At 67.8% G+C, this 53,958-nt stretch carries 70 protein-coding genes and 1 pseudogene (1 of these 71 only partly in view); 52 read left to right on the forward strand and 19 right to left on the reverse strand.

Annotation, left to right across the window (positions count from 1 at the left end; all coding sequences use genetic code 11):
* Positions 1–65: 65 nt before the first annotated feature.
* The gene (locus EV647_RS29215; protein ID WP_134008534.1) at positions 66–1,091 is read right to left on the reverse strand and encodes a type IV toxin-antitoxin system AbiEi family antitoxin domain-containing protein; all 1,026 of its coding nucleotides are present in this window, start codon (positions 1,089–1,091) and stop codon (positions 66–68) included.
* A 459-nt stretch (positions 1,092–1,550) separates the two neighbouring features.
* Between EV647_RS29215 and EV647_RS29220 the strand changes: the two genes are divergently transcribed.
* From EV647_RS29220 to EV647_RS29375, 32 genes and pseudogenes are all read left to right on the forward strand, one after another.
* Positions 1,551–2,864, forward strand: coding sequence for a nuclear transport factor 2 family protein (locus EV647_RS29220; RefSeq protein ID WP_134008537.1), 1,314 nt, complete (start codon positions 1,551–1,553; stop codon positions 2,862–2,864).
* The gene (locus EV647_RS29225) at positions 2,857–3,615 is read left to right on the forward strand and encodes a maleylpyruvate isomerase N-terminal domain-containing protein (protein ID WP_134008540.1); all 759 of its coding nucleotides are present in this window, start codon (positions 2,857–2,859) and stop codon (positions 3,613–3,615) included. The genes EV647_RS29220 and EV647_RS29225 overlap by 8 nt, the downstream gene beginning before the upstream one ends.
* 278 nt (positions 3,616–3,893) lie before the next feature.
* Positions 3,894–4,268: a 30S ribosomal protein S12 gene (gene rpsL, locus EV647_RS29230; protein ID WP_130384649.1), complete on the forward strand. Its 375-nt coding sequence runs from the start codon at positions 3,894–3,896 to the stop codon at positions 4,266–4,268.
* A complete protein-coding gene (gene rpsG, locus EV647_RS29235) occupies positions 4,268–4,738 on the forward strand; it encodes a 30S ribosomal protein S7 (protein ID WP_134008543.1) in 471 nt (156 codons plus the stop codon). The genes rpsL and rpsG overlap by 1 nt, the downstream gene beginning before the upstream one ends.
* 122 nt (positions 4,739–4,860) lie before the next feature.
* A complete protein-coding gene (gene fusA / locus EV647_RS29240) occupies positions 4,861–6,921 on the forward strand; it encodes an elongation factor G (RefSeq protein ID WP_238175703.1) in 2,061 nt (686 codons plus the stop codon).
* Positions 6,922–6,995: 74 nt separating this feature from the next.
* Complete coding sequence (gene tuf, locus EV647_RS29245) at positions 6,996–8,189, forward strand: elongation factor Tu (RefSeq protein ID WP_131465688.1); 1,194 nt, start codon at positions 6,996–6,998, stop codon at positions 8,187–8,189.
* 361 nt (positions 8,190–8,550) lie between these two features.
* On the forward strand, positions 8,551–8,859 hold the full coding sequence (gene rpsJ / locus EV647_RS29250; RefSeq protein ID WP_012923688.1) for a 30S ribosomal protein S10: 309 nt from the start codon (positions 8,551–8,553) through the stop codon (positions 8,857–8,859).
* 16 nt (positions 8,860–8,875) lie between these two features.
* Positions 8,876–9,532: a 50S ribosomal protein L3 gene (gene rplC, locus EV647_RS29255; RefSeq protein WP_133789412.1), complete on the forward strand. Its 657-nt coding sequence runs from the start codon at positions 8,876–8,878 to the stop codon at positions 9,530–9,532.
* Entirely contained in the window at positions 9,529–10,221 is a 693-nt protein-coding gene (gene rplD, locus EV647_RS29260) for a 50S ribosomal protein L4 (protein WP_134008549.1), read from the forward strand. Before rplC ends, rplD begins: the two co-directional genes overlap by 4 nt.
* Entirely contained in the window at positions 10,218–10,523 is a 306-nt protein-coding gene (gene rplW, locus EV647_RS29265; protein WP_130384643.1) for a 50S ribosomal protein L23, read from the forward strand. Before rplD ends, rplW begins: the two co-directional genes overlap by 4 nt.
* Positions 10,523–11,356, forward strand: coding sequence for a 50S ribosomal protein L2 (rplB, locus tag EV647_RS29270; RefSeq protein ID WP_131286351.1), 834 nt, complete (start codon positions 10,523–10,525; stop codon positions 11,354–11,356). Before rplW ends, rplB begins: the two co-directional genes overlap by 1 nt.
* A gap of 15 nt (positions 11,357–11,371) precedes the next feature.
* Positions 11,372–11,653 (forward strand): 30S ribosomal protein S19, encoded by a 282-nt coding sequence (gene rpsS, locus EV647_RS29275; RefSeq protein ID WP_130384641.1) that lies wholly within the window; start codon positions 11,372–11,374, stop codon positions 11,651–11,653.
* A 52-nt stretch (positions 11,654–11,705) separates the two neighbouring features.
* A pseudogene (gene rplV / locus EV647_RS29280) lies at positions 11,706–12,149 on the forward strand (50S ribosomal protein L22); the annotation flags it as partial.
* A gap of 157 nt (positions 12,150–12,306) precedes the next feature.
* Positions 12,307–13,167: a 30S ribosomal protein S3 gene (gene rpsC, locus EV647_RS29285; RefSeq protein WP_134008555.1), complete on the forward strand. Its 861-nt coding sequence runs from the start codon at positions 12,307–12,309 to the stop codon at positions 13,165–13,167.
* 3 nt (positions 13,168–13,170) lie between these two features.
* Positions 13,171–13,590: a 50S ribosomal protein L16 gene (gene rplP / locus EV647_RS29290; RefSeq protein ID WP_134008558.1), complete on the forward strand. Its 420-nt coding sequence runs from the start codon at positions 13,171–13,173 to the stop codon at positions 13,588–13,590.
* Positions 13,590–13,868: a 50S ribosomal protein L29 gene (gene rpmC / locus EV647_RS29295; protein ID WP_134008561.1), complete on the forward strand. Its 279-nt coding sequence runs from the start codon at positions 13,590–13,592 to the stop codon at positions 13,866–13,868. Before rplP ends, rpmC begins: the two co-directional genes overlap by 1 nt.
* The gene (gene rpsQ / locus EV647_RS29300) at positions 13,865–14,161 is read left to right on the forward strand and encodes a 30S ribosomal protein S17 (RefSeq protein ID WP_133789407.1); all 297 of its coding nucleotides are present in this window, start codon (positions 13,865–13,867) and stop codon (positions 14,159–14,161) included. The genes rpmC and rpsQ overlap by 4 nt, the downstream gene beginning before the upstream one ends.
* A 95-nt stretch (positions 14,162–14,256) precedes the next feature.
* On the forward strand, positions 14,257–14,625 hold the full coding sequence (gene rplN / locus EV647_RS29305; protein ID WP_012923677.1) for a 50S ribosomal protein L14: 369 nt from the start codon (positions 14,257–14,259) through the stop codon (positions 14,623–14,625).
* Between the two features lies 1 nt (position 14,626).
* Entirely contained in the window at positions 14,627–15,016 is a 390-nt protein-coding gene (gene rplX / locus EV647_RS29310) for a 50S ribosomal protein L24 (RefSeq protein WP_131335175.1), read from the forward strand.
* On the forward strand, positions 15,016–15,588 hold the full coding sequence (gene rplE / locus EV647_RS29315) for a 50S ribosomal protein L5 (RefSeq protein WP_134008564.1): 573 nt from the start codon (positions 15,016–15,018) through the stop codon (positions 15,586–15,588). Before rplX ends, rplE begins: the two co-directional genes overlap by 1 nt.
* A gap of 1 nt (position 15,589) precedes the next feature.
* Positions 15,590–15,775: a type Z 30S ribosomal protein S14 gene (locus EV647_RS29320; RefSeq protein ID WP_012923674.1), complete on the forward strand. Its 186-nt coding sequence runs from the start codon at positions 15,590–15,592 to the stop codon at positions 15,773–15,775.
* Positions 15,776–15,869: 94 nt separating this feature from the next.
* On the forward strand, positions 15,870–16,277 hold the full coding sequence (gene rpsH, locus EV647_RS29325) for a 30S ribosomal protein S8 (RefSeq protein ID WP_131335173.1): 408 nt from the start codon (positions 15,870–15,872) through the stop codon (positions 16,275–16,277).
* A gap of 27 nt (positions 16,278–16,304) precedes the next feature.
* On the forward strand, positions 16,305–16,847 hold the full coding sequence (rplF, locus tag EV647_RS29330) for a 50S ribosomal protein L6 (protein WP_134008567.1): 543 nt from the start codon (positions 16,305–16,307) through the stop codon (positions 16,845–16,847).
* 2 nt (positions 16,848–16,849) lie between these two features.
* The gene (rplR, locus tag EV647_RS29335; RefSeq protein ID WP_133789404.1) at positions 16,850–17,233 is read left to right on the forward strand and encodes a 50S ribosomal protein L18; all 384 of its coding nucleotides are present in this window, start codon (positions 16,850–16,852) and stop codon (positions 17,231–17,233) included.
* 28 nt (positions 17,234–17,261) lie between these two features.
* On the forward strand, positions 17,262–17,861 hold the full coding sequence (gene rpsE / locus EV647_RS29340; RefSeq protein WP_130384630.1) for a 30S ribosomal protein S5: 600 nt from the start codon (positions 17,262–17,264) through the stop codon (positions 17,859–17,861).
* The gene (rpmD, locus tag EV647_RS29345) at positions 17,861–18,043 is read left to right on the forward strand and encodes a 50S ribosomal protein L30 (protein ID WP_131286341.1); all 183 of its coding nucleotides are present in this window, start codon (positions 17,861–17,863) and stop codon (positions 18,041–18,043) included. Before rpsE ends, rpmD begins: the two co-directional genes overlap by 1 nt.
* Position 18,044: 1 nt before the next feature.
* Positions 18,045–18,485, forward strand: a complete 441-nt coding sequence (rplO, locus tag EV647_RS29350) for a 50S ribosomal protein L15 (RefSeq protein ID WP_130384628.1) — start codon at positions 18,045–18,047, stop codon at positions 18,483–18,485.
* Between the two features lie 134 nt (positions 18,486–18,619).
* The gene (secY, locus tag EV647_RS29355; protein WP_134008569.1) at positions 18,620–19,921 is read left to right on the forward strand and encodes a preprotein translocase subunit SecY; all 1,302 of its coding nucleotides are present in this window, start codon (positions 18,620–18,622) and stop codon (positions 19,919–19,921) included.
* On the forward strand, positions 19,921–20,493 hold the full coding sequence (locus tag EV647_RS29360) for an adenylate kinase (RefSeq protein ID WP_202871193.1): 573 nt from the start codon (positions 19,921–19,923) through the stop codon (positions 20,491–20,493). The genes secY and EV647_RS29360 overlap by 1 nt, the downstream gene beginning before the upstream one ends.
* Positions 20,494–20,510: 17 nt before the next feature.
* Complete coding sequence (map, locus tag EV647_RS29365) at positions 20,511–21,332, forward strand: type I methionyl aminopeptidase (protein WP_370344186.1); 822 nt, start codon at positions 20,511–20,513, stop codon at positions 21,330–21,332.
* A gap of 64 nt (positions 21,333–21,396) precedes the next feature.
* Positions 21,397–21,843, forward strand: a complete 447-nt coding sequence (locus tag EV647_RS29370) for a DUF1707 domain-containing protein (RefSeq protein ID WP_134008575.1) — start codon at positions 21,397–21,399, stop codon at positions 21,841–21,843.
* The gene (locus EV647_RS29375) at positions 21,840–22,655 is read left to right on the forward strand and encodes a hypothetical protein (RefSeq protein WP_238177448.1); all 816 of its coding nucleotides are present in this window, start codon (positions 21,840–21,842) and stop codon (positions 22,653–22,655) included. Before EV647_RS29370 ends, EV647_RS29375 begins: the two co-directional genes overlap by 4 nt.
* On the opposite strand, the gene EV647_RS29380 is transcribed toward EV647_RS29375, so the two are convergent.
* Positions 22,636–23,493: an NAD(P)-dependent oxidoreductase gene (locus EV647_RS29380; RefSeq protein ID WP_134008578.1), complete on the reverse strand. Its 858-nt coding sequence runs from the start codon at positions 23,491–23,493 to the stop codon at positions 22,636–22,638. The genes EV647_RS29375 and EV647_RS29380 overlap by 20 nt on opposite strands.
* 76 nt (positions 23,494–23,569) lie before the next feature.
* On the opposite strand from EV647_RS29380, the gene EV647_RS29385 reads away from it, so the two are divergent.
* From EV647_RS29385 to EV647_RS29450, 14 genes are all read left to right on the forward strand, one after another.
* Positions 23,570–23,899: a helix-turn-helix domain-containing protein gene (locus EV647_RS29385; RefSeq protein WP_130384623.1), complete on the forward strand. Its 330-nt coding sequence runs from the start codon at positions 23,570–23,572 to the stop codon at positions 23,897–23,899.
* 97 nt (positions 23,900–23,996) lie between these two features.
* Positions 23,997–24,218: a translation initiation factor IF-1 gene (infA, locus tag EV647_RS29390; protein ID WP_012923661.1), complete on the forward strand. Its 222-nt coding sequence runs from the start codon at positions 23,997–23,999 to the stop codon at positions 24,216–24,218.
* Between the two features lie 33 nt (positions 24,219–24,251).
* On the forward strand, positions 24,252–24,365 hold the full coding sequence (rpmJ, locus tag EV647_RS29395; protein WP_008361054.1) for a 50S ribosomal protein L36: 114 nt from the start codon (positions 24,252–24,254) through the stop codon (positions 24,363–24,365).
* 183 nt (positions 24,366–24,548) lie between these two features.
* Complete coding sequence (gene rpsM / locus EV647_RS29400) at positions 24,549–24,920, forward strand: 30S ribosomal protein S13 (RefSeq protein ID WP_133789395.1); 372 nt, start codon at positions 24,549–24,551, stop codon at positions 24,918–24,920.
* 38 nt (positions 24,921–24,958) lie between these two features.
* On the forward strand, positions 24,959–25,366 hold the full coding sequence (gene rpsK / locus EV647_RS29405; RefSeq protein ID WP_130384622.1) for a 30S ribosomal protein S11: 408 nt from the start codon (positions 24,959–24,961) through the stop codon (positions 25,364–25,366).
* Between the two features lie 26 nt (positions 25,367–25,392).
* On the forward strand, positions 25,393–26,001 hold the full coding sequence (gene rpsD / locus EV647_RS29410) for a 30S ribosomal protein S4 (RefSeq protein WP_131335164.1): 609 nt from the start codon (positions 25,393–25,395) through the stop codon (positions 25,999–26,001).
* Between the two features lie 100 nt (positions 26,002–26,101).
* Positions 26,102–27,127: a DNA-directed RNA polymerase subunit alpha gene (locus EV647_RS29415; RefSeq protein WP_130384620.1), complete on the forward strand. Its 1,026-nt coding sequence runs from the start codon at positions 26,102–26,104 to the stop codon at positions 27,125–27,127.
* A gap of 68 nt (positions 27,128–27,195) precedes the next feature.
* A complete protein-coding gene (gene rplQ / locus EV647_RS29420) occupies positions 27,196–27,759 on the forward strand; it encodes a 50S ribosomal protein L17 (protein ID WP_134008581.1) in 564 nt (187 codons plus the stop codon).
* Positions 27,760–27,821: 62 nt separating this feature from the next.
* Positions 27,822–28,649 carry a tRNA pseudouridine(38-40) synthase TruA gene (gene truA, locus EV647_RS29425; protein ID WP_134008584.1) on the forward strand — a complete coding sequence of 276 codons (828 nt, stop codon included), beginning with the start codon at positions 27,822–27,824 and terminating at the stop codon, positions 28,647–28,649.
* Positions 28,642–29,241: a class I SAM-dependent methyltransferase gene (locus tag EV647_RS29430; protein ID WP_238177449.1), complete on the forward strand. Its 600-nt coding sequence runs from the start codon at positions 28,642–28,644 to the stop codon at positions 29,239–29,241. Before truA ends, EV647_RS29430 begins: the two co-directional genes overlap by 8 nt.
* 39 nt (positions 29,242–29,280) lie before the next feature.
* Positions 29,281–29,568: a hypothetical protein gene (locus EV647_RS29435; RefSeq protein WP_134008589.1), complete on the forward strand. Its 288-nt coding sequence runs from the start codon at positions 29,281–29,283 to the stop codon at positions 29,566–29,568.
* Positions 29,565–30,908, forward strand: coding sequence for a zeta toxin family protein (locus EV647_RS29440; RefSeq protein WP_134008592.1), 1,344 nt, complete (start codon positions 29,565–29,567; stop codon positions 30,906–30,908). Before EV647_RS29435 ends, EV647_RS29440 begins: the two co-directional genes overlap by 4 nt.
* A gap of 69 nt (positions 30,909–30,977) precedes the next feature.
* Positions 30,978–31,499, forward strand: a complete 522-nt coding sequence (locus tag EV647_RS29445) for a SigE family RNA polymerase sigma factor (RefSeq protein WP_238177450.1) — start codon at positions 30,978–30,980, stop codon at positions 31,497–31,499.
* Positions 31,492–32,259, forward strand: coding sequence for a hypothetical protein (locus EV647_RS29450; protein ID WP_134008598.1), 768 nt, complete (start codon positions 31,492–31,494; stop codon positions 32,257–32,259). Before EV647_RS29445 ends, EV647_RS29450 begins: the two co-directional genes overlap by 8 nt.
* A 1-nt stretch (position 32,260) precedes the next feature.
* Here EV647_RS29450 and EV647_RS29455 read toward each other — a convergent pair whose 3' ends face one another.
* Positions 32,261–33,421 carry a hypothetical protein gene (locus tag EV647_RS29455; protein ID WP_134008601.1) on the reverse strand — a complete coding sequence of 387 codons (1,161 nt, stop codon included), beginning with the start codon at positions 33,419–33,421 and terminating at the stop codon, positions 32,261–32,263.
* The gene (locus EV647_RS29460; protein WP_134008604.1) at positions 33,418–33,627 is read right to left on the reverse strand and encodes a hypothetical protein; all 210 of its coding nucleotides are present in this window, start codon (positions 33,625–33,627) and stop codon (positions 33,418–33,420) included. Before EV647_RS29460 ends, EV647_RS29455 begins: the two co-directional genes overlap by 4 nt.
* Positions 33,628–33,747: 120 nt before the next feature.
* Here EV647_RS29460 and EV647_RS29465 point away from each other — a divergent pair, with 120 nt between their 5' ends.
* Entirely contained in the window at positions 33,748–35,430 is a 1,683-nt protein-coding gene (locus tag EV647_RS29465) for an ABC-F family ATP-binding cassette domain-containing protein (RefSeq protein WP_134008607.1), read from the forward strand.
* 15 nt (positions 35,431–35,445) lie between these two features.
* Positions 35,446–37,206: a hypothetical protein gene (locus tag EV647_RS29470; protein ID WP_134008609.1), complete on the forward strand. Its 1,761-nt coding sequence runs from the start codon at positions 35,446–35,448 to the stop codon at positions 37,204–37,206.
* Here EV647_RS29470 and EV647_RS29475 read toward each other — a convergent pair.
* Both EV647_RS29475 and EV647_RS29480 read right to left on the reverse strand, forming a co-directional pair.
* Entirely contained in the window at positions 37,203–38,171 is a 969-nt protein-coding gene (locus EV647_RS29475; RefSeq protein ID WP_134008613.1) for a hypothetical protein, read from the reverse strand. The genes EV647_RS29470 and EV647_RS29475 overlap by 4 nt on opposite strands.
* Positions 38,168–38,716, reverse strand: coding sequence for a TetR/AcrR family transcriptional regulator (locus EV647_RS29480; RefSeq protein ID WP_238175624.1), 549 nt, complete (start codon positions 38,714–38,716; stop codon positions 38,168–38,170). The genes EV647_RS29475 and EV647_RS29480 overlap by 4 nt, the downstream gene beginning before the upstream one ends.
* Before the next feature lie 174 nt (positions 38,717–38,890).
* On the opposite strand from EV647_RS29480, the gene EV647_RS29485 reads away from it, so the two are divergent.
* A complete protein-coding gene (locus EV647_RS29485) occupies positions 38,891–39,346 on the forward strand; it encodes a nuclear transport factor 2 family protein (protein WP_134008616.1) in 456 nt (151 codons plus the stop codon).
* A gap of 35 nt (positions 39,347–39,381) precedes the next feature.
* Here EV647_RS29485 and EV647_RS29490 read toward each other — a convergent pair whose 3' ends face one another.
* The 9 genes from EV647_RS29490 to EV647_RS29530 form a co-directional block, all read right to left on the reverse strand.
* Complete coding sequence (locus EV647_RS29490) at positions 39,382–39,855, reverse strand: DoxX family protein (RefSeq protein ID WP_134008619.1); 474 nt, start codon at positions 39,853–39,855, stop codon at positions 39,382–39,384.
* A 141-nt stretch (positions 39,856–39,996) separates the two neighbouring features.
* Entirely contained in the window at positions 39,997–41,337 is a 1,341-nt protein-coding gene (locus EV647_RS29495; protein WP_134008621.1) for a sulfatase-like hydrolase/transferase, read from the reverse strand.
* Positions 41,338–41,346: 9 nt separating this feature from the next.
* The gene (locus EV647_RS29500; RefSeq protein WP_134008624.1) at positions 41,347–42,186 is read right to left on the reverse strand and encodes a carbohydrate ABC transporter permease; all 840 of its coding nucleotides are present in this window, start codon (positions 42,184–42,186) and stop codon (positions 41,347–41,349) included.
* Positions 42,179–43,030: a carbohydrate ABC transporter permease gene (locus EV647_RS29505; RefSeq protein ID WP_202871192.1), complete on the reverse strand. Its 852-nt coding sequence runs from the start codon at positions 43,028–43,030 to the stop codon at positions 42,179–42,181. The genes EV647_RS29500 and EV647_RS29505 overlap by 8 nt, the downstream gene beginning before the upstream one ends.
* Entirely contained in the window at positions 43,027–44,295 is a 1,269-nt protein-coding gene (locus tag EV647_RS29510) for an extracellular solute-binding protein (protein ID WP_166680459.1), read from the reverse strand. Before EV647_RS29510 ends, EV647_RS29505 begins: the two co-directional genes overlap by 4 nt.
* A gap of 81 nt (positions 44,296–44,376) precedes the next feature.
* Positions 44,377–45,378 carry a LacI family DNA-binding transcriptional regulator gene (locus EV647_RS29515; RefSeq protein ID WP_134008630.1) on the reverse strand — a complete coding sequence of 334 codons (1,002 nt, stop codon included), beginning with the start codon at positions 45,376–45,378 and terminating at the stop codon, positions 44,377–44,379.
* A 76-nt stretch (positions 45,379–45,454) separates the two neighbouring features.
* On the reverse strand, positions 45,455–46,288 hold the full coding sequence (locus tag EV647_RS29520) for a hypothetical protein (RefSeq protein ID WP_134008633.1): 834 nt from the start codon (positions 46,286–46,288) through the stop codon (positions 45,455–45,457).
* The gene (locus EV647_RS29525) at positions 46,285–46,863 is read right to left on the reverse strand and encodes an RNA polymerase sigma factor (RefSeq protein WP_238177451.1); all 579 of its coding nucleotides are present in this window, start codon (positions 46,861–46,863) and stop codon (positions 46,285–46,287) included. Before EV647_RS29525 ends, EV647_RS29520 begins: the two co-directional genes overlap by 4 nt.
* A gap of 152 nt (positions 46,864–47,015) precedes the next feature.
* On the reverse strand, positions 47,016–48,302 hold the full coding sequence (locus EV647_RS29530) for a citrate synthase (protein ID WP_238157372.1): 1,287 nt from the start codon (positions 48,300–48,302) through the stop codon (positions 47,016–47,018).
* Positions 48,303–48,587: 285 nt separating this feature from the next.
* Here EV647_RS29530 and rplM point away from each other — a divergent pair, with 285 nt between their 5' ends.
* Genes rplM through glmM form a run of 3 tightly spaced genes read left to right on the forward strand, consistent with a single transcriptional unit; the run spans position 48,588 to position 50,942 of the window.
* Positions 48,588–49,031 (forward strand): 50S ribosomal protein L13, encoded by a 444-nt coding sequence (gene rplM, locus EV647_RS29535; protein ID WP_131286311.1) that lies wholly within the window; start codon positions 48,588–48,590, stop codon positions 49,029–49,031.
* A gap of 35 nt (positions 49,032–49,066) precedes the next feature.
* The gene (rpsI, locus tag EV647_RS29540; RefSeq protein ID WP_131286310.1) at positions 49,067–49,588 is read left to right on the forward strand and encodes a 30S ribosomal protein S9; all 522 of its coding nucleotides are present in this window, start codon (positions 49,067–49,069) and stop codon (positions 49,586–49,588) included.
* A gap of 7 nt (positions 49,589–49,595) precedes the next feature.
* On the forward strand, positions 49,596–50,942 hold the full coding sequence (gene glmM / locus EV647_RS29545; protein WP_133789375.1) for a phosphoglucosamine mutase: 1,347 nt from the start codon (positions 49,596–49,598) through the stop codon (positions 50,940–50,942).
* 49 nt (positions 50,943–50,991) lie between these two features.
* Here glmM and EV647_RS29550 read toward each other — a convergent pair whose 3' ends face one another.
* The 4 genes in view from EV647_RS29550 to EV647_RS29565 are tightly spaced (at most 12 nt apart) and all read right to left on the reverse strand, a layout consistent with a single transcriptional unit that may run on beyond the window.
* Positions 50,992–51,792, reverse strand: coding sequence for an ABC transporter ATP-binding protein (locus EV647_RS29550; RefSeq protein WP_134008636.1), 801 nt, complete (start codon positions 51,790–51,792; stop codon positions 50,992–50,994).
* Positions 51,789–52,667 (reverse strand): ABC transporter ATP-binding protein, encoded by an 879-nt coding sequence (locus tag EV647_RS29555; RefSeq protein ID WP_134008639.1) that lies wholly within the window; start codon positions 52,665–52,667, stop codon positions 51,789–51,791. The genes EV647_RS29550 and EV647_RS29555 overlap by 4 nt, the downstream gene beginning before the upstream one ends.
* The gene (locus tag EV647_RS29560) at positions 52,664–53,575 is read right to left on the reverse strand and encodes an ABC transporter permease (protein ID WP_134008641.1); all 912 of its coding nucleotides are present in this window, start codon (positions 53,573–53,575) and stop codon (positions 52,664–52,666) included. The genes EV647_RS29555 and EV647_RS29560 overlap by 4 nt, the downstream gene beginning before the upstream one ends.
* A gap of 12 nt (positions 53,576–53,587) precedes the next feature.
* Positions 53,588–53,958: the 3' end of an ABC transporter permease gene (locus EV647_RS29565; protein WP_133789372.1), read on the reverse strand. 619 nt of this gene lie beyond the right edge of the window; only the last 371 of its 990 coding nucleotides appear in the window; its start codon lies beyond the right edge, outside the window — the gene reads right to left on this strand; its stop codon occupies positions 53,588–53,590.

Below are 53,958 nucleotides of genomic sequence, written 5' to 3' on the forward strand. Positions count from 1 at the left end.
GCCTCCCCAAACCGGTTTGGGGAGGCCAACCGCCCGTTTTGGGGAGAACAACCTCCCCAAACTGGCTAGGCGGCGTTGCGAGCGACGGAACAACTGGCCGAGCAGGCGCGCGCGGTGCCGGCCCAGCCTCGAAGGCGGAGGGCAGTAGCCACCTGTAAGGCTGCCAGGCACGGCTCGTCGACCAGTTGGTAGCCAAATCGCAGGGTCAGCTCGCCGCTCATCGCCGTGGAATTGTCCCGGTGCATGTCGCGCCACCGCGACTCGGAGTCCGAATGACCGGCGTGCCCGTCGAGCTCGATGACGAGTCCGTAGGGCGAGTACCGGACATCGCGATATCGGACCCTTCGGCCAGACCCGTCCGTCGACTCGACTCGGACCTGTCGCTCAGCGGTCGGCAGGGCATGCGCCCGCTCGACTCGGCGCAAGTAGACCTGCTCCAGGAACGACTGCACACCGTCCGCCGCGTCCAGTACGATCCGGCGGAGCACCTGGCGAGCGGGCAGTCTGGTGAGCGAGTCGAGTTCGGCGAGCAGACGCTGGGGAGTAGTGGCGCGCTGACGGCAGACATCGAGTAGCAGAGCGGCCTGCCGGGAAGCGTTCGGGTCGGCGCTCGCTCTCATCAGAGCCGCGACCTCGATCCGCACGATCGGGGGTGTCCGGGAACCGTGTAGTTGCGCTGCGAAACCGCGATGGCGGCTGACGAGAATCCCGGCCCGCTGGTCGACCCTGCGCGGATGCGGTACCGCGAGGTGAATGCGATCGTCTCCTCGAACTTCCTCGACGCCGTACCAGCGCAGCGCCGTTGCTCCGGTGAGGGCGGCATCCGGGGCGTAGGCGAGCCAAGCGGCCCAGACCCTGGTCTCCCACGGCAGCGGCCCGGTGAAGTCGACGTACACACCGCCGTGGACCCGCTGAATCTGCCGCGCACGGCACCGCCGCGAAAGGACCTTGTCCGTGATCCCGTGCGCGACCGCCTGCTGTCTGCTGAAGGCGCCCGACTGCCGCTGACGCAGCTCCCTGAACAATCGGGTCAGTCTCTCGGCCGTCTCGTCAGGTTGGTCGGCGTCGCGCACCGCTTCGACGTTTCGCATGGCGACTCCTCTCGACGGATCGCCCGCGGATCCGCTGCCAGAGAAGATGCACCGCCCGCCACCTGTCCCGCCCGACCATTCGCCTCCTGTGCACACCCGATGCGAGCCACCACCCCCTTCCGACGCCGAACTCTCGTGGCACCCTCCCTCGCCCAAACCGGTTCGGGGAGTCGAGCAGCTCGATCCGGGGGGATGATCCTCCCCGGTCTGGATGGGTCTCGTCCCCGAACCGGTTTGGGGAGTACTTCGTCCGGGGTGGGTGGTGATTCTTGTCGGGGCGACGGAGAGGGAGGGACGGGGTGATCGTGTGGCGCGTGAGGTTTGGGCGCGAGGGTGCGGTGCTTCTGAGTGTTTGGTGGTGGTGCGATTTCCTGGTCCTTGCGGACCTCGTGAGGCGGTTTGGAAAAGACACTCGGGGTGGCGGCTGTAAAGGTGCGCGGGATGCGCCAAGATTGGTGCATGACGGATCTGCCGGCCTACCTGCGGCCTTTCGTCTTGGGGGTTCTGGAAGGTTCTGACGTACGCGTCGATCGCCTGGGGGAGATCGACCTGTACCGTCCGCCCGGTACCGCCCGAGGCGGAGCAATTCTCTTTGTGCACGGGGGACCTGGGCCTGCCGGCCTCGAGGTGATGCCTCGGGACTGGCCGGTCTACAAGGGCTACGCGACGGCTGCCGCCAGGCGGGGCCTGGTGGCCGCGGTCGTCGACCACAGCCTGATCCACGGCCTCGACCGACTGGTCGCGGCCGCGGACGAGGTGGAGGCAGCGGTCGGCGTACTGCGTTCCGACCCGCGGGTCGACCCCGATCGGGTCGGTCTGTGGTTCTTCTCCGGCGCCGGCCTGCTGGCCGGGGACTGGCTGGACAGCCGCCCCGACTGGCTGCGCTTCGTCGCCCTGACCTACCCCCTGCTCGCCACCCCGCCCGGTGTCGACGATTTGGTAACCGCCGCCGAAGTGATCGGCAAACACAAGGACCTGCCGGTGCTGCTGACAAGAGCTGGACTCGAGCGTGAGGAGCTCGCCGGTCCGGTAGCGGAGTTCGTCTCCGCGGGCGGCGCCGCGCTGGACATCATCGACGTACCGAAAGGGCACCACGGGTTCGACATGCTCGACCACACCGAAGAATCACGCGCCGCCGTGACCAAGGCTCTCGACTGGGCGATCGCCCACCTCGGCGAAGAGCCTGGCGCGGACGGCAAGCTCCTCGTCCCACCACCTCCAGCCAAGAAGAAGACGACCTCGACCCGCCGTACGACGCCTGCCGCCAAAGCACCCGTCGCGGTGCAGCAAGCCCCAGCTCCGGCTGAACCCGCCACTCAGCCGGCCCCTGCTGCCCCTGCAGCCGTCCCCGCAGCGGTCCCGCCATCCGTCCCCGCACCGGTCGTCCCGGCCGCGGTCCAGCCCCCGCTGGCGGGCCTGGGAGCCGCGACGGTCGCGGCCGTCACCGCCGACACCCCGGCCGCGCGGGTGATCGGCCGTGAGCACGCGGCCTACGACGCTCACGACCTCGAGGCCTTCCTGGCCATGTACTCGCCGACCGCCCGGATCCGGCTCGCGGACGGCTCCGAACTGAAGGGCCGCCGGTTCCTGCGCGAGTTCTACCGCCCGCGCTTCGCCGCCGGCCGCTGCAAGACCGAGGTCGTCCAGCGGCTGATGCTGGGGGAGTGGGTGGTCGAGCACGTGATCAGCTACGACGACGGCGAATCCACCCCGCAACTGGCCCTCTACCGGGTCGCCGACGGCCTGATCACGGACGTCGAATTCCGTGCCTGACCCGATCGACCACCTGACCGAGTTCGAGCGCGCGGCCGACGATTTCGCGGCCGCCCTCGGACGGGTCGATCCCGGCGCGGCCGTGCCCGCCTGTCCCGGCTGGACCGTCGCCGACCTGGCCCTGCACCTGGGATCAGGTCAGCGCTGGGCCGCGGCGATCCTGCTCTCCGGCGCCGCCCAGAAGGTGCCGGAGGTGCTGCGGACGACGATCTCCTGGCCGGACTGGTACGCCGGTACGACCGCGGCGTTGCTGGCCGCGATCCGTGCGGTCGACCCGGACGAACCGTGCTGGAACTTCGCCCCGGTGGATCAGCGCGCCGGATTCTGGGCCCGACGGCGTCTGCATGAGACAGTCATCCACCTGGTGGACCTGATCCAGGCCGGGGTCGCGGCGGGCGAACAGGTCGACACTGGTCTGGCCGTCGTACCTGCGGCAGTCGCGGCCGACGGTGTGGACGAGGTGTTCGAGGTGTTCCTGCCCCGGCTGCTGGCCCGCGGGTTCGCGCCGGCGGTGACCCGGCAGATCGGCGTGCGGGCCACCGACACCGGGCACGAGTGGACGCTGACGCCTGTGTCACAAGGCGATCGGCCGCTCGTCGAGCGGGGCAAGGCGGCCGGTGAAGCGGTCCTGTCGGGCACTGCGTCCGACCTCGACCTGTGCCTGTGGAAGCGCTTGCCGGGAACGGTCCTGACGGTCGAGGGAGACGCCGCGGTCGCGGCCGACTTCCTGGCCGGAAGGGCCACGGCGTAGACCCTGTAGACTGAAAGCGCGGAAGCCTCTCTACCGCGGCCAGTTACTCATTTTGACCGTGCTTGAGGCACCCGCTAGTCTTAACGATCGTGCCCGGGGTCTTTCCTGGGCCGTCATGCGTGCCCCTCGTCCAACGGATCGGGCCGCGTGGCACGGGACTCCTGCCGACAGTCTGAAAGATTACGGCTTCGGTCTGCTCGTGCGCACGCGACACACCCGACCGCGGGGGTCAGGCAAAAGCTACAAACCCAGCCGGACGACAGAAAGAGACCCACGCGGTGCCCACCATTAACCAGCTGGTCCGCAAGGGCCGCCAGGACAAGGTGTCCAAGAACAAGACGCCCGCCCTGAAGGGTTCCCCTCAGCGTCGTGGTGTGTGCACGCGCGTCTACACGACCACGCCGAAGAAGCCGAACTCCGCGCTTCGCAAGGTTGCGCGTGTCCGCCTGACCAGCGGTATCGAGGTCACCGCCTACATTCCCGGCGTCGGCCACAACCTGCAGGAGCACTCGATCGTGCTCGTGCGTGGCGGTCGTGTGAAGGACCTCCCGGGTGTCCGGTACAAGATCATCCGCGGTTCGCTCGACACCCAGGGTGTGAAGAACCGGAAGCAGGCTCGCAGCCTCTACGGCGCGAAGAAGGAGAAGAGCTAATGCCGCGCAAGGGCCCCGCCCCGAAGCGCCCGGTCATCATCGACCCGGTCTACAGTTCGCCGCTCGTCACCCAGTTGATCTCCAAGATCCTGGTCGACGGCAAGAAGCAGATCGCGCAGAGCATCGTCTACAGCGCGCTCGAGGGCACTCGCACCAAGACCGGCACCGACCCGGTGATCACGCTGAAGCGTGCGCTGGACAACGTGAAGCCGAGCATCGAGGTCAAGAGCCGTCGAGTCGGTGGCGCCACCTACCAGGTGCCGATCGAGGTCAAGCCCGGCCGGTCCACCACGCTGGCGCTGCGCTGGCTGACGATGTACTCGCGGGCCCGTCGCGAGAAGACCATGTCCGAGCGGCTGATGAACGAGATCCTGGACGCGTCCAACGGTCTCGGTGCATCGGTGAAGCGCCGCGAGGACACGCACAAGATGGCCGAAGCCAACAAGGCTTTCGCCCACTACCGCTGGTGACCCGGAGTCCGATCCGGACTCCAGCCCTCACCCCTTTGACGCAGTACAGAATCGAGAGGTAGACCACCGAGGTGGCCGTACAAATCACCACCGACCTGGCCAAGGTCCGCAACATCGGGATCATGGCCCACATCGACGCCGGCAAGACGACGACGACCGAGCGGATCCTCTTCTACACCGGTATCACCTACAAGATCGGTGAGGTCCACGACGGCGCCGCCACGATGGACTGGATGGAGCAGGAGCAGGAGCGCGGCATCACGATCACGTCCGCCGCGACGACCTGCACCTGGAAAGACCACACCATCAACATCATCGACACCCCGGGCCACGTCGACTTCACCGTCGAGGTGGAGCGCTCGCTGCGCGTCCTCGACGGTGCCGTCGCTGTCTTCGACGGTGTCGCCGGCGTGGAGCCCCAGTCGGAGACGGTCTGGCGTCAGGCCGACCGGTACGGCGTACCCCGCATCTGCTTCGTGAACAAGCTGGACCGGACCGGCGCGGAGTTCATGCGCTGTGTCGACATGATCGTCGACCGGCTGGCCGCGGTGCCGCTGGTGCTGCAGCTGCCGATCGGGTCCGAGGCCGACTTCATCGGCGTCGTCGACCTGATCGGGATGCGCGCGCTGACCTGGCGCGGCGAGACCACGATGGGTGAGGACTACACCGTCGAGGAGATCCCGGCGACCCACACCGAGATCGCCGCCGAGTGGCGCGACAAGCTGATCGAGACGCTGGCCGAGGCCGACGACGAGATCATGGAGCAGTACCTCGAGGGCGACGAGCCCACCCAGGAGCAGATCGTCGCGGCCATCCGGCGGGCGACCATCGCCAGCAAGCTGACCCCGGTCCTGACCGGTACGGCGTTCAAGAACAAGGGCGTCCAGCCGCTGCTGGACGCGATCAACGCCTACCTGCCGAGCCCGATCGACGTCCCGGCCATCGAGGGCCACGACGTCAAGGACGCCGAGCAGGTCGTGCTGCGCAAGCCGGACGACAGCGAGCCGTTCTCGGCGCTGGCGTTCAAGATCGCGGCCGACCCGCACCTGGGCAAGCTGACCTTCATCCGGGTGTACTCGGGCAAGCTCGAGACCGGCACCCAGGTGCTGAACCCGACGAAGGGCCGCAAGGAGCGGATCGGCAAGATCTACCGGATGCACGCGAACAAGCGTGAGGAGATCGCGTCGATCGGCGCCGGCCACATCGTCGCCGTGATGGGCCTGAAGGACACCACCACCGGTGAGACCCTGTGCGACCCGGCGAAGCCGGTCGTGCTGGAGTCGATGCAGTTCCCGGCCCCGGTCATCTCGGTCGCCATCGAGCCCAAGTCGAAGGCCGACCAGGAGAAGCTGGGCGTCGCGATCCAGCGGCTCGCCGAGGAGGACCCGACCTTCCAGGTCCGGACCGACGAGGACACCGGCCAGACGATCATCGCCGGTATGGGCGAGCTGCACCTCGAGGTGCTGGTCGACCGGATGAAGCGCGAGTTCCGCGTCGAGGCCAACGTCGGCAAGCCGCAGGTCGCCTACCGCGAGACCATCAAGAAGAAGGTCGAGAAGGTCGACTACACGCACAAGAAGCAGACCGGTGGTTCGGGTCAGTTCGCGCGTGTGATCATCAACATCGAGCCGACCTCGGTCGAGGCCGGCGGCGAAGGCGGCTACGAGTTCGTCAACTCCGTCACCGGTGGCCGGATCCCCCGGGAGTACATCCCGTCGGTGGACGAGGGCGCCCAGGAGGCGATGGAGTTCGGCGTACTGGCCGGCTACCCGATGGTGGACGTCAAGGTCACGCTGACCGACGGCGCCTACCACGATGTCGACTCGTCCGAGCTCGCCTTCAAGATCGCCGGTTCGATGGCCTTCAAGGATGCCGCCCGCCGGGCGAACCCGGTCATCCTGGAGCCGATGTTCGCGGTCGAGGTCACCACGCCCGAGGACTACATGGGTGAAGTGATCGGCGACCTCAACTCCCGCCGTGGCCAGATCCAGTCGATGGACGAAGGTCCTGGTGGCAGCCGGGTCGTCAAGGCCCTGGTGCCGCTGTCGGAGATGTTCGGGTATGTCGGTGACCTGCGGTCGAAGACCCAGGGCCGCGCGTCCTACTCGATGCAGTTCGATTCCTACGCCGAGGTTCCGAAGAACGTGGCGGAAGAGATCATCAAGAAGGCCCGGGGCGAGTAGTCTCTCGCTCCTGACCACCACACCCCAAGCGCGTCGGCGTACGGCGTAGTCAACATTTATCTAGGAGGGCCCCAGTGGCGAAGGCGAAGTTCGAGCGGACTAAGCCGCACGTCAACATCGGCACCATCGGTCACATCGACCACGGTAAGACCACTCTTACCGCGGCGATCACCAAGGTGCTGCACGACAAGTACCCGACGCTCAACGAGGCATCGGCCTTCGATCAGATCGACAAGGCGCCGGAAGAGCGTCAGCGCGGTATCACCATCTCGATCGCGCACGTCGAGTACCAGACCGAGGCCCGGCACTACGCCCACGTTGACTGCCCGGGTCACGCGGACTACATCAAGAACATGATCACCGGTGCGGCTCAGATGGACGGCGCGATCCTGGTCGTCGCCGCCACCGACGGCCCGATGCCGCAGACGCGTGAGCACGTGCTGCTCGCCCGTCAGGTCGGCGTGCCGGCGATGGTCGTCGCCCTGAACAAGTGCGACATGGTCGACGACGAGGAGATCCTGGAGCTCGTCGAGCTCGAGGTCCGCGAGCTGCTCTCGGAGCAGGAGTTCGACGGCGACAACGCGCCGATCGTCCGCGTCGCCGCTCACCCGGCGCTGCAGGGCGACGCCAAGTGGGGCGAGTCGATCCTCGAGCTGATGAACGCGGTCGACGAGTACATCCCGCAGCCGGAGCGCGAGATCGACAAGCCGTTCCTGATGCCGGTGGAGGACGTCTTCACCATCACGGGTCGCGGCACGGTCATCACCGGCCGGATCGAGCGCGGTGTCATCAAGGTCAACGAGACCGTCGACATCGTCGGTATCCGTCCGGAGAAGCAGACCACCACGGTCACCGGTATCGAGATGTTCCGCAAGCTGCTCGACGAGGGCCAGGCCGGTGAGAACGTCGGTCTGCTGCTTCGTGGCACCAAGCGCGAGGACGTCGAGCGCGGCATGGTCGTCATCAAGCCGGGCACCACGACCCCGCACACGAACTTCGAGGCGTCGGTCTACATCCTTTCCAAGGAGGAGGGCGGCCGTCACACGCCGTTCTTCCAGAACTACCGTCCGCAGTTCTACTTCCGCACCACCGACGTCACCGGTGTCGTCACGCTGCCCGAGGGCACCGAGATGGTCATGCCGGGCGACAACACCGACATGTCGGTCGAGCTGATCCAGCCGATCGCCATGGAGGACGGTCTGAAGTTCGCGATCCGTGAAGGTGGCCGCACCGTCGGCGCCGGCCGGGTCACCAAGATCATCAAGTGATCTCATGAGGTCCGCGAGGGCTCGAGAACTGAGCCCTCGCGGACCTCTGCTTTGCGCCTGATCCGGCGCTCAGGTGGTACCGGATCGGGCGTGAAAGCTACCGATTGGCGTTTCGATGCCGATCGATGGCACAATATTCAGGTTGCTCAGGCGAGGCCGCCGGGGTGCGCCCCAGATCTTCTTGATCTGGCTGGTGCGCTGGACCGGAGACGTTGCCGAGGTTCCGGTCCGAGACCGGGCCCCGATCTCCAATCCAGGTCGACGAAGCGGTGGGTCACGCGCGTTCCGCGCACGCGACACACCCGACCGCGGGGGTCGGAGCGACGAAGGCGAAGACGATAGAGAAGGACAAAGCGAAGCGATGGCGGGACAGAAGATCCGCATCCGGCTGAAGGCCTACGACCACGAGGTCATCGACAGCTCGGCACGCAAGATTGTCGACACGGTGACGCGTACTGGTGCGAAGGTTGCTGGCCCGGTGCCGTTGCCGACGGAAAAGAACGTGTTCTGCGTCATCCGCTCGCCGCACAAGTACAAGGACAGCCGCGAGCACTTCGAGATGCGCACCCACAAGCGGCTCATCGACATCATCGACCCCACGCCGAAGACCGTCGACTCGCTGATGCGTCTCGACCTGCCGGCCGGCGTCGACATCGAGATCAAGCTCTGAGGGACGCGAACAGCCAATGAGCAAGCTAAAGAACACGCGCGGTCTGCTGGGCACCAAGCTCGGCATGACCCAGACCTGGGACGAGAACAACCGCGTCGTCCCCGTGACCGTGGTCCAGGCCGGCCCGTGCGTCGTCACCGAGGTCCGTACCTCGGCCAGCCACGGGTACGACGGCGTCCAGATCGCCTTCGGCGACATCGACCCCCGCAAGGTGAACTCGCCGATGCGCGGCCACTTCGAGAAGGCCGGCGTGACCCCGCGCCGTCACCTGCTCGAGCTGCGGACCGCTGACGCCAGCGAGTACACCCTGGGCCAGGAGATCAAGGCCGAGGCCTTCGAGGCCGGCGAGCGGGTCGACGTTTCCGCGACCAGCAAGGGCAAGGGTTTCGCCGGTGTCATGAAGCGGCACGGCTTCCACGGTCTGCGCGCCACCCACGGTGTGCACAAGAAGCACCGCTCGCCGGGTTCCATCGGCGGCTGCGCCACCCCGGGCCGGGTCTTCAAGGGCCTGCGGATGGCGGGCCGGATGGGCGCCGAGCAGGTCACCACCCAGAACGTCTCCGTGCACGCGGTGGACACCGAGCGCGGCCTGATCCTGCTGAAGGGCGCCGTTCCCGGCCCCAAGGGTGGTCTGGTGCTGATCCGCAACGCCGCGAAGGGAGCTGCGAAGTGAGCACCGTCGACGTCGTCGTCGTGAAGGGCGACAAGGTCAGCAAGAAGGGTTCCGCCGAGCTTCCGGCCGAGCTGTTCGACGTCCAGGTCAACGTGCCGCTGATCCACCAGGTCGTGGTGGCCCAGCTGGCCGCGGCCCGCCAGGGTACGCACAAGGCGAAGACCCGGGGCGAGGTGTCCGGCGGTGGCGCCAAGCCGTACCGCCAGAAGGGCACCGGTCGCGCCCGTCAGGGCTCGACCCGCGCGCCGCAGTTCACCGGCGGTGGCGTCGTCCACGGCCCGGTGCCGCGCGACTACAGCCAGCGGACCCCGAAGAAGATGATCGCCGCCGCGCTCCGCGGTGCGCTGTCCGACCGGGCCCGTGACGGCCAGGTGTTCGTGGTCGAGAGCTTCGTGGACGGCGACAAGCCCTCCACCAAGTCGGCCCTGAAGGTGCTGGGCGAGGTGACCGAGCCGGGCAAGGCGCTGGTCGTCGTCGACCGCGCCGACGAGCTCACCTGGCTGAGCCTGCGCAACGTGCAGCACGTGCACCTGATCGCCGCCGACCAGCTGAACGCGTACGACGTTCTGGTCAGCGACGCGGTCGTGTTCACCAAGAGCGCGCTCGACTCCTTCGTCGCCGGCGCGCCCAAGGGCAAGTCCGTCAAGGCCGTCGCAACGTCGACTGAGGCCGAGGAGGTAGAGGCATGAGCCACGGAGTCAACAAGGACCCGCGTGACGTGCTGCTCCGGCCGGTCGTGAGCGAGAAGAGCTACGGCCTGCTGGACGAGCAGAAGTACACGTTCGAGGTCGCACCGGACGCCAACAAGACCGAGATCAAGCTCGCGGTCGAGAAGGTCTTCAAGGTCAAGGTCAGCGACGTCAACACCCTCAACCGCAAGGGCAAGCGGCGCCGGACCCGGTCCGGCTTCGGCAAGCGCCCGGACACCAAGCGGGCGATCGTCACCCTCAAGGGCGACGACCGCATCGACATCTTCGGAGGCCAGTCGTAATGGGAATCCGCAAGTACAAGCCGACGACGCCGGGCCGCCGTGGCTCGAGCGTGGCCGACTTCGTCGAGCTCACCCGTTCGACCCCTGAGAAGTCGCTGCTGCGCCCGCTGCCGAAGAAGGGCGGCCGGAACAACTCCGGCAAGATCACCACCCGGCACCACGGTGGCGGTCACAAGCGGGCGTACCGGCTGATCGACTTCAAGCGGTACGACAAGGACGGCGTGCCGGCCAAGGTCGCGCACATCGAGTACGACCCGAACCGGACCGCGCGGATCGCGCTGCTGCACTACGTGGACGGCGAGAAGCGCTACATCCTCGCCCCGTCCAACCTGAAGCAGGGCACGGTCGTCGAGAACGGCCCGGCCGCGGACATCAAGATCGGCAACAACCTGCCGCTGCGCAACATCCCGGTCGGCTCCACGGTGCACGCCGTCGAGCTGCGCCCGGGCGGTGGCGCCAAGATGGGCCGCTCGGCCGGCGCCAGCATTCAGCTGGTCGCGAAGGAAGGCCGGATGGCCACCCTGCGGATGCCGTCCGGCGAGGTCCGGATGGTCGACGTGCGCTGCCGCGCCACCCTCGGTGAGGTCGGCAACGGCGAGCAGTCGAACATCAACTGGGGCAAGGCGGGCCGGATGCGCTGGAAGGGCAAGCGCCCGACCGTCCGCGGTGTCGCGATGAACCCGGTCGACCACCCGCACGGTGGTGGTGAGGGTAAGACCTCGGGTGGTCGCCACCCGGTGTCCCCGTGGGGCCAGCCGGAAGGCCGGACCCGCACCCGCAAGGAAAGCGACCGAATGATCGTCCGGCGCCGCAAGGCCGGCAAGAAGCGCTGATAGGGAGCCGGCCACATGCCACGCAGCTTGAAGAAGGGCCCGTTCGTCGACCACCACCTGGCAAAGAAGGTGGAGGTGCAGAACGAGAAGGGCACCAAGAACGTCATCAAGACCTGGTCTCGCCGATCGATGATCGTGCCGGACATGATCGGCCACACGATTGCGGTGCACGATGGCCGCAAGCACGTGCCGGTGTTCGTGACGGACTCGATGGTCGGGCACAAGCTCGGCGAGTTCGCCCCGACCCGGACGTTCAAGGGTCACGAGAAGGACGACCGGAAGTCACGGCGTCGCTGATCCGCGAGGACAGTGACGAAGCGAAAGCAATCTACGGAGAGATTCGAACATCATGAGCGTTCAAGAGCGTAGGGCGATCAGCGCCCGTCGCGAGAGCCTGCTGGGCGAGCAGCCCGGGGCCTTCGCGGTCGCGCGCTTCGTCCGCGTGACGCCGATGAAGGCGCGCCGCGTGGTCGATCTGGTGCGCGGTCTGGGCGTCGACGACGCACTCGCCACTCTGAAGTTCGCCCCGCAGGCCGCTGCCGCGACCGTGTACAAGGTCGTCGACAGCGCCGCGGCGAACGCCGAGGGCACCGAGCACCTGAACCGCGCCGACCTGGTCGTGGCGAAGGCCTACGTGGACGAGGGTCCGACGCTGAAGCGTCACCGCCCGCGTGCACAGGGCCGGGCCACCCGGATCGACAAGCGGACGAGCCACATCACCGTGGTCGTCGCGCCGCGCGAGGCCGAGCCGGCCGAGAAGGCCCCGGTCAAGAAGGCCGCCGCGAAGAAGTCCGCGGACACCGCTGACACGGCGAAGAAGGCACCGGCGAAGAAGGCGGCCAAGAAGGCTGCCGACAAGCCGGCCGAGGCCGCCGAGAAGCCGGCCAAGAAGGCGTCCGCCAAGAAGGCGGCCACCAAGAAGGCCACCGCTGAGAAGAAGGAGTCCTGACGTGGGACAGAAGGTTAACCCGCACGGGTTCCGTCTCGGCATCAGCACCGACCACAAGAGCCGTTGGTACGCCGACAAGCTGTACAAGGACTACGTGGGCGAGGACGTCAAGATCCGTCGTCTGCTGAGCAAGGGCATGGAGCGCGCCGGCATCTCCCGCGTGGAGATCGAGCGCACCCGTGACCGGGTCCGGGTCGACATCCACACCGCTCGTCCGGGCATCGTCATCGGTCGCCGTGGCGCCGAGGCGGACCGGATCCGGGGCAGCCTGGAGGAGCTCACCGGCAAGCAGGTGCAGCTGAACATCCTCGAGGTGAAGAACGCCGAGGTCGACGCCCAGCTGGTCGCGCAGGGCGTGGCCGAGCAGCTGTCCGGCCGCGTGGCGTTCCGCCGCGCGATGCGCAAGGCGATGCAGACCACCATGCGTGGCGGCGCCCTGGGCATCCGGATCCAGTGCTCCGGCCGGCTCGGTGGCGCGGAAATGTCGCGGTCGGAGTTCTACCGCGAGGGCCGCGTCCCGCTGCACACGCTGCGGGCCGACATCGACTACGGCTTCTACGAGGCCCGGACGACCTTCGGCCGGATCGGCGTGAAGGTCTGGATCTACAAGGGCGACGTCGCCGGCACCCGCGCCGAGCGTGAGGCGCAGGCCGCTGCTCGCGCCGCCACCCAGCAGCGTGGCCGTCCGGCCCGTCGTGACGGTGGCGACCGCGGTGACCGTGGCGGTCGCGGTGGTGACCGTGGCGGCCGTCGCGACGACCGCCGTGACAACCGTCGTGACAACAACGCGGCGGCTCCGGTCGCCGAGGCGTCCGCGCCGGCTGCCGAGAAGGCCGCCGAGACGACCGGAACGGAGAGCTGAACCATGCTCATCCCCCGCAAGGTCAAGCACCGCAAGCAGCACCACCCGACGCGCTCCGGCGCGGCCAAGGGCGGTACGTCGCTCGCCTTCGGTGACTTCGGCATCCAGGCGCTGGAGAGCCACTACGTCACCAACCGGCAGATCGAGGCCGCGCGTATCGCGATGACCCGGCACATCAAGCGTGGCGGCAAGGTGTGGATCAACATCTACCCGGACCGCCCGCTGACCAAGAAGCCGGCCGAGACCCGGATGGGTTCCGGTAAGGGTTCGCCGGAATGGTGGATCGCCAACGTGAAGGCCGGTCGCGTGATGTTCGAGCTCTCCGGTGTGCCGGAGGACATCGCTCGCGAGGCAATGCGCCGCGCGATCCACAAGTTGCCGATGAAGTGCCGCTTCATCACCCGAGAGGCAGGTGAGAACTGATGGCTACCCTGACCGCCGCCGAGCTGCGGAACCTGGGTCGTGACGAGCTGATGACGAAGCTCGGCGAAGCCAAGGAGGAGCTGTTCAACCTCCGGTTCCAGGCTGCCACGGGCCAGCTGGAGTCCCACGGGCGGCTGCGCGCAGTCCGCAAGGACATCGCCCGCATCTACACGGTGCTGTCCGAGCGTGCGCTCGGGATCACCGAGGAGGTCGACGCCCCGGTTGCCGAGGCGCAGGCCGACGAAGCTGCGGACGACAGTGAGAAGGCCAACGCATGACCGAGAACGCGAAGGACGAGACCGTGAGCACGACCACCGAGGCGCGAGGCCGCCGGAAGACCCGTGAGGGTCTGGTGCTGAGCGACAAGATGGACAAGACCGTCACCGTCGAGGTCGAGGACCGGGTCAAGCACAAGCTGTACGGCAAGGTCATCCGGCGTACCAGCAAGCTCAAGGCGCACGACGAGCAGAACGCCGCCGGCATCGGCGACCGCGTCCTCCTGATGGAGACCCGGCCGCTGTCGGCGACCAAGCGCTGGCGCGTCGTCGAGATCCTCGAGAAGGCCAAGTAGCCGTTCGGTCGCATGCGATCGGCAACCATTCGAAATTATTCGTTCCGCAAGGCTCACGTGAGTGAGAACCAGCGAGACAACCAGGAGATCAACAGATGATCCAGCAGGAGTCGCGACTGAAGGTCGCCGACAACACGGGCGCGAAGGAGATCCTTTGCATCCGCGTTCTCGGTGGCTCCGGTCGGCGCTACGCCGGTGTCGGTGACACGATCGTCGCCACCGTCAAGGACGCGATCCCCGGCGGCGGTGTGAAGAAGGGTGACGTCGTCAAGGCGGTCGTCGTGCGGACCGTGAAGGAGCGCCGGCGTCCGGACGGCTCCTACATCCGCTTCGACGAGAACGCCGCGGTGATCCTGAAGGCCGACGGCGAGCCGCGCGGCACCCGTATCTTCGGGCCGGTCGGCCGGGAGCTGCGCGAGAAGCGCTTCATGAAGATCATCTCGCTCGCGCCGGAGGTGCTCTGAGATGGCCCAGCAGAAGAAGCTGAACGTGAAGAAGGGCGATCAGGTCCGCGTGATCGCCGGTAGGTCCAAGGGCCTCGAGGGCAAGATCATCCAGGTCTTCCCGGACGACGAGAAGGTCATCGTCGAGGGCGTCAACCGGGTGAAGAAGCACACCAAGGTGCAGCAGGCCCAGCGCGGCGGCACCACCGGTGGCATCGTCACCCAGGAAGCCCCGATCCACGTCTCGAACGTGGCGCTTCTTGTCGAGGTCGAGAAGGACGGCAAGAAGGAGAAGGTGACCACGCGCGTCGGCTACAACCGTGTCGAGGTGCAGAAGCGCCGTCCCGACGGTTCGACGTACACGGGTTACCGGAGCGTCCGGATCGCCCGGCGTACCGGCGAGGAGATCTGATGACCACCGCAGTTAGCGAGACCAAGGTCCAGCCGCGGCTGAAGACGAAGTACCGCGAGGAGATCGTCGGCCAGCTGCAGGACCAGTTCCAGTACGCGAACGTCATGCAGGTGCCCGGGCTCACCAAGATCGTGGTGAACATGGGTGTCGGCGAGGCGGCGCGCGACTCGAAGCTGATCGAGGGCGCCGTGAAGGACCTGGCCGCGATCACCGGCCAGAAGGCGCAGGTCACCAAGGCCCGCAAGTCGATCGCGCAGTTCAAGCTGCGTGAGGGGATGCCGATCGGCGCCCACGTGACGCTGCGCGGCGACCGGATGTGGGAGTTCCTGGACCGGCTGCTGGCGCTCGCGCTGCCCCGGATCCGCGACTTCCGCGGCCTGTCCCCGAAGCAGTTCGACGGCACCGGGAACTACACCTTCGGTCTGACCGAGCAGGTGATGTTCCACGAGATCAACCAGGACCGGATCGATCGGGTCCGGGGCATGGACATCACCGTGGTGACCACCGCGAAGAACGACGACGAGGGTCGGGCCCTGCTGCGGGCGCTCGGCTTCCCGTTCAAGGAGAACTGACGTGGCGAAGACAGCACTCAAGGTCAAGCAGGCCCGGAAGCCGAAGTTCGCGGTGCGTGGCTACACGCGCTGCCAGCGCTGCGGCCGGCCGAAGGCGGTCTTCCGCAAGTTCGGCCTGTGCCGGATCTGCCTGCGGGAGATGGCGCACCGGGGCGAGCTGCCCGGCGTGACCAAGTCCAGCTGGTGACCGTCTCCACCCCCGAACTTCTCCCTATTCACCACCATCTAGTCACCGTAGGTCGCCGAACGGCGAAACCACGGCGGGAAAGAGGCCCCAGGCCATGACGATGACCGACCCGATCGCAGACATGTTGACGCGTCTGCGGAACGCCAACCAGGCGTACCACGAGTCGACCACGATGCCGTACAGCAAGATCAAGCAGGGCATCGCCGACATCCTCCAGCAGGAGGGCTACATCGCCTCCTACCAGGTGGAGGACCCCAAGGAAGGGGCCGTCGGCAAGACTCTGACCGTCGACCTGAAGTTCGGCCCGAGCCGGGAGCGCTCCATCGCGGGCGTCCGCCGGATCAGCAAGCCGGGCCTGCGGGTCTACGCGAAGTCGACCAACCTGCCCAAGGTCCTCGGTGGCCTGGGCGTCGCGATCATCTCGACGTCCCAGGGACTGCTGACCGACCGTCAGGCCAAGAACAAGGGCGTCGGCGGGGAAGTCCTCGCCTACGTCTGGTGACGAAGAACCGGAAGGAGGACCACAGAAATGTCTCGCATCGGTAAGCTCCCGGTCACGGTCCCGTCCGGCGTCGACGTCACGATCGACGGCCAGACGGTCACTGTCAAGGGTCCCAAGGGTCAGCTGTCGCACGTCGTCGCTGAGCCCATCGTGGTCAACCGGGACGAGGACGGCGCGATCGCCGTGACCCGCCCCGACGACCAGCGCAAGAGCAAGGAACTGCACGGCCTGTCCCGCACCCTGATCGCCAACCTGGTGACCGGCGTGACGGAAGGCTACGAGAAGAAGCTCGAGATCGTCGGCGTCGGGTACCGCGTCCTGTCCAAGGGACCGACCCAGCTGGAGTTCTCGCTCGGGTACAGCCACACGATCACGGTCGACGCCCCTGAGGGCATCACCTTCAACGTGGAGGCGCCGACCCGCTTCTCGGTCATCGGCATCGACAAGCAGTCCGTCGGTGAGGTCGCCGCCAACATCCGCAAGCTGCGCAAGCCCGAGCCGTACAAGGGCAAGGGTGTGCGGTACGCGGGCGAGCAGGTGCGCCGCAAGGTCGGAAAGGCTGGTAAGTAACCATGGCGATCGGACTGCGTCCGCACAAGCACTCCGCCAAGAAGACGTCTTCCCGGCTGCGTCGGCAGATCCGGGTCCGGAAGAAGATCAACGGCACGGCCGAGCGGCCGCGCCTGGTGGTCTCGAAGTCGTCGAAGCACCTGTTCGCGCAGGTCATCGACGACGTCGCCGGCAAGACGCTGGTCTCGGCTTCCACCATGGAGGCCGACCTGCGTGGCGCGGAGGCGAACAAGACCGACAAGGCCAAGACCGTCGGCGGGCTGATCGCCGACCGGGCCAAGGCCGCCGGCATCGACTCGGTCGTCTTCGACCGGGCCGGGAACAAGTACCACGGCCGCATCGCGGCCCTGGCCGACGCCGCCCGCGAGGGCGGGCTCGGCTTCTGATGGCGACAAGGGAAGAAGGTAGTTCGAAATGAGCGGAGGCCAGCAGCGTCGCGGAGGCGGCGCCGGTGGTGAGCGCCGTGGCCGCGACGGTGGTCGCGGTCAGCAGGCGGACAAGACCGCCTACATCGAGCGCGTGGTAGCCATCAACCGTGTCGCCAAGGTCGTGAAGGGTGGTCGTCGCTTCAGCTTCACCGCCCTCGTGGTCGTCGGCGACGGCGATGGCACCGTCGGTGTGGGTTACGGCAAGGCCAAGGAGGTGCCCGCGGCGATCGCCAAGGGCGTCGAGGAGGCCAAGAAGGCATTCTTCAAGGTGCCGCGGATCCAGGGCACCATCCCGCACCCGGTCCAGGGCGAGAAGGCCGCAGGCGTTGTCATGCTGCGTCCGGCCGCTCCCGGTACCGGTGTGATCGCGGGTGGCTCGGCGCGCGCCGTACTGGAGTGCGCCGGGATCCACGACATCCTCAGCAAGTCGCTGGGTTCGTCCAACTCCATCAACGTGGTGCACGCCACCGTTGCGGCGTTGCGCAGCCTGGAGACCCCGGAAGCCGTGGCCGCGCGCCGTGGTCTGCCGGTCGAGGACGTCGCTCCGGCGGCCCTGCTGAAGGCGCGGGCGGAGGCGGCTTCCTGATGGCACGCTTGAAGGTGACCCAGATCCGTTCGGGCATCGGTGGTAAGCAGAACCAGCGCGACACGTTGCGCACCCTGGGCGTCAAGCGGATCGGCGACAGCGCCGTCCACGAGGACAAGCCCGAGGTTCGCGGCATGGTGCGTGCGGTTCGCCACCTCATCACCGTCGAGGAGGTCGACTGACATGGCGCTCAAGGTTCATCACCTGCGTCCGGCGCCCGGTGCCAAGACCGCCAAGACCCGCGTGGGTCGTGGTGAGGGCAGCAAGGGCAAGACCGCCGGCCGCGGTACCAAGGGCAGCAAGGCGCGTAACAACATCCCCGAGTGGTTCGAGGGTGGCCAGATGCCGCTGCACATGCGGCTCCCGAAGCTGAAGGGCTTCAAGAGCAGGAACCGGGTGGAGTTCCAGGTCGTTAACCTGGACAAGCTCGGACAACTGTTCCCCGACGGTGGCGAGGTCGGCATTGCCGACCTGGTCGCCAAGGGCGCGGTTCGTAGCGGTCAGCCGGTCAAGGTACTGGGTGACGGCGAACTGACCGTGGCACTGCAGGTCTCGGCCAACAAGTTCTCCAAGTCCGCCACGGACAAGATCCAGGCGGCTGGGGGGACCACGACCGAGGTGTGACACGAGGTCCAGGGCTCGTAACGCCCGGTGCTTGATATCCTGCGCCGGTCGGACGAGCCCTGGTTCGTCTCTTGCCCAGCGGCTTAGCTAGGCCCCTGCCGTGCCCGCGGCAGGGAAACTTGTGGGAGGACAGGGTGTTAGGCGCCTTTGCCAACGCGTTCAAGACTCCGGACCTGCGCCGGAAGATCTTGTTCGTGCTCTTCATTGTCGTGATCTTCCGGATCGGCTCCGTCGTTCCGGCTCCCGGTGTGAACGTCCAGTCGCTGCACACGTGTATCAAGATCTCCCAGGGCGGCCAGAACGCCAACCTGTACAACTTGATCAACCTGTTCTCCGGCGGCGCACTGCTGCAGCTCGCGATCTTCGCGCTCGGCATCATGCCGTACATCACCGCCAGCATCATCCTGCAGCTGCTCACCGTGGTGATCCCGCGGCTGGAGTCGCTGAAGAAGGAAGGCCAGGCGGGCCAGGGCAAGATCACGCAGTACACCCGGTTCCTGACCGTCGGTCTGGCGATCCTGCAGTCCACCGCGTTCGTCGCGCTGGCCCGGACGCCGGGACGGTTGTTCCAGGGCTGCAGCGAGCCGCTGCTCTACAAGGACGACTGGTTCACCATCATGGTGATGGTGCTGACCATGACCGCCGGCACCGGCGTGATCATGTGGCTCGGCGAGCTGATCACCGACCGTGGCGTCGGTAACGGTATGTCGATCCTGATCTTCACCCAGATCGTCGCCACCTTCCCGACCCAGCTGTGGAGCATCCGCAAGCAGAAGGGCGTCACCACCTTCGTCGTGGTGATCGCGATCGGTCTGGTCATCATGGCCGCGGTCATCTTCATCGAGCAGGCCCAGCGCCGGATCCCGGTGCAGTACGCCAAGCGCATGGTGGGCCGCAAGATGTTCGGCGGCACCTCGACGTACATCCCGCTGAAGGTCAACCAGGCCGGCGTCATCCCGGTCATCTTCGCCTCCAGCCTGCTGTATCTCCCCGTTCTGGTCAGTCAGTTCCAGCAGGGCAAGGGCTGGTCCAACTGGATCCAGGGCAACTTGGTCAAGGGCGACCACCCGATCTACATGGCGACGTACGTCGCTCTGATCATCTTCTTCACGTACTTCTACGTCTCGATCACCTTCAACCCGAAGGAGGTCGCCGACAACATGAAGAAGTACGGCGGCTTCATCCCGGGCATCCGGGCGGGACGGCCGACCGAGGAATACCTCAAGTACGTGTTGGACCGCATCACGCTGCCCGGCGCGATCTATCTTGCGGCGATCTCGATGATCCCGCTGGTCGCTCTCGTCCTGCTGAACGCGAGCCAGAACTTCCCGTTCGGCGGTACGTCGATCCTGATCATGGTCGGCGTCGGACTCGACACGGTGAAGCAGATCGAGAGTCAGCTGCAGCAGCGAAACTACGAAGGGTTCCTGCGCTGATGAGAATGTTGCTGATGGGTCCGCCCGGGGCGGGCAAGGGCACGCAGGCAAAGGTGCTTGCGGAACGCCTGAAGATCCCGGCCGTGTCCACCGGCGACATCTTCCGTGCGAACGTGAAGGACGAGACGCCGCTGGGTATCGAGGCCAAGCGGTACATGGACGCCGGCGACTACGTCCCCGACGAGGTCACGAACGCGATGGTGCGCGACCGGCTGTCCGAGGCCGACGCCGGCGAGGGCTTCCTGCTCGACGGGTACCCGCGGACGCTGGCCCAGGTCGGCACGCTGGACGAGATCCTGGCCGACCACGGTCACAAGCTGGATGCAGTGGTCGCCCTGGTCGCCGACATCGACGTACTCGTCGAGCGGATGACGAAGCGGGCGCACATCGAGGGTCGGACGGACGATTCCGAAGAGGTCGTCCGGCACCGGCAGGACGTCTACACCGCCGAGACCAAGCCGCTGCTGCAGGTGTACGCCGAGCGCGGCCTGCTGGTCGAGGTCGACGGCGTCGGCGAGATCGACGAAGTGAGCGAGCGGGTGCTCGCCGCACTCAAGACGGTGACCGAGTAACCCGATGACGTGCTGTGATGTTTAGGGACCGCGGTATCGAGATCAAGACCCGCGAGCAGATCCTCGCCATGCGTAAGGCCGGCCTGGTGGTCGGCCGCACGCTGGAGCTGCTCCGCGGTGCGGTCCGGGCCGGCATCACCACCGGCGAGCTGGACGCGATCGCGGAGGACAACATCCGGTCCTCCGGCGCGACGCCGTCGTTCAAGGGCTACCACGGCTTCACCGGCTCGATCTGCGCGTCGGTGAACGACGAGATCGTGCACGGCATCCCGGGCGACCGGGTACTGGCCGACGGCGACCTGATCTCGATCGACTGCGGTGCGATCGTGGACGGGTGGCACGGCGACGCCGCGATCACCGTGCCGGTCGGCGACGTGGACGCGGAGCTGCTGGAGCTCGCCCGGATCTGCGAGGAGTCGATGTGGCGCGGGTTCGCCGCGGCGCGGCTCGGCGGGCGGCTGTCGGACATCTCGGCCGCGGTCGAGGCGCATGTCCGCGCGAACTCGTCGTACGGGATCGTCGAGGACTTCGTCGGCCACGGGATCGGTTCGGCGATGCACCAGCCGCCGAACGTGCCGAACTTCGGCCGGCCCGGTCGCGGCCCGAAGCTGGTCGAGGGCATGGCACTGGCCGTCGAGCCGATGCTCACGCTCGGCAAGCAGGACAACCACACGCTCGAGGACGACTGGACGGTCGTCACCGACGACGGCCGGTACGCCGCCCACACCGAGCACACGTTCACGCTGACCCCGGCAGGCCCGTGGGTGCTGACCGCGCTCGACGGCGGCGAGGCGAAGCTCTCCGAGCTGGGCATCAAGTTCGGCGCCCTCGCCGACTGACGGACCCGCGGCGTCCACCCGTTGGGGGACGCGGAGGGGACCGGGGCTGAGGCACACTTGAGACATGCCTCAGTACCAGCCGCACCAGCGTTTCACCGAAGCCGACCGGGACAAGATCGCCGGGCGGTTGCGGGACGCGTTCGCGGACGGCCGGCTGGACCAGCCCGAGTTCTCGTCCCGTCTCGACCAGCTCTACACCGTGCAGACGTACGGCGAGCTCGAGCCGCTGGTGCGTGACCTGCCGGCGGTCCGCACCTACGAGACGCCCAAGGTGGTGCAGGACAGCAAGCCGGGGCCGGAGCCGGGGAACTTCCCGGAGCGGAAGAAGGACAACCACCCGGACCGCGGACGCAGGTCCGTGGGCGGATTCACCGGTGTCGTGCTGATCAACGTGCTGATCTGGTTCGTGATCGGGATCGGCAACGGCGGGCACTGGCCGCACTTCTGGCCGGTCTGGCTGCTGATCCCGTGGGCGATCATCGCCCTCGGCGGCCTTGGCAGGCGCCGTTGACGACGGCCCCGGTCAGCCGACGTGTGACCGGTCCGCGGCTGCGGCCGGATCTGGCATGGCAGCTGCACCAAGGGGCCGCGATCGTCTACGTGATCTGGTTCGCCGTCGCCGTACCACTGGCGATCGCCGGGTTACTGCTGGAGCCGCGCTGGGTGGGCTGGCTGGTGATGGCCTGGTTCCTGGTGCTGATCGGGTTCACGGTGCTGCTGCGGATCCGTGACGGCCGCCGGCGACGCGCGTGGGCCGATGCCGCCGGGCAGCTCGGCTGGCGGATCAGCGCGTCCGGGAGGGAACTACTGGATCGTTGGCCGTTCCCACCGTTCGACGCGGATCCGGAGGCCGAGGTCGTCGACGTGACGTCCGGCAGCCATCGCGGCCGGGAGTTCTGGACCGGGCGGTTCCGGCACAAGGTACGGCGACGTGAACTCGGCTTCGACTTCCTCGATCTGCACGTGGATCGGCCGCTGCCGCCGTTGCAGGTGCTGCCTTCGGGGCTCGCACCGGTCGCGGCGGCGAGCTACCTGCCGTTGCCGTTGACGATCGACGGGCTGCCGGCGCAGTACCGCTTGTTCAACGGGCGCGAGGACCACGCGACGGCGGTCCTGCATCCGCGGGCGGTCGAGGCGCTGGCCGACGTACCGGCGTTCGGTTTCAGCTGCGAGGGCCGGCGGTTCGTTGCGATCCTCCCGGCGTACCGGGACGCGACCACCGCCCTCGCGCAACTGGACGCGGCCTGCGACCTGCTGGACCTGATGCCCGAACAGATCTGGCGCGCGGGCGAACAGTGGGCCGCTACCCGGCAGGAGTCCTGAGCAAGCCGACGAGCGCTGCGAGGTCCGCATCGCCGTGCCCCGCGGCAACGGCCTTGCGCAGCAACCCGCCCATCGGCTCCAGCAGCATCGGGTCAACGCCTTGCGCGATGGATGTGCCGGTCAGGTTGTCGTAGGCGGCCGCTTGCATCGCGAGGTTCGAGCCGGCTGTGCCGGACGGGCCGTTGTCGAGCTCGTCGGCGATGCGAGGCAGGGAGCCGAGCATCGCGGTCAGCCACGGAAGCAGCAAGCGTTCCGTGAACGGTTCGGCGGGGACGTTCTCGGTGCCGATGAGCGCCAGCGCGTGGTGGGCGCCGCCGAACATCCCGTACATCGCGCTCAGCAAGGCGATGTCGTAGAGCGCGGCGAGGCCCGGGTCGGCGCCGACGTACTCGGGACGTGCCAGCGCGGACAGGTCGGCGCGATGCTTCTCGAAGGCTTCCGGTACGCCGCTGTAGAAGATGAAGGCCGCGGGTCCGCCGATCATCGCGGGGACGGCCATGATCCCGCCGTCGACGTACTGCGCCCCTGCGGCCGTGACTCGCTCCGCTGTGGTCCGCGCCTGGTCGGGCGTGCTGTTGGTGAGGTTGACGATCGTCTTGCCGGTGAGGTCGATGCCCTCGAGCGTGCTGCGGACGGTGTCGTCGACGAGCAGGCAGACCACAACGAGCGGACTGGCCGCGATCGCCTCGCCGGCGGTGGCGGCGCGTGCCGCGTCGAGTTCGGGGGAGCGGCCGGGCGTGCGGTTCCAGACGGTGGTCGGATGGCCGGCGGCCAGGAAGGCCCGGGCGAGAGCGGTCCCCATCGCCCCGAGCCCCAGGACGGTGACAGGTGTCTTCATGCCGTCCACCCTGGAGCCGAGGCTTTAAGATGGACAAGTACCCACTAAATAGTCAGGTACTGACGGAAAGGTAAGCATGCGCGCCTACACCTGTGGTCTGGATGCGGCCGCCGACGTGATCGGCGGGAAGTGGAAGCCGCGGATCCTGTGGGCGCTGCACCACGGGCCGATGCGGTTCGGGGAGCTGCGGCGGGAGATCACCGGGGTCACCGAGAAGATGCTGATCCAGCAGTTGCGGGAGCTCGAGTCGCGCGACATCGTGCATCGGGAGGTGTTTCACCAGGTGCCGCCGAAGGTGGAGTACTCACTGACCGAACTCGGGCGGTCACTCAACGAGGCGCTGATACCCTTGGACACCTGGGGATCGGACCATCTGACCGAGCTCGAGGCCTCCCGCGTGCGCTGATCCGGTCTCGATTGGGTTTCGCCTGGGTGCGTGGCGTACACTCATTCCTTGGCTACTTTGTGGCCATAGCCAGTCACGTCTACAGAAGTGCGAGGACATGCCCAAAAAAGAGGGAGTTATCGAACTCGAGGGCACCATCGTCGAGGCCCTGCCGAACGCGATGTTCCGTGTTGAGCTGTCCAACGGGCACAAGGTGCTCGCGCACATCAGCGGCAAGATGAGGCAGCACTACATCCGGATCCTCCCCGAGGACCGGGTCGTCGTGGAGCTGTCGCCGTACGACCTCACCCGGGGTCGCATCGTCTATCGGTACAAGTAAGACCCACCAACACCTGTCGAAGAAAGTAGCTCGATGAAGGTCAATCCGAGCGTCAAGAAGATCTGCGACAAGTGCAAGGTGATCCGCCGTCACGGCCGGGTCATGGTGATCTGCGAGAACCCGCGGCACAAGCAGCGGCAGGGCTGACAAAGCCTTCACGCAGTAGCACAGCACTTTCGCACCACAGCGCGCATGCTCGTCCGGGATCCGTCCCGGGCGTTGCCCCTGGAACAGAGGCCGGGGCCTTGCCGGTGAAGCACCACAAGTCACCGAGGCGGGCAAGGACGCAGCGCGCCACCACACCTCTGCTGACGAAAGGAACACCGCCACATGGCACGCCTCGTAGGAGTCGACCTGCCGCGCGACAAGCGCATCGAGGTCGCTCTGACCTACATCTTCGGTGTGGGCCGCACACGCGCCCTGGAGACACTGAAGAACACCGGGGTCTCCCCGGACAAGCGCGTCCACGAGCTGGGCGACGACGAGCTGGTCAAGCTCCGGGACTGGATCGAAGGCAACTACAAGATCGAAGGTGACCTCCGTCGCGAGGTGACCGCGGACATCCGCCGCAAGATCGAGATCGGGTCGTACCAGGGTCGCCGGCACCGCAGCGGGCTTCCGGTGCGCGGTCAGCGCACGCGGACCAACGCCCGTAGCCGCAAGGGCCGCCGTAAGGCGATCGCCGGCAAGAAGAAGAAGTGACCCGGATGACTTTCGACCACCCCAGGAGCAACTGACCTATGCCTCCCAAGAGCCGCAGCGCGGCCGGCGCGAAGAAGGTGCGCCGCAAGGAGAAGAAGAACGTGGCCGCCGGCCACGCTCACATCAAGAGCACGTTCAACAACACGATCGTGACGATCACCGACCCGACCGGCGCGGTCATCTCGTGGGCCTCCGCGGGCACCGTCGGCTTCAAGGGTTCGCGCAAGTCGACCCCGTTCGCCGCGCAGATGGCCGCCGAGGCCGCCGGGCGCCGGGCGATGGAGCACGGCATGCGCAAGATCGACGTGTTCGTCAAGGGTCCCGGTTCCGGCCGTGAGACCGCGATCCGTTCACTGGGCGCGGTCGGCCTCGAGGTCGGCACCATCCAGGACGTCACCCCAGTCGCCCACAACGGATGCCGCCCGCCGAAGCGGCGCCGGGTCTGATCCCAGAGAGAGGAAGGTAGCGAACCATGGCCCGTTACACCGGACCTATGACCAAGAAGTCGCGCCGTCTCGGGGTCGACCTCGTCGGTGGCGACAAGGCGTTCGAGCGTCGTCCGTACCCGCCGGGTATGCACGGCCGCGGCCGCCCGAAGGAGAGCGAGTACCTGCTCCAGCTGCGCGAGAAGCAGAAGGCGCGTTACTCGTACGGCGTTCTCGAGAAGCAGTTCCGCCGGTACTACGAAGAGGCCTCGCGGCGCTCCGGCAAGACCGGTGACAACCTGCTGCAGATCCTCGAGTCCCGCCTGGACAACGTGGTCTACCGCTCCGGCCTGGCCCGGACGCGTCGGCAGGCCCGTCAGCTCGTCGTCCACGGTCACTTCACCGTGAACGGCCGCAAGGTGAACATCCCGTCGTACCGCGTGGCCGCGCACGACATCATCGATGTCAAGCAGAAGTCGGTCGAGACGACGCCGTTCATCATCGCCCGGGAGACGCACAGCGAGCGCGTCGTACCGGCATGGCTCGAGGTGATGCCCGAAAGGCTGCGGATCCTCGTCCACCAGCTGCCGACCCGGCAGCAGATCGACACCCAGGTCGCCGAGCACCTGATCGTCGAGCTCTACTCGAAGAACTGACCCGGTCCCGGCCGGCGGCCTGCGGGCCGCCGGCCGGATCGGTGCGTTCTTCCTTCGCGACCTCAAATAGTGGTCGTCGCGGAACAGAAAGAAGACAGAAGTGCTTATCGCACAGCGCCCCACCCTGACCGAAGAGGTCGTCGACGAGTACCGCTCGCGGTTCGTGATCGAGCCGCTGGAGCCGGGCTTCGGTTACACCCTCGGCAACTCGATCCGCCGGACCCTGCTGTCCTCCATCCCGGGGGCCGCGGTCACCAGCATCAAGATCGACGGAGTTCTGCACGAGTTCTCCACCGTTGCCGGGGTCAAGGAAGACGCCACCCAGCTGATCCTGAACCTGAAGGACCTGGTCGTCTCCTCCGAGCACGACGAGCCGGTCACCATGTACCTGCGCAAGCAGGGCCCCGGTGACGTCACCGCCGCCGACATCGCGCCGCCGGCCGGTGTCGAGGTGCACAACCCGGACCTGAAGATCGCCACCCTGAACGAGAAGGGCCGGCTCGAGATGGAGCTGGTCGTCGAGCGGGGCCGCGGCTACGTGTCCGCCGTACAGAACAAGTCCGCCGACGCCGAGATCGGCCGGATGCCGGTCGACTCGATCTACTCGCCGGTCCTCAAGGTCACCTACAAGGTCGAGGCGACCCGTGTCGAGCAGCGCACCGACTTCGACCGCCTCGTGGTCGACGTCGAGACCAAGCCGTCGATGCTGCCGCGCGACGCCGTCGCGTCGGCCGGTAAGACCCTGGTCGAGCTGTTCGGCCTGGCTCGCGAGCTGAACGTCGAGGCCGAGGGCATCGACATCGGCCCGTCGCCGGTCGACGAGCAGATGGCCGCCGACCTGGCCCTGCCGGTCGAGGACCTGCAGCTGACCGTCCGGTCGTACAACTGCCTGAAGCGCGAGGGCATCCACACCGTGGGTGAGCTGATCTCGCGCAGCGAGCAGGACCTGCTGGACATCCGGAACTTCGGCTCCAAGTCGATCGACGAGGTCAAGCTGAAGCTGGCCGAGATGGGCCTGTCGCTGAAGGACTCCCCGCCCGGATTCGACCTGCGCGCCGCGTCCGGTGCCTACGGCAACGAGGCGGACGACGAGGACGAGAGCTTCGCCGAGACCGAGCAGTACTGAGCTGACCAAGGCCCGTCGGGCCCTACAACCCTTCGGCCCGACGGGCCTTAGATTCCTGGAGTTATGAGATGCCAACCCCCACCAAGGGTGCCCGGCTGGGCGGCAGCCCGGCGCACGAGAAGCTGATCCTCAGCAACCTCGCGACGTCGCTGTTCGAGCACGGCGCCATCACCACCACCGCGGCCAAGGCCAAGCGCCTGCAGCCGCTGGCGGAGCAGATGATCACCAAGGCGAAGCGTGGTGACCTGAACTCGCGCCGCCAGGTGATGAAGCGGATCAAGGACAAGAGCGTCGTGCACGTGCTCTTCACCGAGATCGGCGAGCGGTACGCCGACCGTCCGGGTGGCTACACCCGGATCACCAAGCTCGGCCCGCGCAAGGGCGACAACGCCCCGATGGTGAAGATCGAGCTGGTCGAGGCGCTGGCTGACTCGCCGAAGGCGAAGAAGACGGCCGCCAAGAAGGCGCCGGCGAAGAAGGCCGCCGCGGCCGAGGAGCCGAAGACCGAGGACAAGGTCGAGGACGAGCCCAAGGTCGAGGACGTCGCGACCGAGGACGTCGCGACCGAGGACGTCCAGGACGAGAAGGTCCAGGACGTCGTCGCCGAGGACGCGAAGACCGAGGACAAGTAACGCGCCTCACGCAGCACCCCCTCACCACGCGGTGAGGGGGTGCTCTTGCGTTAGATTGGCGTGTGCGTTGGCGGATTGACCTGAGGTACGACGGAGCGGCCTTTCATGGGTGGGCCCGTCAGGAGGGTCTCCGTACCGTGCAGGGGGAGCTCGAAGAGGCGGTTCGCGTCGTACTGCGACTGCCGGGGCCGGTGACCGTGACCTGTGCCGGCCGGACCGACACGGGTGTCCACGCCCGGGGACAGGTCACCCACGTCGACGTCGAAGGCGCTGTGGACCCGCTGAGGCTCTTGAGAGGGCTGAACGGCGTCCTACCCGCAGATGTAGCTGTCACGGCCGTCTCAGCGGCTCCTGAGGGCTTTGACGCCAGGTTCTCCGCCCTGGCCCGGCGGTACGTGTACCGGCTGTGCGACGACCCGTCCGGCTGGGACCCGCTGACCCGGGGACATGTCCTGCGGGTGGGACGTCCGATGGATGTGGATCGTATGAACGCTGCCGCGACCGGTCTGCTCGGAGAGCACGACTTCGCGGCGTTCTGCAAGAAGCGGGAAGGTGCCAGCACAGTGCGGGCGCTGCTGGAGTTCTCGTGGCAGCGGACGGGCGTAGGGCAGCTGGAGGGCACTGTGATCGCAGATGCCTTCTGTCACTCGATGGTGCGGGCACTGGTGGGCTCGATGATCCCTGTGGGCGACGGACGCCGGGACGTCGAGTGGCCGGCCGCAGTACTGGCTGGGAAGGTGCGGGACTCGGCTGTGTCGGTCCTGCCGGCGCACGGGCTGACGTTGGAGGAAGTGCGCTACCCGGCGGACGACCAGCTGGCCGCGCGGGCATCGCAGGCCCGTCAGGTCAGGGGAGAGGTTCACGTCCCAAATGGAGGGCGCAGTGGCTGACCACTACTTCTCGGCGGAGCCTGGCTCTGCGGACGTGCGACGTACTGTCGAGGCCCGGATCTGGGGGCGGGAGTACACGTTCACCACCGCGACCGGCGTGTTCTCGCGGGACCGGCTGGACATCGGTACGGCGGTGTTGCTGCGCGAGGTCGAGCCGCCGCGGAAGGCCGGGACGTTCCTCGACCTGGGGACCGGCTACGGGCCGATCGCGTGCGCGCTGGCGACCGAGGTGCCGCAGGCAACCGTGTGGGCGGTCGACGTGAACACGCGCGCGCTCGAACTGACGGCGGAGAACGCCAAGGCCGCAGGGGTCGCGGAGCGGGTGCATGCGGTGCTGCCGGACGACGTACCCGAGGAGGTGCGGTTCGACGAGATCTGGTCGAACCCGGCGATCCACATCGGCAAACCCGAGCTCCACAAGATGCTGCTGCGCTGGCTGGAACGGCTGGCGCCGGGTGGGACCGCCCGGTTCGTTGTCGGAAAGAACCTGGGTGGTGACTCCCTGCAGCGGTGGATGACCGAGCAGGGTTATCCCTGTCAGCGGACGGGAAGCGCCAAGGGTTTCCGGGTGCTGCGGGCCCGCCGGGATTAATTTGCCTCAGGCATCCATGCCCGGGATATCGTCGTCTGGATGACGGAAACGGGGAGCACCGAGCCGAACCCGCGCTGGTCGTTCGACGACGAGCGGGCGTACGAGTCCGCGCGGAATCGCATCGGTGCGGTGATCGCGGCGTACAGCGCCCGGATCGGTGCCGCTGACGACGCCGGTGACCACGTCGAGGCGGATCGGCTGGCGGAGGTGTCGGCCGGGTACGAAGAGCTGCGGCGCGGACTGTCGCCCGACGACAAACCCGAGATCGCGCGGATCAACGCGGAGTTCCCGGAACTGCTCGCACGGGTCCGCGCCGGTCGGCAATGAGCCGGCTGTCGAAGGAGAAGCTGGACGAGTTCTACGTCCGGCGGATCCAGCCTGGACTTGCCAAGCACGGCCGGGGGCGTCCGCCGTGGCGCAAGCCCACCGTGCTGTTCATCCTCGGGCAGCCCGGTGCGGGCAAGACGACCATGCAGGCGGCGGCGATGGACCGCCTCGGCATGAAGAGGGCGTACGTCCTCGATCACGACGAGCTGCTGGAGAAGCACCCCGAGTATGCGCGTGCGGCGCTCGACAACGACTACTCCGCGACGGTGGGCCATGCCGAGGATGCGGCGGAGTGGCGCGGGCGGGCGCTCGGCGACGTGCAGGCACGGCGGATGGACGTCGTCGTGCCGTACCCGATCGGCGACCTCGAGCTGATGCGGTCGTTCCAGGAGCAGGGGTACCGGGTCGAGGTCGCGGTTGCGGCCGTGCACGAGTCGCAGAGTCAGCTCGGGATCATCGAGCGGTTCAACGACAGCCGCCAGGAGGTCGGGTACGGGCGGTGGATCGACGCGGGTCAGCACGATCAGATCTACCACGACATGCTGAACACCGCTGATGCGATCGAGGCGCAGGGTGTGGCCGACGCCGTGCACGTGTACCGGCGGCGCGAGGCCGAGCCGGTGTTCACGAACGAGCAGAAGAACGGCGTCTGGCGGCACCAGATCGGCTCGAGCCGCTGGGCCATCGAGACCGAGCGCAACCGCCCGTGGACCGACCGGGAGGTCAACCACTTCGTCCGCGGCTACGACAAACTCGACGCTCTGGCCCGCCGGCCGCTCAAGGACCACTTCAAGGCCATGCCCCTGATGGCAACCCGCGAGGGCCACCGCCTGCTCGCCAAACTCCACCAAACAGCCGCCCCCAAACTGGCCGAACACCACCGCCTGACCGCGCTAAGGGCCCAAGCCGAAGCCACCCGAGCTGCCCAACCAACCCAACAACCACAAGCTGTTCCGCAGCAGCCACAACAACCTCAGCAGGTGCCTCCGCCTCCGCGGTATGCGCCGCATCAGCAGCACGTGGCGCAGTCGTGGCAGGAGCAGGCGGCGCAGCAGCCGCAGCAGGCGGTGGCTGGTGCGCAGGACCCGCGGTGGGCGGCGGGGGTGCAGGGTGGGGCGCAGGCGGTGGGTGGACAGCAGGTGCCTGCGCGGCCGCAGCAGGGGCATGACTGGGAGCGGTTTGCGGTGCGGTTGCAGGCTGAGCAGAGCCCTGCGTCTGGTATCTCTGTGCCTGGGGCCGACACGCACTCGCAACCTGAGGGTGGGCAGCGGCCGCAGCGGGGACAGGGTGCGGCTCGCGACGAGCGTGGTGGCGGAGACAACGGTCGGTTGGCTCGGTGACCTCGGGCGGATGGTGTCGTACTGCAACGGACAGCGGCACACCGGCGTCCTGAGGGTATGGAGGCAGTCTTGGCGGCAGCTGAGGTTCGGACCGGGCCGCTCGACTTCGAGGCGTGGGTCACCGAGAAGGCGGATGCCCTGCTGCGGTTCGCGTATGTCCTCACGGGTGACGCGAGCCTGGCCGAGGACGCCGTACAGGACGCTTTGACGACGGCGTGCGCGCGGTGGGGCCGGGTGAGCCGTGCCGACGACCCCGAGGCGTACGTGAAGCGGATGGTGGTGAACGCGCACATCTCCTGGTGGCGGCGGTTCCGCCGGCGGGAGACGCCGGTCGACGACCCGGTGCGCACGGCGCGCGCCGTCTCGGACGGTACGACGGCCCGCGCCGAGGCTGATGCCATCTGGGACCTGTGCGCGACCCTCCCCGACAAGCAGCGAGCTGCCGTCGTACTGCGGTTCTACGAGGAGCTGTCGTACGCCGAGATCGCCCAGTTGCTGCACTGCGCGGAGGCGACGGCGCGGTCGCACGTACACCGAGCACTGGCAGCGTTGAAGACCACACTGAGCACGGAAGGAGCCGAGGATGCCTGAGCAGCACGACCCAGAGCAGGAGCTCGGCCCCAAGATCACCTCTGCGTTCCAGGACCACGCGGGCGCTCAGGGGATGCAGACGACCGGTCTGGCGCGTGAAGCACGTCGTCGGGTGCACCGGCGCCGTACGGCGTTGTCGATGGCTGCTGGTGCGGTCCTGGTGGTTGCGGCCGTCGGTGGCGTGTGGGGCCTGCTGGGTGGTGAGTCACCCGTCGCCACCAGCCACAGTGACTCTGCCTCCGAGGGCGGGGCTGTCGCACCGGAGCAGCCCTCACAGGGCGTAGCGCCGAACTCCAAGGCCGGGAAGACAAGCTGTCCGGTCCCGCATCCGATCCAGCAGGTGGCAGCGCCGAACGACGTACCGACGGGGACAGGACTCGACCTGAACACGCCAGTGACCGGTCTGCATGCCTGCCGTTACAGCACGGGCCAGGGCGGTCTGCTCGGAGAGCAGGAGTTCGACGCTGCCGTTGCCCAGCAGGTGGTCGACGCGATCAAGGTGCTCCCGGAGCGGAACCCGGACCTGCCGGTGTTCAAATGCGCTCCGCAGGTCGCCAAGCCCTCCGAGGCGATCGCGCTCCGCTTCAGCACCGCGGCCGGTACCAAGGAGATCTGGGTCGTGTACGACGGGTGTACGTCAGCCGGCTTCTTCACCGGAACTCACGTCTACGGGCTGTACTCCGCGCCGCTGAAGCTCTTCATGACAGGCGCGGTCCGCCCGTCCGGCGGCACCTACCTGAGCGCCCTCAAGGACTGGTAGCTCACTCGACCCCGCGGTCGGGCTTGCGGGCCGAGCCGATGTGCCGGACGTTGTCCGGGCGTCCGCCGGTGTCGACAGCCGAATCGTTGCGCTTGCTCGGTGCTGTGTGCGACCACAGGAACTGCTGCAGCCTGGCGATCTCCTGCTCGCGCGCGTTCGGGTACACCTGTTCGGGCAGCCGCTCGTAGTACTCCTGTTCGCGCCCCGCGACCGGCTGCTGCGCCGGCCAGCCCTTACTGGCCCAGACCTGCTGGATCTCCTCCTCGCGGTCGAGGAACCTCTCACGCAGCGAGTCCGGCAGTTCCGGCGGCTCCTCGCCCGGGTGCTCGGCGTCCCAGGACTCGTAGTGCTTCTTGATGTCGTCGAGGTTGGTGGTGAACTCCACCTCGGTCCACTCTGCCGAGTCCCAGCCCCACTTGTGCTTTGATCCGGGGTGCGTGAGTTCGCTCATCTCCGTCATCGTGAGGCCGCCGAGTCCGCGGCGGAGCGGCCCGGTCAGGGCCTCGCGCAGTTGGGCGCGGTGCGACTCGGGGATCAGCTCGCCGACCTGATGGTCGAGCGCCTGGTCGGCGATCGCGTTGAACCGCTGCGTGCGCGCGGTGCTGTCGATCAGGTCGCCGAGCTGGTCGTGGCCCATCCCGGTGGCGTCGCCCAACGTGTACAGCAGCCGATCCGTGGCCGCCGAGTACGCCGGGAACACCGGAGCGTCACCGCCCAGGGACAGCGACTGCTCGGTCATGCTCTCGGCGATCCGGCCGCTGTACTCCTGGCTGAACTGGTCGGCTCGTGCGTTCTCGAGAGCGATGTCCTCGAGCGACCCGATCGGTGTCGCGCCGGGCACGCTGTCGTCGCCGACCTCGGACATCGAGAGCCGTGCGTTGAACACCGCCATCGTGGTCGCGCGGGCCGCCGCGAACCGTTCGTCGCTGGTCAGCGTTCGGCCCGGGGTGTAGGCGGGACGGGCCGGGTCGAGCACGTGCTCCCGGCTGATCGTCATGCTGCCGTCGGGAAGACACACGCCTGCGACCGGTCCTGGCTGCTCGTACAGCTTCCCGTTCCAGCGGGAGGGTCGGCCGGCGTACTCCGCGGCCTTGGCGACGACCGACGAGACCCAGTCGTGCTCCCAGGTGCCAGGGGGGATCTCCGGACCGAGCTCGGTCATCGGCTCTCCTCCGCCAGCCCGGCGAGCCGTTCGGCGATCGAGCTGTTCATCAGCAGTACGGCGGAACGCTGGTCCGGTGCCGCTTGTGGCAGCAGTTCCCCGATCCGCTGGAGCGCCCGCTCGAGCTCGGCGATCAGTTCCCGCCCGGAGGCATGCGACAACATGGCCTCGGCGTACAGCCGCTGTGCTTCACGATAAGCGTCCATCCGTCCCGATCATTCCTTTTCAAAGGGTCGCCACCGAGCCGGTGCGCCGCCCAGGCACCCGCCGCACCGGCACACGATAACCGGTCGCGTGGGGGTTGCCGGGGCCGTCAGACTGGGGGGATGGGTCACGTGGATGTCGCCGGTGTGGGGTTCGAGCTGCCGGACGGGCGGGTGTTGCTGGACGACGTCACGTTCCGGGTCGGGGACGGCGCGAAGGTTGCGCTGGTCGGGGCGAACGGTTCGGGCAAGACCACCCTCACCAGGATCATCGCCGGCGACCTGAAGCCGCACAGTGGCAGCATCTCCCGGTCCGGCGGGCTGGGCGTGATGCGGCAGTTCGTCGGCTCGGTGCGCGACTCGTCGACCGTTCGCGATCTGCTGCTCGGTGTGGCGCCCGAGGCGATCCAGCAGGCCGCGGCCAAGCTGGACAAGGCCGAGCAGAAGATGATGGACGCGGACGACGAGAAGACCCAGCTCCGGTATGCGCAGGCGGTGGCGGACTGGGGCGAGGTCGGTGGGTACGACGCGGAGGTCCTCTGGGACGTCTGTACGACGTCCGCACTCGGCATACCGTTCGACCGCTGTCGCTGGCGTGAGGTGAAGACGCTGTCCGGCGGTGAGCAGAAGCGACTGGTGCTGGAGGCGTTGCTGCGCGGGCCGGACGAAGTACTGATGCTGGACGAGCCGGACAACTACCTCGACGTACCGGGGAAGCGGTGGCTGGAGGAGCAGTTGCGTAGCTCCGACAAGACCGTGCTGTACATCAGCCACGACCGGGAGCTGCTGGCCAACACCGCTACCAGGATCGTCACCGTGGAGCTCGGAGCGGCAGGCAATACGGCGTGGACGCACGGCGGCGGGTTCGCGACGTACCACGAGGCGCGGCGGCACCGGTTCGAGCGTTTCGAGGAGTTGCGCAAGCGCTGGGACGAGGAGCACGCCAAGCTGCGGGCGCAGATGCTCATGTACAAGCAGAAAGCGGCATACAACTCCGACATGGCCTCGCGCTACCGGGCGTCGCAGACGCGGCTGCGCAAGTTCGAGGAGGCTGGGCCGCCGCAGGCCTTGCCACGCGAGCAGAAGGTCAGCATGCGGCTGACAGGCGGCCGCACCGGCAAGCGGGCCGTGGTGTGCACCGCACTCGAGCTGACCGGCCTGATGAAGCCCTTCGACCTCGAGGTCTGGTACGGCGAACGTGTCGCCGTACTGGGCTCCAACGGGTCCGGGAAGTCGCACTTCCTGCGGCTGCTCGCCAATGGTGGTTCGGATCCGGATGTGGAGCACGAGCCCGTCGGCGACATACGGATCCCGTCCGTGGCGCACACCGGCAACGCCAAGCTCGGTGCGCGCGTGCGGCCCGGCTGGTTCGCGCAGACCCACGAGCACCCGGAGCTGGTCGGTAGGACGTTGCTGGAGATCCTGCACCGCGGTGACGACCACCGTGACGGCATGGGACGCGAGCTGGCGTCGCGGAAGCTGGACCGGTACGAGCTGGCACACGCGGCCGAGCAGACCTTCGACAGCCTGTCAGGAGGTCAGCAGGCCCGTTTCCAGATCCTTCTCCTGGAGCTGTCCGGTGCGACGCTGCTGCTTCTCGACGAGCCCACCGACAACCTGGACGTCGAGTCGGCCGAGGCACTGGAGGAGGGCCTCGACTCGTTCGACGGCACGGTCCTCGCAGTGACCCACGACCGCTGGTTCGCCCGGGGGTTCGACCGCTACCTGGTCTTCGGCGCCGACGGCTCGGTCTACGAACCCGACGAGCCGGTCTGGGACGAAGGTCGCGTGGAAAGGGCCCGCTGACCTTACAGTTCTCGAATGACAGGCGCTCTCGCGGCCCGCTGGGCTCGCACCGTCGTACCGAGCTGGACCTATCGCTGGCTGCTGCCGGCGCTCTGGCTCGGGGCGATCCTGGCATCGGTCATCGGCGACACCAGCAATTGCTCGGTCGAGGTCCCGACGACCTGCGGTCCGGACCGGACGTTCTCACTGGCGATGATCGCCTGCTTCGCGTCGCTCGCCCTGCTGTGGTGGCAACCGATCGTCGCAGCGGTGGCCGGCGTGGTGTTCATGGCTCTCGACCTCCGGTACGACAATGTCGCCTCAGCGCGGATCGGCTGGACCGTGTACGGCGTCCTGTGTGCCGTACTGCTGATCTGGATCGGCACGAGCCGCCTCCGCCAACGGTCACTGGCTGGGCGGATGCAACGAGACCAGGTGCAAGTACCTGCGGCCGCACGGACCGGTGTGACGAGCAGGCTGCTCGTGGCGGTTGCCCTGGTGCTGGTGGGCGCTGCCGCGCTCGGCCTGATGAACTGGCAGGACTCGCGCGAGGACACTCATCTACGACGTGCCGTCGAGCAGACTGCTGTTGCGAAGGGCATCAACGACGACGGTGAGCTCGCTCTCCAACTGCCTGACGGCAGCAGCCGCAAAGTGTCCGTGGCGGGTGACTACGACACCGGCGAGGAGATTCTGGTCCTTGTCGACCCTGCCGACCGAGACTGGCTCCGGTTGCGCGCAGAGCTGGCCGACTACACCTTCTGGTACACGGTGGCTGGTGGTGCGTGGCTGTTGGCTCTCCTGTTCGTCCTGCGCGATCTCCGGCTGCGTAGAGCCCGTCCGCGGAGGTCGTGGAGCGGACCGGCCATGCCTGTCCGGATCGATCCGCACATTTCCGGTGCCTTCGCGGTCCGGTCCGCGGACGGTACGGTCCTGCTGGGCCTTCTCGACGCCGACCTGGACGACGAAGCGAGCGACCTGCGGTTGCTCGAGGCCTTCAGTGTGCTCGACGAGGAGGAGCAGGCCGAGGCGCCGGCCAAGCTCAGGCGGGAGTGGGCGCAAACGCTCATGAGGTACCGCGGCGACGCACTGCTCGTCGGTGACCTCGCTGAGGGCAGCTGGCCGACATTGCTGCTCGGTAGTCAGGCGCTCCGGCCGGTCAGCCCGTTCCGCGCGTTCAGGAAGCTGCCGTGGCACGACGAGACAGCCAGCAGCTTGCCGACGGATTTCGAGCCGGCCGAGGACGCGCCCACCGCGCCGCCCGTCGAGCCGGCGCGGGAGGTGCCGACGCTGCCATGGGAGGTTCCGCTGCGGGCTCGGTCTTGGTGGAACCTGCCGGCACTCATCGCCGTACTGCTCGTCGGGCCGCTCGCAGTCGGGGCCTTCGCAAGCTGGGGCGAATGGTTCGGTGCGTGCATGGCGACTCTGGTCGGCGCACAGCTGGTGCACTCGCTCGGCTCACGTGCCCTCTTCCGGGTGACTGCCACCGCGACCGACCTGTGGATTCGCACTGGCTGGTTGGAGCGGCGCCTGTCGTGGCGGGTCGTGGATTCGGTCGAGGTCGAGGAGGACGGGCTCAGCCTGGAGGCAGGTGACGACTGGCATGTTGTCGGCGGTATCGCGGACAAGGAACTGGCCAACGTCGCTGCCGTGTTCGAGACGCTCCGGCTGCGTTCGCACACCGGTCTGCCGGAGGAGCCGATCGCCCGCCGTCCCTCGCCGGTGCTGCTGATCAACGCGATCTACGTAGCCGTGTGCGTCCTCATCCTCGTCCTGACCCGCTGGAACCCTTTCTAGGGCGCCACGCACCAGCCGTCGCGGTACGCCGTCCAGTGCTCGTCGGTGGCCGCGAAGTCGACGTACAAGGCCAGACCGAAGTTCTGACGCGGTGAGTCGCCAAGACCGAGACGTGCGCCGCGGACTGCCGCGCTGACGGTCTCCGCGTCGCCCCAATGGGCCGGATTGTTCTCCCAGTACGCCGGGAGTCCCATGAGGAGGTCCGTGGCTGGTGGGGTGACCTCCAACGCCAGCTTGGTCTGCTTGGCGACGTACCCGCCGTACAAGGACTCCAGCGGCAGTGCGGTGTCGTAGGACATGACGGCGACCTGGTTGACCCGTTCCGCGACCTGGCGGAAGTAGTCCTGGGACCACCACTTGTCGACCGGGATCACGTGCAAGTACCAGAGCGGGTCGATCTGCGCCGCCGCGACCGACAACGTTGTACCCAGGGCACGCGTCTCGTCCAGCACGGACAGGTAGCCCTTCGACCCGGATCGCACCGGCTCGAAGTCGTAGTGGATGCCCTGAAACCCCTGCTGCAGAACGGCGGACGCCGACTCGACGACCCGGCCGCGGACGGCCGAATCATCGAGATTCATACCGGGATCCTTGCCCGGCTGTACGACGTCTCCGAGCCAGGCCTGCACGCGTACGGCGGGAGCCGCGGCATGCATCGCATCGACGAACCAGCGCGCCTTCGGCGAAACCTTTGCCAACGGCAACGAGCCGTCGTGCTCCAACGGGCCGGTGTGCACGTAGAGGTCGCGGATGCCAGTGCCCCGCAACCGTTGCGCCAGCGCGGTCACGTCGGCGGCGGACTTCCGGCCGTCGACCCAGGCGTGACCGAGCCAGAGCGCGTCCTGGCCGCGGGTCCGGGCCGTCGGGTCGCCGGTGTACTGCACGCGCAGTGAGATCGCGTAGGCCCCGAGCGGGACAATCAGAAGCAGCAGCAGGACAACGACGACTTTGAGAACGCGCTTCACCGGGGAGGCTTCAGGCCGTCGTAGATCAGGGCGAGCATCCGGTCGCGGGTCTCCGGGTCGAGCTTGGCCGCGGTCGCGCCGCGGGACGCGCCGATCAGCAGCGCGTACACCTCGGGCATCTCCGCGTCGGCGCGGACCGCGCCGGTCTTCTGGGCCGCGGCCAGCAAGCCGCTGAACGCCTCCCGCATCCCCCGGCCGGCCTCCCGCGCCTCCTCGCCGGCCGCCGCCCCCGCCGCGGTCAGCGCTTCGGCGATCGCCAGCTTCGACGCGGACTCCGACACGACCTGCGTGAAGAACTCGAAGAACGCCGTACCCGGGTCGTCGCTGCCGGCCAGTTCGAGGGCCCGGTCGCGGATCCGCTCCAGCCGCAGCGTCAGCACCGCCTCGAGCAGCTCGGTCTTGGTCGCGAAATGCCGGAACACGGTCGCGATCCCGACCCCGGCCAGCTTCGCCACATCGTCGGTCGACGCCCCCGGCGACCGCCCGAAGACGTCGTCCGCGGCCGTCATGATCCTGGCCCGATTGTCCCGTGCGTCTGCTCGCACCCCAACTCCCCTCCGTCGCACTGTGAGGGTGTCTGAGGATCCCGCGCCTACTGCGCGGGATCCTCAGACACCCTCTCAGCCTAGAAGACGCCGCGAACGCCGCCGAGGTTGTAAACGAAGTCGTGACTCCATATATTCGAAGTCATCACTCCGTTTATACCCGTGAGGAATCCGATGACTCCTGAAGAGGTCTTCCTGAAACTCGTGCACGGCGTCGCCGATCGCGACTTCGCCGTGCTGCCGGAGCTGTACGCCGAGCAGACCGACGTCCGGCACCCGATGAACCCGTACGGCGACCACCCGCTGCTCAGCCGGGACGCGCTCCGCGAGCACTTCGGCGGGGTCGGCCCGCAGGTCGCCGAGGTGGTGCGCTTCCAGCCGGACAACATCCGGGTGCACCAGACCACCGACCCCGAGGTGATCGTGGCCGAGTTCGAGTACGCCGGGACGGTCGTGGCCACCGGCGAGCCGTTCCGGGTGCCGGGGATCTTCGTGCTGCGGGTGCGGGACGGGCTGATCGTGGAGTCCCGGGACTACATCGACCACCTGGCGATGATCCGCGCCCGCGGCCAGGTGGACCAACTCGTCGCGCACCTGACGGAACCGGCGGGCGCCCCGGCCGCGTCGTAGTCGGCAGAGGCGCCGGACGGCCCCGGACCGCGGCATCAAGCCCGCCCGGGGCCGTCTCCAATCCGCACCGGCATCGCCGTCAGAGCCTTCGCCGCGACGACGAGCCCGGCTGCCGCGAGGACGACGTCCTTCAGCACGTACTGCGCCTCCAGCGTCGGCGTGCCCGGGAACAGATCGCCGAAGAACAGCACCAGTGGCGACATGATCCCGACCAGCGAGAAGCCGAGCACCAGCAGCCCGGTCCGCAGCAGCCGGCCGGACACCAGCGTGAGCCCGATGAAACACTCCATCACCGCGGTCAGCAGTACGGCCGACCGGCCGTGGACGACGCCGAGCGTCAGCGTGTCGATGGTCCGCATCACCAGCGCCTCCGCCGGGCTGGCCCCGGGGAAGAACTTGAGCACGCCGAACACCAGGAAGATCAGCCCGAGGCTGACCCGCAGGATGTCGACGCTGCGCTGCCCGAGCCACTCCGCGGCTCGATTTCCCTTGTAGAGCAAGGCATTCATGGTGGTCTCCCTGTTCGCTGTCGATGTCACGAACAGGTTCGCGAAAAGCACCGGCCTACCGCGTCGGGCGGCCGGCGGCACTTCCGCTACGCCGACCGTCGTACGACTCAGGGAGACCCTGAGGCCTGGGGGAGTACGCCGTCACTCGAGGCGGCGCCCGTCGAGCTTCAGCCGGCGGACCGTGGTCTCCGGGAATCGTCCGCGGTCCCTCGGCTCCGGGTACGGCGACACCGTGACGGACTGTGCTTCGATCGCGGCGATCTCGTCGACGAGCCGCGCCCGTAGCTCTGCGGCGACATCCTGGTGGTTGACGCTGTCGATCAGGTTGTCGAGCTCGTACGGATCGGCGTCGAGGTCGTACAACGCCCGCTCCGTGTAGGACCCGGCCGCTGGTACGTCGCCGGCGTCCGGGGCGTGCACGTAGTACTTCCACCGCTGTGTCCGCAGCGCGCGGCCGACCTCGGACTCGCTGACCTGGATGAGCACTGCGTCGCGACGGGACTCCCGCAGCGGCAGCCCGTCCAGATGGTCGGGCAGGTCGATCCCGGCCGCGTCCAGCAGGGTCGGCACGACATCGACCGTGCTGACCGGTGCGGTCACGCGCGAGCCACCGCGGTACCCGGGCCCTTCGACCACCAAGGGCACGCGGACGGATCCGTCGTGCGGTGAGCGCTTGTACTCGCTGTTCCGCGTCTTGAAGTGTGAGCCGTGGTCGGACGTGTAGAGCAGGAGCGTGTCGTCGGCGAGGTCGAGGCTCACCAGAGCGTCCCGCAGCCGGCCGAGACACTCGTCGACGCGTTTGATCTGGCCGTAGTACCCGGCCGCGTGCTGGTGCGCCGTACCGGGCAGTGTCGCCAGGTCCGGTGGCAGCCACGCACCGGTGTAGGTGTCCCGGTAGACCTCCGGTGCCGGGTAGTCGTCGTGCTCGTTCTGGTGGTGAGGCTCGATCAGTGAGAGGAACAGCATGAAGGGGCGGTCGTCGGCCGACACACGAGTGACGTAGCGGATGGCCGCGTCGGTCAGCGCGTCCGGGCGGTACCCGGGGAGGAAAACGGGTTCCTCGTTTCCGTCGTACACCACCGTCCGGTAGGCGTCGGAGGTGAACTCGAGCAGATTGGAGGCCAGCCAGTACTCATACCCGGCCTGCTCCTCGGCCGGGACCGGATCCTGCGTGCCCAGGTGCCACTTGCCGATGTAGGCGGTCCGGTAGCCCGCGTCACCGAACAGCCGGCCCAGCGTGGCCGCGTCGGTCGGCAGCGGAACGTTGTTGCGGAAAACGCCGGTGTTTGTCGGAAACATTCCGGTCTGCATCGCGGCCCGGGCCGGAGCGCACACCGGGTTCGTGGTGCAGGCGGTCTCGAAGAACGTGCCGCGGCGGGCCATCAGGTCGAGGTTGGGGGTCAGCCCGAGCGGGCATCCGGCCGCGCCGACGGTGTCCCAGCGCTGCTGGTCGGTGAAGAAGACGATCACATTGGGGCGCATCAAGAGGTCTCATTTCAGTCCGGAGAGGGCGATGCCTTCCACCAGGAACTTCTGGGTGATCACGAAGAAGATCGCGGTCGGCACGAACAGGATCAGCGCGCCGGCCGCCGTCAGGTTCCACTGCGTGAAGTACTCCTGGTTGAACAGGGTCAGACCGATCGGCAGCGTGCGCATCTCGGTCCGGCTGGTGGCGATCAGCGGCCAGAGGAACTCGTTCCACTGGAAGACGAACGTGAACAGGCCGAGCACCGCCAGGGCGGGCCTGCACTGCGGCAGGATCACCCGCAGGTAGATCCGGAACTCGCCGGCGCCGTCCACCCGGGCCGCCTCGATCAGCTCGTCCGGCAGCGGCCGGATGAACTGCCGCATCAGGAAGATGCCGTAGGCATCCATCAGGAACGGCACGATCAGGCCCTGGTAGCTGTCGATCCACCCCAGGCTCGCGAAGATCGAGTAGATCGGCAGCATCCGGACGAAGAACGGCACCATCAGCGTCGACAGGACCGCGACGAACGCGATCCACTTGCCGGGGAAGTCCAGCTTCGCGAACACGTACCCGACCAGCGGGTCGAAGATCAGGTGCGAGACGGTGATCGCACCGGCCATCACGAAGCTGTTCACGAAGAAGCGCCCGAACGGCGCAGCCTCGAACAACCGGCTGAAGTTCTGCCACTGCAGGTGATCCGGCCAGAGGACCGGGTCGCCGGACTGCACCTCGCCGTCGCTCTGCAGCGCGAGCACGATCATGTACAGCAGCGGTAGCACCGTGACCAGGCCGAGCACGACAAGCACGACGTACGCCGCGACGCGGTCGCCGGGGAACAGTCGTTCACGCAGTTGTTCATGCATGGGCCCGGTCCCCGATCCGCAGCTGCACCAGGGACAGGATCAGTACGACGATCAGCAGCAGCAGCGACAGCGCCGACGCGTACCCGAAGTCGTTGTCGTTGAACGCGACCAGGAACAGCCGGTGCGCGTACAGCGAGGTCGCGTTGCCGGGACCGCCGCCGGTGACGATGTACGGCAGCGCGAACTGCTGCAGCGTGCTGATCAGCCCGATGATCGAGACGAAGACCGTGGTCGGGGCGAGCAGCGGCAGCGTGATCGCGAAGAACCGGCGCCACGGCCCGGCGCCGTCGATCCGCGCGGCCTCGTAGTACAGGCCCGGGATGCCCTGCAGCCCGGCGAGGAACAGGACCATCGTGTAGCCGGCGCCCGACCAGACCGTGATCCCGACGATCGTGGCCAGCGGGTGCGTGCTGAGCCAGGTCTGCCCGGGCAGGCCCGCCGCCTCGAGCAGCCGGTTGAGGATGCCGACCTGCGGGTCCAGGATGTTCCGCCAGAGCAGGCCGATGATCGACACCGACGTCAGGTACGGGATCAGCAGCACCGAGCGGAACACCGTGCGGCCGCGCAGGGACTGGTTGAGGATCACGGCCAGCCCGAGGCCCACCGCCGTACCGACGACCAGAGTGCCGGCCGCGTAGGCAAGCGTGATCAGGAACGAGTGCAGGACCTCCGGATCGCGGAACGCCCGGCTGAAGTTGCCCAGCCCGGCGAAGGAGGCGCCGTCGGAGTCGTACAGCCCGGTCAGCAGCTGGTTGCCGATCGGGAGGAAGAACAGCAGGACGAAGAACAGCACTGCCGGGGTGAGGAACAGCCATGCGGTCAGCGCCTGCCGGCGACGGATCACAGCGCGGCCCCGGCCTGCTTGCGGAAGTCGTCCAGCGTGGGCCCGACCGGCGCGTGCTGGATGATCATCTGCTGGTAGGCCTTCTTCCACAGGTCGTTGATCTGGGCGGCCTTCCCGCTCGCGGACAGCGCGACGTCCTGTTTCGCCACCACGGCAAGGGCCTTGGCGATGACTGCCAGGTTCGGATCGGCGGCGACCGACGGGTCGGCGGCCCAGCTCTTGCGCGGCATCGACATCCCGGCCTCCTTGGTCGCGGCGAGTTCGACCTTCACGGCGGCGAGCTTCGTGATCAGCTCCCAGGACAGCTTCGGGTCCCTGGCCTTCGCCGGGATCATCAGACCCGACCCGGCCATCGCGGCGGACTGCACGGCGCCGGTCAGTGGTACCGCGAGACCGAGCTCGATGTCCGGACTGCCCTGCCGGATCGGTCCGATGTCCCACGGTCCGGAGACGAACATCGCGGCCCGCTTGGCGGAGAACAACTTCTGGGGGCCGGAGTAGTCGGTGGTCGCGACCGGCGCGGGGGAGACCTTGTGGGTGTAGACCAGGTCCTGCATCCACTGCATGGCCTGGAGTGCCGCGTCGGCGGGCTGCAGGAACTGCTTCGCGGCGACATCGCTGAAGTCGACCTTCTGCTGGTTGTAGTACGGCGCGGCGTAGCTGGCGTCCGAGTTCAGCGCGCAGCCGGACACCTTGTCCTTCGTGGTGGACTTCGCGACCTCGAGGAACTCGTCCCAGGTCGCCGGCGGCGTCTCGACCATCGCCTTGTTGTAGAACAGCAGCCCGTTCGCCGTCAGGTGCAGCGGGATCGAGTAGGTCTTGCCCTCGTACTGGCGGGCGACGACCGCCTGGTCCAGGAAATCACCCGGAAAACCGAATTCCTTGTCCGCGGCCGCGAAGTCGTCCAGGGCCAGCACGTTGCCGGCCAGTCCGTACTGCGTTCCGGTGCCGGCGGAAACTTCTTCGACGAGGTCCGGAACGTTTCCGGAACGGAAATCCGCGGTGAGTTTCGTGGTCAGGTCCGGCCACTGGAACTTCTGCCAGTTCATCTGCAGGTCGTGGTCCTTGCCGAACTGGTCGATCACTTCCTTGTAGGCCTGGTACCCGTGGCCGGCGTTCCAGTAGACCGTGAACGTCCGGCTGTCCGCCTTCTTGGAGGCGGGCTTGGCAGGTGCGCAGCCCGCCCCGACCGCGCCGAGCACGGTGACGCCGAGGCCGAGCCGGAGGAACGATCGGCGGTTGTACGCGGGCGTGCCAGAGGGCATGGCTGGGTGCATGACAGGGTGCATGACAGGGGGCATGACAAACCTTTCGAACGGCGGACACGGCGCAGGCTCGGGCGCGAGCTACGCGGATGCGCGGTGGTTCAGCACCCAGGACATGTTCAGTTCCCGGGCGGGCAGCGTGGGATCGTCGATGCGCGCGAACAGCGCCTCGACCATCTCGGTGAAGTCGAGCTGATGCATGCCGACGCTGGTCAGCGGCGGCTGGGAGTACGACGCCTCCCGGGTGTTGCCGGTACCGATCACGGCCAGGTCGTCCGGCACCTTGACGCCCCGGTCGACGGCTGCCTGCAGCGCAGCGAATCCACCGCGGTCGGACTCCGAGACGATCGCGTCCGGGGGATTCGGCGCGTCGAGCAGTTCGCGCACCACGAGGACCGCGTCCTCACGGGCGGCGGCACCGATCCGCACCAGGCCCGGATCCACCTCGCGGCCGGCGCGCCGCAGTGCGTCGACGTACCCGAGGTAGCGGTCCTCCTGGGCGCCGGTGTGGGAGAGGAACGCGATGCGCGTCCGGCCGGCGTCGATGAGGTAGGTGGTGGCCTCCGCGAGCGCTGTCCGGGCGTTGTTCCGGACGACGTCGACACCCGGCATCTCGAGGGTGTCGCTGAAGGCCATCAGGGCACGGGTGGACCGGCGGGCCGTGGTGAGGTCGAGCTCGTCGCTCAGTCCGCCGACGAAGATCGCGCCGTCGACGTGGCCACGGGTGATGACCCGGAGCGACTGGGCGGCCCGGTCCAGGCGGCGTACCGGGACTCCGATCACCGAGTAGCCGTGGGCGGCGGCGATGTCCTCGGACTGCGCGGTGAGGTGGTCCAGCCACGGTCCGACGGGTGGCGCGTAGACGATCGCGACCAGCTCCGAGCGCTGCCGGCGCAGACTCCGGGCGGCGGTGTTGCCCTTATAGCCGAGCCGCCCCGCCGCCTCCTCCACCCGCCGCCGCGTCGGCTCCGGCAGTGGGGTGGTCCGGTCCGCCCGCCCGCTCAGCACGTACGAACACGTCGCGACGGAGACCCCCGCGGCCTCAGCCACGTCCCGAAGCGTCGTACGACCTTCCCTGCTCATGGTGAAAGCATTAACCTGGTCCCACAACCGGTCAACACCCCATAGTTGGTTAATTTGCTAGACATTAACCAGCAGGTCAGGGCAGCCAGGTCCAGGGGAGGTTGGGACGGCAGTCCTTGGGTGCGGGGAGGGGTCTTTCCGAGCCGATCCAGGAGTACGTACGCCCCTTCGGGTCGGCGCGGCAGGCGATCTGCTCGGCCTTGCGGTCGGCCTCGGTCTCGGCGCTGGCGTAGACGAGGTTCCCTCCTGCGTCGTACCCGCGAACGACGTACGGGCGGGGGTTGCTGCCGGCAGGCGCCTTGCCGGCCGGCACCGACCTGACCGGGGCGTAGTAGAAGCCGTTGCGGAGCACGGCCTCGACCGGGCTGCTGCCGACCGGCGTGACGGTGATCCGCGCGATCGACTTCACGTAGGCGCCGCTGCCCTGCCCACCGGCCTGCACCTCGTTGAACAACCCCAGCCGCGGTGCGGCCGCGGTGCCCGAGACCACGACTCCGGCCTGGTCGAACCCGCAGTTCACCCAGAGACCGTCGCCGTAGCCCACGACCCACGTCCGGACAGCGGCGTCGCTGGGCGGGTTCACGAACCGGAAGCCGTCGAGGACCGCGTGGCCCGTGGACGTCGCGAGGTTGTACCTGACCAGGCAGCGCTGACCGAGATGCGCCTTCTCCGCCGCGCTCAACGGCTCGACCGCGGGTGCCGACGCAACCTCCTCGACGCGCGGCTTGCCGTTCCTCAGAGCGAAGCCGAGAGCCATGATCAGGGCGACCGCCGCGACCGCGGCCAGTGGAACGAGCAGTCGGCGGCGTGACGGTGTACCTGACTCGCTCTCGAGGATCGCGATCAGTTCGTCGCGCTGACGGTCGCGGGTCGACGGGCGCAGGTCGCCGTCGGGCAGCAAAATGTTCATGCCGGGGTCTCCAGATCGAGTGCGCGCAGGTGCTTGCGGGCGCGGGACAGCCGCGACTTGACCGTGCCGATCGGTACGTCGAGCGCTACCGCCGCCGCGGCCTGATCGAGTCCGGCCCAGACGCACAGCTCGACGATCTCGCGTTCCTGTCTGGGCAGGCGTTTCAGCGCCGCCTGGACCGCCCGGATGCGGCTGTCGTCGTCGAGGCGCCGCGCCACGTTGTCCGCGGGGTCCTCGACCTCGCTGTGGATGAGATGCGCGGCGGCCAGCGCGCGCCGGTAGCGAAGCTTGCTCCGCCACTCGTTGCGGACGGTGTAGTCGGCCGTCCGCAGCAGCCAGGGCAAGGCCGAGTCACGATCGAGTACGACGTCGGCCCGTCGCCGCCAGGCCTGGAGGAACACCGCGGACGTCAGATCCTCCGCGTCACTCCAGGACCCGGTCCGGCCGTGCAGGAAGTTGTAGATCGCCCGCGCGTGCCTGTCGTACAGCTGCGCGAACGCCTCGGAGTCGCCGGCCGCGGCTTGATCCCACAGAACCCGGTCCGAGACCACAGGCAAAGCCCGTATGCCGCTCACTCAGCACTCCCCTCACGATGGCCCTTGCGATCGTTAGGTGTCGGTGCGAGCGGGCGGGTTCCCGGTCGGACAGGCATTTCTCCGCGGCCGCAAAAACAGCCGCCGCGAAGCAGATGCGCTTCGCGGCGGCTGGTCGAGATCTTCTTCCGGGGTCAGCGGTCGCCCATCGGGACGTACTGGACGCCTCGGGCGCCGGTGTAGATCTGCTTCGGGCGGGCGATCTTCTGGTCGCCGTCGCCGAGCATCTCCAGCCACTGGGCCAGCCAGCCGGAGGTCCGCGGGATCGCGAACAGCACGGTGAACATGTCCGGCGGGAACTGCAGCGCCTCGTAGATCAGGCCGGAGTAGAAGTCGACGTTCGGGTAGAGCTTGCGGGAGACGAAGTACTCGTCCTCCAGTGCGATCTTCTCCAGCTCCACGGCGATCTTCAGCAGCGGGTTGATGCCGGTGACCTCGAAGACGTCGTCGGCCGCCTTCTTGATGATCTTGGCCCGCGGGTCGTAGTTCTTGTAGACCCGGTGGCCGAAGCCCATCAGCCGCTCCTCGCCGGCCTTCACGCCCTCGATGAACGACGGCACGTTGTCGATCGAGCCGATCCGGCGGAGCATCTTCAGCACCGCCTCGTTGGCGCCGCCGTGCAGCGGGCCGTAGAGCGCGCCGATCCCGCCGGCCACCGCGGTGTACGGGTCGACCTGGGTCGAGCCGATCGCGCGGACCGCGTTCGTGGAGGCGTTCTGCTCGTGGTCGGCGTGCAGGATGAACAGGATCTCCAGCGCCCGCACCAGGCGGTCGTCGGCGGCGTACTTCGGCTCGCTCATCTTGAACAGCATCGACAAGAAGTTCGCCGTGTAGCTGAGCTCGTTGTCCGGGTAGACGTACGGCTTGCCCTGGGCGTGCCGGAACGCGAACGCGCCGAGCGTCGGCATCTTCGCGATCAGCCGCCGGATCTGCAGCGCCCGGGACTCCTCGTCGAAGATGTTGCGCGACTCCGGGTAGAACGTGGACAGCGCACCGACCGAGGCCAGCAGCATGCCCATCGGGTGCGCGTCGTACCGGAAGCCCTGCATGAAGGTCTTCAGGTTCTCGTGCACGAACGTGTGATACGTCACGTCGTGCGCCCAGGCCTCGTACTCCGCCTTGTTCGGCAGCTTGCCGTTCACCAGCAGGTAGGCCACCTCGAGGTAGTTCGACTGCTCGGCGAGCTGCTCGATCGGGTACCCGCGGTACTCCAGGATGCCCTTGTCGCCGTCGATGAAGGTGACGGAGGAACGGCAGGACGCGGTGTTGACGAAGCCGGGGTCGTAGGTGGCCAGGCCACCGTCGCCGTCGGATGCGCTGATCTGCTTGAGGTCTGCGGCACGGATGGTGCCATCGGTGATGGCAAGGTCGAAGTCCTTGCCGGTCCGGTTGTCCCGGACGGTGAGCGACTGTTCGGTCACAATGCCCTCTTCGGAAGCTGGCGTCATCGCCTGGATGAATGAGGGTAGATCAGCCGGCGGGACGCGATTCGGACTGCAATCTTCACCGCTAAACTAGTGCTGTCCTCAGCTGCTTCCAAGCCGGGGGCCCCTCGGCGTGTGGGCTCGCTTTGACCCGAACGTGGCCGCGCCGGTATTCTGGGCTGCTGTTGTGCGTTCCAGGTCCGGTACAGACACTGTCTTGTCGGCTGACCGCTCGCCGACGTCCAGTTTTGTTCAACCTCTGAGAAACGAAGGTCAACGACCGTGCGCACGTACAGCCCGAAGCCTGCTGACGTCACTCGCGAGTGGCACGTGATCGACGCCACCGACGTCACGCTCGGTCGGCTCGCCGTCCAGATCGCCACCCTGCTGCGCGGCAAGCACAAGCCGACGTTCGCTCCGCACGTTGACGGCGGCGACTTCGTCGTGGTCGTCAACGCCTCCAAGGTGGCCCTGTCCGGCACCAAGCGGACCGACAAGCTGGCGTACCGCCACTCGGGACACCCGGGTGGTCTGACGGCGACGCCGATCGGCGAGATCCTCGACAAGGACCCTCGCAAGGCCGTCGAGAAAGCCGTCTGGGGCATGCTCCCGAAGAACCGCCTGAGCCGGAAGCTGCTGACCAAGCTGAAGGTGTACGCCGGTCCGGAGCACCCGCACACGGCGCAGCAGCCGAAGCCGTTCGAGATCACCCAGATCGCCCAGTAAGCGATCGACGAACCAGGTAAACGAGGATTCACAGCGTGAGCGACATCACCACCGAGACCGAAGAGTTCGACACCGAGGTCCCCATCGACACCGAGGGCCCGGTCGCCTACACCTCCGAGACGAACCCGGCTCCGGAGCAGCGCGCCGAGACGGGTCGGGTCGCGGTCATCAACCCGGCCGGCGCCACCGGCCGTCGCAAGGAGGCCGTCGCTCGCGTTCGGATCGTCCCGGGCACCGGCAAGTGGAAGATCAACGGGAAGGACCTCGACGTCTACTTCCCGAACAAGGTCCACCAGCAGCACGTGAACGAGCCGTTCGTCGTCGCGGGCCTCGAGGGTTCGTACGACGTGATCGCCCGGATCAACGGCGGCGGCATCACCGGCCAGGCCGGCGCGCTGCAGCTCGGCGTGGCCCGCTGCCTGAACGACGCCGACCGTGAGGCGAACCGCAAGGGCCTGAAGTCGGCCGGTCTGCTCAGCCGCGACGCGCGGATCAAGGAGCGCAAGAAGGCCGGTCTCAAGAAGGCCCGTAAGGCGCCTCAGTACAGCAAGCGCTGATCACCTGATGGGGCGTTTGTTCGGCACGGACGGAGTCCGTGGCCTGGCGAACGTGGACCTGACCGCGGAGCTGGCGCTCGACCTCTCGGTCGCGGCAGCTCACGTACTCGGCGAGGCCGGTGCCTTCGAAGGGCACCGGCCACGCGCCGTTGTGGGCCGGGATCCGCGTGCCAGTGGTGAGTTCCTGGAAGCCGCCGTGGTGGCCGGCCTGGCCAGCGCCGGCGTCGATGTGGTCCGGCTCGGCGTGCTGCCGACCCCGGCCGTGGCGCACCTGACCGGTTCGACCGGCGCCGACCTCGGCGTGATGCTGTCGGCCAGCCACAACCCGATGCCGGACAACGGCATCAAGTTCCTGGCCCGCGGCGGGATCAAGCTCGACGACGTGATCGAGGACGCCATCGAGGCCCGGATGGGCGAGGAGTGGCAGCGCCCGACCGGCGCGTCCGTCGGCCGGGTGACCGACGACGGGCAGGGTTTCGAGACGTACGTCTCGCACCTGGTCCGCTCGGCACCGAACCGGTTCGACGGTCTCAAGGTCGTGATCGACTGCGCGAACGGCGCGGCCTCGCAGACCGCGCCGGAGGCACTGCGCCGGCTCGGCGCCGAGGTGATCACGGTCGCCGCCGCCCCGGACGGGCTGAACATCAACCTGAACTGCGGGTCCACGCACATCGAGGGCCTGCAGCGTGAGGTCGTCGGGCACCGCGCCGATGTCGGGATCGCGCTCGACGGTGACGCGGACCGCTGCCTGGCGGTGGACGCGAACGGCGAGCTCGTCGACGGCGACCAGATCCTCGCGATCCTGGCGCTGGCGATGCGTGACAGCGGCCGGCTGTCGAACGACACCGTGGTCGCGACCGTGATGAGCAACCTGGGCTTCGTGCAGGCGATGGTCCGGGAGCGGATCGCGGTCGAGCAGACCAAGGTCGGCGACCGGTACGTGCTCGAGGCGATGAAGGCCGGCGGCCACAAGCTCGGTGGTGAACAGTCCGGGCACGTGATCCTGTCCGACCACGCGACCACCGGTGACGGCACGCTGACCGCGGTCATGCTGCTCGCCCGGGTGGCCCAGACGGGCAAGACCCTGGCCGATCTGGCCGGTGCGATGACCCGCCTCCCGCAGGTCCTGGTCAACGTGAAGAACGTGGACAAGTCCCGCGCGGGCACCGACCCCGCGGTGCAGTCCGCCGTCGCCGAGGCCACCACGCGCCTGGGCGACACCGGCCGGGTGCTGCTCCGCCCGTCGGGCACCGAGCCCCTCGTCCGGGTGATGGTCGAGGCCGAGTCCTCGGACACGGCCGACGAGATCGCCCACTCGCTCGCGGACGTTGTCGCTTCTTCGCTGAAGCTCTGAAGACAGCAAAGTACGCCGGAGAGGTCATCCTCTCCGGCGTACTTGTTGTTCACGGGTGTAGTTCGGCCATGCGGCGTTCCGGGGCCGGGGCTGCTTCGGCGAGAAGTTGGGTGTATTCGTGCTGCGGGTTCAGGATCACGTCGTCCGCCGGACCGCGTTCGACCACGACACCGCCGTACAGCACCATGATCTCGTCGCTGAAGTGCCGTGCGGTCGCGAGATCGTGGGTGATGTAGAGGACGCCGAGGTTCTCCTCGCGTTGCAGGGTCCCGAGCAGGTTGAGTACGCCGAGCCGGATCGACACGTCGAGCATCGACACCGGCTCGTCCGCGACGAGGATCGCTGGTTCGGGGGCGAGCGCCCGGGCGATCGCGACGCGCTGCCGCTGACCGCCGGACAACTCGTGCGGCTTGCGGTGCGCGAAGTCCTCGTCCAGCCGGACTCGGCGGAGCAGCTCGAGCACCCGCTCGCCGACCTGCTCGCGGGTGAAGTCGGGGTGATGGAGCTTCACCGGCCGTTCCAGGTGATGGCTGATCGTGTGGTACGGGTTCAGCGACGCGAACGGGTCCTGGAACACCATCTGCACGGCCTTCCGGTACGCCGCGGCAGGCGCACCGTGGTAACGCATCGGCTCGCCGTCCACCAGGATCGCCCCGGACGTCGGCCGTTCGAGCTGCATCAGCAACTTGGCGATCGTCGACTTGCCCGACCCGGACTGCCCGACCAGCGCGATCGTCCGGCCCGGCGTCAGCTCGAAGCTCACGTTGTCGACGGCGCGCAGCCGCGTGGTCCGCAGACCGTTGCGCAGCCGGTACTCCTTCACCACATCGCGCATCTCCAGCACGCTCATAGTGCCTCCACGGTCTGATCGGTCTCGTCCAAGGCGACGTCGAGTGCGATCTCGCCGGTCCGTACGAAGCCGCCGCGCTCGCCGGTCAGGCTGGGGAAGGACGACAGCAATCGCTTCGTGTACGGGTGTTTGGGCTTCGTGTAGAGCGTCAGCGCGTCGTCCAGTTCGACGATCAGCCCGGCCCGCATCACCGCGATCCGGTCGCTGATCTCGAGCAGCAGCGGCAGATCGTGGGTGATGAAGATGACCGCGAACCCCAGCTCCGACCGCAGCCGCGTGATCTCCCGGAGGATCTCGCGCTGGACGACGACGTCGAGCGCCGTGGTCGGCTCGTCCATGATCAGCACCTGCGGATCGAGGGCCAGTGCCATTGCGATCATCACGCGCTGCCGCATCCCGCCGGACAGCTCGTGCGGATAGGCGCGAAGCCGGTTCCGGTCGACGCCGACGAGTTCGAGCAGCTCACCGCAGCGTATGCGCCGCTCTGCCTTGCTCAGTTCGGGCCGATGGGTGATGAACACGTCTTCGAGCTGTTCGGAGATCCGCAGTACCGGGTTGAGCGAGTTCATCGCGCCCTGGAAGACCATCGCGATCTTGTCCCAGCGGAACGCGCGCAGGTCGTCGCCGGCCAGGGTCGACAGGTCGATGTCGTACCCCTCGCGGGACGAGAACACGACGCGCCCGCCGGTGATCGCCGCCGGCGGCTTGAGCAGGCGGGTGATCCCGTACGCCAGCGTCGACTTCCCACAGCCGCTCTCACCCGCGAGTCCGAGGATCTCGCCGCGTTCCAGAGTGAGCGAGACTTCGCGTACGGCGTGCACGGTCGTCTCGGCGCGGTAGTCGATGCTCAGGTTCTCGATACTCAGCACACTCACGCTTGCACGCTCCACTCTTTGCGTTCGGCACGGGTCTGCGCGCGCAGCTTCGGGTTGATGATCTCGTCGATCGAGAAGTTGATCAGCGACAGCGCCGCGCCGAAGAGCGCGATCGCCAGGCCGGGCGGCGCGAACCACCACCAGGCGCCGAGCCGGAGCGCGAGCCCGTTCTGTGCATAGAAGAGCATCGTGCCCCAGGTGAACGATCCGGACGCACCGAGCCCGAGGAAGGACAGGCCGGCCTCGCCGAGGATCGCGAAGATCACCGCGAACACGACCTGCGACGCGAGCAGCGGGATCAGGTTCGGCAGGATCTCGACGAGCAGGATCCGCCAGCGTTTCTCACCGCCGATGCGGGCAGCGAGCACGTAGTCGCGGCTGCGCACGCTGAGCGTGAAGCCGCGCAGAACCCGCGCGGACCCGGCCCAGCTGGTGATCGCGAGGACTGCCGCCACCAGCCAGATCGACTTGTTCGGTACGTAGCTGGAGATCACGATCACCAGCGGCAGACCGGGAATCACCAGCATGATGTTGGTGAACAGCGAGAACGCCTCGTCGGTCGAGCCGCCGATGAATGCGCCGACGACGCCGAAGAACGACGACAGCAGCAGCGTGATCGCGCCGACGACGACGCCGATGATCAGCGAGCCGCGGGTCGCGTAGGCGAGCTGGGCGAACACGTCCTGACCGCTCTGCGTGGTGCCGAGGAGGAAACCGTTCCCCGGACCGGTCAGGCCGACGTCCCGCACCGTCGACGGGTTGCCGACCAGCAGCGGACCGAGCACCCCGAACAGGATGATCAGGCCGGCGATACCCAGACCGACGGCCAGCTTGAGCGTCATCGGCGGTAACGACCGGCGGCGGATCGGCGCCGCCACGGCGACTGCGCCTTCAGTGGTTGCTGTCATGGTCGCCCCTCTCTAGGACCGCGCACGGGTGCGTGGGTCGATGACGCCGTACAGGAGGTCGACGAGCAGGTTCGCGCCGAGGACCGCGAGCGTGATGATCAGGAAGACGCCCTGCATCAGCGCGTAGTCGTTGTTGCCGACGGCAAGCAGCAGTGCCGAGCCGATTCCCGGGTACGAGAACACCGCCTCGGTGACGATCGAGCCGGCGACCACGAAACCGAGCGAGATCGCGAACCCGGAGATGGACGGCAGGACCGCGTTCCGGGCGACGTACCGGGACCGGATCCGGCGTGGGGTCAGACCTTTCGCCTCGGCGGTCACGACGAAGTCCTCGGACATCGTCGAGACCATCATGTTGCGCATGCCGAGCATCCAGCCGCCGA

The organism is Kribbella sp. VKM Ac-2566 (assembly GCF_004366005.1).
Taxonomy (GTDB): domain Bacteria; phylum Actinomycetota; class Actinomycetes; order Propionibacteriales; family Kribbellaceae; genus Kribbella; species Kribbella pratensis.

Coding starts and splice junctions, on each gene's coding strand:
- EV647_RS29215 (WP_134008534.1), bottom strand. CDS start 1,091: ATGCGAAACGTCGAAGCGGTGCGCGACGCCGACCAACCTGACGAGACG.
- EV647_RS29220 (WP_134008537.1), top strand. CDS start 1,551: ATGACGGATCTGCCGGCCTACCTGCGGCCTTTCGTCTTGGGGGTTCTG.
- rpsG (WP_134008543.1), top strand. CDS start 4,268: ATGCCGCGCAAGGGCCCCGCCCCGAAGCGCCCGGTCATCATCGACCCG.
- fusA (WP_238175703.1), top strand. CDS start 4,861: ATGGCCCACATCGACGCCGGCAAGACGACGACGACCGAGCGGATCCTC.
- rpsJ (WP_012923688.1), top strand. CDS start 8,551: ATGGCGGGACAGAAGATCCGCATCCGGCTGAAGGCCTACGACCACGAG.
- rplC (WP_133789412.1), top strand. CDS start 8,876: ATGAGCAAGCTAAAGAACACGCGCGGTCTGCTGGGCACCAAGCTCGGC.
- rplW (WP_130384643.1), top strand. CDS start 10,218: ATGAGCCACGGAGTCAACAAGGACCCGCGTGACGTGCTGCTCCGGCCG.
- rplB (WP_131286351.1), top strand. CDS start 10,523: ATGGGAATCCGCAAGTACAAGCCGACGACGCCGGGCCGCCGTGGCTCG.
- rpsS (WP_130384641.1), top strand. CDS start 11,372: ATGCCACGCAGCTTGAAGAAGGGCCCGTTCGTCGACCACCACCTGGCA.
- rplP (WP_134008558.1), top strand. CDS start 13,171: ATGCTCATCCCCCGCAAGGTCAAGCACCGCAAGCAGCACCACCCGACG.
- rpmC (WP_134008561.1), top strand. CDS start 13,590: ATGGCTACCCTGACCGCCGCCGAGCTGCGGAACCTGGGTCGTGACGAG.
- rpsQ (WP_133789407.1), top strand. CDS start 13,865: ATGACCGAGAACGCGAAGGACGAGACCGTGAGCACGACCACCGAGGCG.
- rplN (WP_012923677.1), top strand. CDS start 14,257: ATGATCCAGCAGGAGTCGCGACTGAAGGTCGCCGACAACACGGGCGCG.
- rplX (WP_131335175.1), top strand. CDS start 14,627: ATGGCCCAGCAGAAGAAGCTGAACGTGAAGAAGGGCGATCAGGTCCGC.
- rplE (WP_134008564.1), top strand. CDS start 15,016: ATGACCACCGCAGTTAGCGAGACCAAGGTCCAGCCGCGGCTGAAGACG.
- rpsH (WP_131335173.1), top strand. CDS start 15,870: ATGACGATGACCGACCCGATCGCAGACATGTTGACGCGTCTGCGGAAC.
- rplF (WP_134008567.1), top strand. CDS start 16,305: ATGTCTCGCATCGGTAAGCTCCCGGTCACGGTCCCGTCCGGCGTCGAC.
- rplR (WP_133789404.1), top strand. CDS start 16,850: ATGGCGATCGGACTGCGTCCGCACAAGCACTCCGCCAAGAAGACGTCT.
- rpsE (WP_130384630.1), top strand. CDS start 17,262: ATGAGCGGAGGCCAGCAGCGTCGCGGAGGCGGCGCCGGTGGTGAGCGC.
- rpmD (WP_131286341.1), top strand. CDS start 17,861: ATGGCACGCTTGAAGGTGACCCAGATCCGTTCGGGCATCGGTGGTAAG.
- rplO (WP_130384628.1), top strand. CDS start 18,045: ATGGCGCTCAAGGTTCATCACCTGCGTCCGGCGCCCGGTGCCAAGACC.
- EV647_RS29360 (WP_202871193.1), top strand. CDS start 19,921: ATGAGAATGTTGCTGATGGGTCCGCCCGGGGCGGGCAAGGGCACGCAG.
- map (WP_370344186.1), top strand. CDS start 20,511: ATGTTTAGGGACCGCGGTATCGAGATCAAGACCCGCGAGCAGATCCTC.
- EV647_RS29370 (WP_134008575.1), top strand. CDS start 21,397: ATGCCTCAGTACCAGCCGCACCAGCGTTTCACCGAAGCCGACCGGGAC.
- EV647_RS29380 (WP_134008578.1), bottom strand. CDS start 23,493: ATGAAGACACCTGTCACCGTCCTGGGGCTCGGGGCGATGGGGACCGCT.
- EV647_RS29385 (WP_130384623.1), top strand. CDS start 23,570: ATGCGCGCCTACACCTGTGGTCTGGATGCGGCCGCCGACGTGATCGGC.
- infA (WP_012923661.1), top strand. CDS start 23,997: ATGCCCAAAAAAGAGGGAGTTATCGAACTCGAGGGCACCATCGTCGAG.
- rpmJ (WP_008361054.1), top strand. CDS start 24,252: ATGAAGGTCAATCCGAGCGTCAAGAAGATCTGCGACAAGTGCAAGGTG.
- rpsM (WP_133789395.1), top strand. CDS start 24,549: ATGGCACGCCTCGTAGGAGTCGACCTGCCGCGCGACAAGCGCATCGAG.
- rpsK (WP_130384622.1), top strand. CDS start 24,959: ATGCCTCCCAAGAGCCGCAGCGCGGCCGGCGCGAAGAAGGTGCGCCGC.
- rpsD (WP_131335164.1), top strand. CDS start 25,393: ATGGCCCGTTACACCGGACCTATGACCAAGAAGTCGCGCCGTCTCGGG.
- rplQ (WP_134008581.1), top strand. CDS start 27,196: ATGCCAACCCCCACCAAGGGTGCCCGGCTGGGCGGCAGCCCGGCGCAC.
- EV647_RS29435 (WP_134008589.1), top strand. CDS start 29,281: ATGACGGAAACGGGGAGCACCGAGCCGAACCCGCGCTGGTCGTTCGAC.
- EV647_RS29440 (WP_134008592.1), top strand. CDS start 29,565: ATGAGCCGGCTGTCGAAGGAGAAGCTGGACGAGTTCTACGTCCGGCGG.
- EV647_RS29450 (WP_134008598.1), top strand. CDS start 31,492: ATGCCTGAGCAGCACGACCCAGAGCAGGAGCTCGGCCCCAAGATCACC.
- EV647_RS29455 (WP_134008601.1), bottom strand. CDS start 33,421: ATGACCGAGCTCGGTCCGGAGATCCCCCCTGGCACCTGGGAGCACGAC.
- EV647_RS29460 (WP_134008604.1), bottom strand. CDS start 33,627: ATGGACGCTTATCGTGAAGCACAGCGGCTGTACGCCGAGGCCATGTTG.
- EV647_RS29465 (WP_134008607.1), top strand. CDS start 33,748: ATGGGTCACGTGGATGTCGCCGGTGTGGGGTTCGAGCTGCCGGACGGG.
- EV647_RS29470 (WP_134008609.1), top strand. CDS start 35,446: ATGACAGGCGCTCTCGCGGCCCGCTGGGCTCGCACCGTCGTACCGAGC.
- EV647_RS29485 (WP_134008616.1), top strand. CDS start 38,891: ATGACTCCTGAAGAGGTCTTCCTGAAACTCGTGCACGGCGTCGCCGAT.
- EV647_RS29490 (WP_134008619.1), bottom strand. CDS start 39,855: ATGAATGCCTTGCTCTACAAGGGAAATCGAGCCGCGGAGTGGCTCGGG.
- EV647_RS29495 (WP_134008621.1), bottom strand. CDS start 41,337: ATGCGCCCCAATGTGATCGTCTTCTTCACCGACCAGCAGCGCTGGGAC.
- EV647_RS29500 (WP_134008624.1), bottom strand. CDS start 42,186: ATGCATGAACAACTGCGTGAACGACTGTTCCCCGGCGACCGCGTCGCG.
- EV647_RS29510 (WP_166680459.1), bottom strand. CDS start 44,295: ATGCCCTCTGGCACGCCCGCGTACAACCGCCGATCGTTCCTCCGGCTC.
- EV647_RS29515 (WP_134008630.1), bottom strand. CDS start 45,378: ATGAGCAGGGAAGGTCGTACGACGCTTCGGGACGTGGCTGAGGCCGCG.
- EV647_RS29520 (WP_134008633.1), bottom strand. CDS start 46,288: ATGAACATTTTGCTGCCCGACGGCGACCTGCGCCCGTCGACCCGCGAC.
- glmM (WP_133789375.1), top strand. CDS start 49,596: ATGGGGCGTTTGTTCGGCACGGACGGAGTCCGTGGCCTGGCGAACGTG.
- EV647_RS29550 (WP_134008636.1), bottom strand. CDS start 51,792: ATGAGCGTGCTGGAGATGCGCGATGTGGTGAAGGAGTACCGGCTGCGC.
- EV647_RS29560 (WP_134008641.1), bottom strand. CDS start 53,575: ATGACAGCAACCACTGAAGGCGCAGTCGCCGTGGCGGCGCCGATCCGC.